Source organism: Candidatus Binatia bacterium (assembly GCA_036504975.1).
In the GTDB taxonomy this organism is placed as follows: domain Bacteria; phylum Desulfobacterota; class Binatia; order UBA9968; family UBA9968; genus JAJPJQ01.
Genome location: DASXUF010000146.1, coordinates 1 through 54513, shown reverse-complemented (window position 1 = coordinate 54513; position 54513 = coordinate 1). Strand labels below are relative to the sequence as shown.

The window sequence follows — 54513 nt, the reverse complement described above, 5'->3', positions numbered from 1 at the left end:
TTAGGCCGGACCCAGAGAGGAGACGCTTATGTCATTTGCACGAATCCGCCACGTTGCAATTTACACCGAGAATTACGACAAGACCGCCGATTTTTATAAAACCATCTTCGGCATGAAGCAGATCACGACGGGGATGACCGACGAAAAGGGAAATTATAATCCCAGCCGGGGGCATATCAGCGACGGCGTCATCGGCCTCGCCCTGTTGCAGCGCCACGCGGGCATCCGCTCCGGCCTCGACCATTACGGCTTCGAAGTTCAGTCGAGCGAAACCGTGTTGGAAAGGCTGCGAAAAAAATATCCCGAGCTGAGAGTCGCGACCAGCCTGGAGCACGTGCCCTTCTCCGTTCTCAGGATTCAGGACCCGGCCGGCACGCACATCGATGTCTCCCAGCAAGGCGTCGCTAAGGTGAGGGAAGGCTATCTGGAACAAGGCTGGGAGCAGCCGCGCCGCTTGCATCACGTGGCGATCCGCGCGGGCAGGCCGCCGCTGTTGGCGGACTTCTATCAGGATGTCTTCGAGCTGCGGCCGGTGGAGAGCGGCTCCGAGAAGGGTTCAACCCTGAGGCTCACCTCGAAGGGCCAGCTCTGCCTGAGCGACGGCAAGGTGTCGATCGTCATCATCCCGACCGAGAATAACTCCTACCGCTCGATGACCGAAGGCCTGGACCACATCGGCTTCAAGGTGGAGGGCTTAAAACAAGCCGAAGAAGATCTGGAAGAGTTGAGTCGATCCCATCCCGAGTCTCGGCCGAAGAAAATCGATCTGGGAAGGTTCGGTCCCGTCACCCAGCGCGAGATCGATAGCTGCATGATCGGCGCGCGCTCCCTTGCGGACCCCGACGGCGTTCTCATGGATCTTGTCGAGCGATGAAGGCGGCCCGTATTCTTCTCAACCACTTTTCGCTGGCGCTCGCGCTCGCCGCGGCGTTTCCAGTCGTCCTTCCGGCACAAGAGCGCAGGATAACCGTCGGGCTGACCACGCGCACCGGCAGCAACTCCCTTCCGTTTGTCATTGCCGAGGAAAAAGGCTTTTTCAAAGGCGAGGGGCTGAACGCCCTCGTCGTCATCATGCAGAACCAGGTCGTGGTCAACGGCGTGCTCAGCAAAAACGTCGATTACGGCGGGACCTTTTCCAATTTCGTGGGCGCCGCGCTCGCGGGCCTGCCGGTCCGCATCGTCATGTCGGTCATGGACGGCTCGGATCACGTCCTGGTCACGAGTCCAAGCATCAAAAGAATCGAGGACCTCAAGGGCAAGATCGTCGGGATCAGCAGCTTCGGCGGCACGCCCCACAGCGAGGTGGTGACGATCCTGAGAAAGTACGGCATGAATCCGGAAAAAGATGTGACCTATATGCAGATAGGCGGCAGCTCGAGCCGCTACCAGGCACTGGAGAGCGGCTCGATACATGCCGCGATGTTGACACCGCCGTTCAACAAGATCGGGCTGAAGAGGGGCTTCCATGAGCTCGTGACCTTCAACGACGTGATGCAGATTCCTCTCGGCGGGCTGGCGGCGCATACGGACCAGATGAAAGAGAGAGGCCCGGAGATCGTCAGGATGATAAAGGCAATGAGCAAGAGCATCGATTACATTCGCACTCGTAAAAGCGACGTCCTATCACTGATGGAAAAAAGCTGGGGCATCAAAGACGCGGAGGTTCGAGACGGCATTTATCGCGACTTGGCCGGATTATACAGCCGGACGGGGATTGCGCCGGATGAAACGATGAAGAACGTGATCCGGCTGGTCCAGGAGACCCGCAAGAGCGCGGCGCCGGTCGCCGTCTCCGACGTGGCCGACTGGAGCTTCGCGAAAAAGGCCGGCGAAGAATTAAAAAAGTAACCTCACGATCCCAGCGCCTTGAAGAACCCTTCCTTCTCGAGCTCGTCGAGAATCGAGTGATCGACGAACTCCTCCGGCTTGCGGCCTCGCATCTCGGGACTGGTCGCGGCGTAAAAATCCAACGTGTCTTTGATTCCCTGCAGGTCCACGCGCGGCGGGAAAGAAAAACGCGGACCGAAATAGCTGTAGGTGTCGTTGAGAATGTCCTGATCCTCGACCCGCATCCTGCGGGCGAAGATCTTGAGAATCCGCTCGCGATCCGTCTTGATGACTCGAACCGCCTCGGAATAGGCCTTGACGAAGCGCTTCACGATGTCGCGGTTGTCGCGCAGATAGCCGCGCCGGACGTAAAGCGTAGACTGAGAAAAATTGGCCCTCATCTCCCCCATATCGGCGAGGACCCGATAGCCCGACTTTACGGCCATCGTAAGATGCGGCGGCGAGAGAATCGTTGCATCGAGCGATCCTACCGTCAGTGACAGAAGCCGCGTCGGCGCGTCTCCACCTATCATCACGTTCACCTCCTGCTGCTTGAGCCCCCACTCCTTGAGTGCGAGCTGCAGGGCGATGTCGTTGGAGCCGCCGAAGTTGAGAATACCGATTTTTTTCCCGCGCAAATCTTTCGGCGAACGGATGTCCGGCTTCACCACGAACGAGTAAGGAAACTTGTTGTAGGAAGCGGCGAGGATGACCACGTCGGAGCCGCGCGCGTAAGCCTGGAGCGGCGCCGTGCCCGAGCCGGTGGCGAACTGTGTGCTGCCGCCGAGGAGCGCCGCCACCGAGCGCGCGCCGCCCGTGATCATCACCAGATCCACGTTGAGGCCGTATTTTTCGAACAGCTTGAGATCCTTGGCGACCCACGAGGCGCTCTGGAATCCCGACACCCCGCCGAAATCGGCGACGATCTTGTCCGCAGCATCGGCGGTGGAATAAAGATTCAGAAATAGAGAAAGGAGCGTTACGAACACCGCCCTTCGACAAGGCTCAGGGCGAACGGAGCAATTATTCACAGCTCTTTCCCTCTTCCGTTCATGCTGACCTTGTCGAAGCATGAAACTTTCGCCACAGGTTGGTTCATGTTTTCCAGCCCTTCACCGAGATATCGATTCCGTTTCCCTCGGGGTCATGTAATCGGTACTCCGCGAACGGGATCCGGTCCGGTCGCTTGGCGCCGCGCCGGACTCCGGCCCGCTCCGCCCGGTCGCGCATCTCCTCGAGGTCCTGGACGTGAAAGCCGAAATGGTTGAGGCCGTTTTTTTCCTCGCCCGCGCGCTGATACAGCAAAGCGACGTTGAAATATCCGTCTGAGACGAAGATCGAGGAGCGGTCGGAGTAGGCGACCTCCTTCATCTGAAAAATACCGCCATAAAAATCGGACAGCTTCTTCGGATCGGCGGTGTAGAGCGCGAGATGGCGGATCGGAAACGGCGTTCTCTCCTGCGATGCGCCGAAGCTCCGTCGCGAGAGATCGACGAGGTTGCCGTCGGGGTCCGCCACCTGCCCTTCGCTGTACGGGCCGGAGCCCTTGCCGCTTTTTTGCGCCTTCTCCGCTATGCCGTCGAGGTCCTGCACCTCGAAGCCGCTCGCATGCAACCCCCGCGCGCTCTCATCTTGCTCCTTCACCAGGGCCAGCGTCATGACGCCGTCCGACAGGCGAACCAATGCTTCGCTCTCCGCGACCGTTTTCAGCTCGAAGACCTCGCGGTAAAAATCGGCCAGTCGAATCGGCTCTTTCGCCGTGATCGTCAGACAACGCAATTGAGACATAATTCCTCCTTCGGAGAATGTTGAATTTTTAATTTTGAGTTTTGAATTAAAAGGGATTTCTTCTTCAATTCAAAATTCATCATTCAAAAATCAAAATTATCGTCATCTTGGCGCCACCAGAATCTCGTCTCTCGGAAATCGGTCCATGATCTCGGCGCCGTCCTTGGTAACGACCAGCATGTTTTCCAGTCTGACCCCGCCGACGCGCGTCTCGCCTTCGCGCGACTCCACCGCGATCGTCATTCCCTCTTCGAAAACCTGCGGATGGTTGAACGACCACAGCCGGTTGATGATCGGCATATCGTAACCCGTGCTGGTGCCGAGGCCGATGCCGTGGCCGATCTCGCTCGCCAGGACTTCGACTTCTTCTTTATATCCCCAGGACGTGGCCGGCGGGAAGTGCTTCGCGGCATCGGCCGTCGTCTTGCCGGGTTTGATCTCGCCGATGATCGCGTCGATCCGGTCGCGCAGCCGCTTGTACCAGTCCTTTTCTATATCGTTCGGCTCTCGGCCGACGATGAATGTTCGATAGGTGCAGCTCCCGTAGCCCATGTAGGTCGCGCCGCAGTATGAGCCGTACACCAGATCGCCGACTTGGATCACGCGGCTCGACTGATGGAATCCCCGGTCGAACGTCGTCGGCCCGGTGCGCCAGCCGCCGGGGACCGCGCTCTCCATGCCGAACTCGTAGCCCGCCGCGGAACCGATCGTGGCGAGGTCCGAATCTTTCATCCCGGGCTTCAAGTTTTCCCAGACGCGGAACCACACGCCGTCCACCATCGCGGCGATCATTTTGAGGCAACTGATCTCGTCTTCGTTTTTGATCGCTCGTGCTTCGAGCATCGTCGGGCGGGTATCGACGATGTTTTTGATCCCTGCGCTCATCAAAGCTTCCCGCGCGGTGCCGTCGAAGCCACCCAGGCCGAGCTTCTCCCCGAGCAAGCCGCGCTTCTCCAGCTCGCCCTTGATGTCGGCGGCGAACTGCTTCGCTTCGTCCTGGCTGGCTTCCACGCCGGGCGCGCCGGTCAGCCACGAGCGCGCCGGCCGCCACTCTTTGATCCACGGCGCCTGGTCCGGCATCTGATGGTAGTAGCCGTTGTGCTCGTACATCACCGGATCGTGCTCGGCGAAAAAAAGCACGTAGCGCACCATCGGGTAGGCGAAGCCGCGCAGCGCGGTGAGATAGCGGACGTTCTGCGTGTTGGCTTCGAGCAGCGCGGCGAGACCGTTCTTGCGCATGATCTTGCGCGCGCGCTCCATGCGCCTGAGGCGCATGCGCTCCATGTTGATCCGTTCCTGCCAATCCGCGCTCTCGGGGCCGAACATCAGCTTCGAAGCAAATTTAACCATGGCGCATAGCCTCCCGAATCTCTGCCGCGAATCTAACTTGAATGGACGTGCGCCTGCAATAGTCCCGCGATAACTACCTTGACAGCAAGAACACCTTCTCGTATGTCTCCACAAGAGCTTCTCTCTGCGCGCGAAGGAGGGCTTCTATGAGCGAACAGGGAAAAATCGTCACCGGCCTGGGCAAAGCCGAATTGCACCGGATTCTCGTGCGCGGCTACGACCTGACCGAAGATCTCGTCGGGAAAATTACCTTCAGCCAAATGACCTTCTTGATGCTCGCGGGCCGCATGCCGACGGCCGGACAAACCCGGATGATCGACGCGTTGCTCACGATTCTCGTCGAGCACGGAATGGTTTCGAGCATCGTCGCGGCGCGGCTCACCTATCACACGGCGCCGGAGGCGATTCAGGCGGCCGTGGCCACCGCCATTCTCGGGGCGGGCAGCGTCCATCTCGGCTCGTCCGAGTGGTGCGCGCGCATGCTCCAGGAAGCGCTGCCGCGGAAAATCGATGCCGGCGCCGATCTCGACGCGATTGCCGCCGCCGTCGCGAAGCGCCACGAAGAAAGAAAGCAGCGCATTCCCGGCATCGGCCACCGCACGCACGCGGAAGGCGATCCGCGCGCCGAGCGGCTGTTTCAGATCGCGCGGGAGACGGAAGTTTACGGCCGCTACTGCGAGTTGCTGCAGCGCATCGCGCGCGCCGCGGAGGCGCTGCGCGGGCGGCGCCTCCCGGTCAACGTCACCGGCGCGATCGCCGCCGTCGCTTCGGACCTGGGACTGCCGTGGGCCATGTCCAAAGCATTCGCGATCATCGGCCGCACGCTCGGCGCCATGGCGCACATCGGCGAAGAGATGCGCAATCCGATGGCGGGAAACATCACCGCCGCGATCCAGTCGGCGCTCGCGTACGAGTTGGAGGGGAAGGAGAGCGCATGAAAATAAAGCGCGCGCTCGGCTTTACGGTTTCTCTATTATTTTTTCTGTTGCCGGTTCCGCCGGCCAACGCGCAGACGAAGAAACTCAATCTCTCCTACACCGCCACCAGTCCTTATCAAGCCGTCGTCATCATCGCCCAGCAAGCGGGACTCTTCCGCAAGAACGGCCTCGAGGTATCGCTTATCTTCGTGGCCGGCGGCTCGCTCGGAATTCAAGCCATGGTCGGAGGGGACGTGCCGATGACCCAGGCGGACGGCTCGGCTTCCGTCGCCGCCAGCCTCGCTGGAGTGGACGTGGTGATGATTGCGAGTTTTCTCAATACCTTTCCCTACAGCCTCGTGTCCCTCCCGGAAATAAAAACCGTCGAGCAGCTCAAGGGAGGAAAAATCGCCATCAGCCGCTTCGGCAGCGCCACCGACCTCAGCGTGCGTATGGCGTTGGCCAGAGTCGGCCTGAATCCCGAAAAGGACGCCACGCTGCTGCAAATCGGCGCTCAGACCGCGCGCGTGGCGGGGTTGCAATCAAAAGCCGTGCAGGCAACGATCATCACGCCGCCCTTCACGTTGACCGCGCGCAAACAAGGCTACAATGTGCTGATCGACATGGCCCAGCTCAACATCCCCTATCAGCTTACGGCGCTGGTGACTTCAAGAGCCTATGTCAAATCGCAACCGGACGTCGTCATGGCGGTGATGAAATCCGCGGTCGAGGGGATTCATTTCTACAAGACGCAAAAAGAGCCGAGCATCAAGATTTTGAGCAAATATCTTCAGACCACGGACCGAGAGGCGCTGGAGGAGACCTATCGCGAAGTCAGTCTGAAGGTTGTGCCGGAAAAACCTTATCCGACGCTACCCGGCATTCAGACGATTCTGGACGAGCTTGGAACGAAAAATTCCAAGGTAAAAAACGCGCGGCCTGAAGATTTCGTCGATATGAGCTTCGTTAAAAAATTGGACGATGAAAAATTTTTCGACCGGCTGTATAAACGCTAAAAAGCGGACGCTCGCCGCAACGTTAGCAGCCCTCTTGTCGACCGGCATTTTTGCCCTTTCGAGCAGCGCGGCCGAGCCGCCGCAGTTGCGGCAGGACGTCGCGCAGATGGTGCTCATCATGGACGGGCCAAGGGATAGGACCTGCGCGCAACGGAAGATCGTGAAGACGGAAGTTGTTGAATCGACGCCGGCCGTCGAGCGTTGGACCCTGGATCGCTGCGGCAAGCTCGTCAACTATCGCGTCCGATTTAGTCCAAACTCCAAGGGCGGCACCGACCTCGACGTGCAGCTGGAAAAGTAAAGCGGCGTGGCCCAACGAACGATTCTGCTCGTCTTCTGCTGCGTGATCTTCCTCGTCAGTATTCCGCTGGCGTTGAGGCTCGTCCCGCCGAACCGAATCTACGGCTTCCGCACCCGCAAGACGCTGTCCCGCCCCGACATCTGGTATCGCGCCAACGTATTTTCGGCATATTCCCTTATGCTTTCTACGGCCGTGAAGGCGCTGATCATTTCCTGCGCACCTCAGTTTTCGGATGTCACCTGTGCGTTCATTCTGGCCGCTCTTATCCTCTGCGCAACGGCGGCGTCGTTCGTTTATCTCAGGCGCATCGCCTGATCGGCCTTATCGCATCGGCAACCGGATTACCTTTGCATAGCGGCTATAAATCTAAACGTGACGGTTAGGCATCGATGAAAACGGCTTTGCCTTTTTCCAGCCTATCGAGAGCGGCGAGAATCTTCGGCGCCAGAGGGATCAAATCCTGCAAACGGTTTGTGTGGACGCGCAGAACCAGAACGGCAATGTCGAACTGAGGAAGATTTTGCTGAAGGTCAGATTGCGGTCAACGGTAATGAAAATATCGAAATCTTTTTTCGCCTTGGCGAGTAATTCACCGTTATCGAAACCGGCCCAACCCATTTCCGGTGTCGTTTTGACCTGATGGCCGGGAATTTGTTTTGACAGGCGCCGATCGATGCATTCATCCAGGAGGATTCTGAAGGTCGGCAAGCAGTTTCTCCTTTGCTTCTTCTAACAAAGCCAGGACCTGCTTCTTGGTGACGGTGGGGAATCCCTCAAGGAAATCGGAGATCGACTCGCCGGCCTCCAGGTAATCGATAAGCGTCTGAACGGGCACGCGCGTCCCCTGGAAAACAGGAGTTCCCCCCATGATCTTTGGATCTGAGCTGATGACGGTAACCTTCATTTAAACGTCTTTTAATCCAAAACCATCGGAAGTTCAATGTTGCGTGTAATCCCGACTGAAGTTCACATCTTCGCCTTGACATCCAATCTCCCCTGAAGAAGTCCGGTAAAAACCCAGGGCCGCGCGCTTACTTCCTCTTGTACAGCCCGTCGATGAAACCGCTCTTGTCCAGCTCTTGAATGAATGTCAGATCGACGAAGTCCTCGGGCTTCGCCGGTTTTCCTTTTGCTTCGGTCGCCAAGATAGTCTTTATGCCTTCGATGGAAGGATACTGCTTCCTGGGCAACACCGGCTCGCTGAGGAGATTCTCCCACGTCTTCTCCAGGATGTCCTGCTCCACGTTGCCGCCGAAATACTTCGCCAGGACCTTTAACGAAGTCGCTTTGTCGGTATAGATTCGGTGCACGGCCTCGACCTGAGACCTCACGTAGCGCCGGACGACGTCGGGATTCTCACGGATATATTTTCTCGTGGAGACCGCCCCGGTGTGCTGGTAGACCAGACCGAGCTTCGGGAGATCCGCCAAGGTGTTCATCCCGCGCTTGGCCGCGATGAAGCTGGCGGGAGGATTGACAACCGTGGCCTGAACCCGGCCCGTCATCGTCGCGTCCACTCGCTGGGTCGTGCTGCCGACCTGGACGAGGTTGACGTCCTTGCCGGGAGTCAGACCGATCTTCTGCAACGCGTAGCGCGCGATGAAGTCCGATGAAGAGCCGAAGCGGCTGATCGCCACGGTGCCGCCCTTCAACTGCTCGGCGGTCTTAATCTCGGGCTTCGACATCAAATAGTAATTCAGGGACGTGACCCCTCCCCCTATAATGACAGCGTCGGAGCCGGCGAGAACGCTATTGACGACACCCGACCCTGCGGCCTGGCTGAACGGCGTGTCCGCGGAGACGAGCGCCATCACCGCGGTCGTGCCGCCGGTAAAGAAAACCAACTGCACGTCCAGGCCGTTCTTCTGAAAAATTCCCGTTTCTTTGGCGACCCAGGCCGGCAAGTGATCGCCGCTGAGGGCGCTGTATCCGACGCTCAGCCTTTGCGTCCAGCCGGGGCTGTGCCAAAAAGCCGATAGCGCCAGAGAAAGAACGATCGCAGTGCAAATTTTCACAGTTGTCATTCACGCTCTCCTTCAAAAAATTTTCACGCGGGCCGTAAGATTAGGGCTCCCGGTACATATAATGATTTCGACGCGGAGTCCAGACGCCGAGGCGCTACTTTTCTGTGCCCGGCGGCAAAGGCAATAGAAACCTGTGTCAGAACGGCGATAAAAAAATGGCGTGGCGCTCGGAAGGAAGTATAGCCGGCCAGGGACGCGAGCGGCTGCTCAAAAGGCTATTCTATCTTTTCCGTCTCCGCCTGCTGGCGGAATTTTTCCAAGTCCTTGATCGCGTCGAGGACCTTCGGAATGTCCCCCTCGTTGATAAACTGCATGAGATAGCGGGAGTAGATTCCGACCTTCTTGAAGAAATCTTCTTCCGTCATGCCGCCAACGATAACGAGTTTTGCCTGCGAGCGCAAGAAATCGCCGGCGCCCAACCTGAGATCTGAGATGTGCCCTTCGAGTTCCCTCAGGGTGGTGAGCTTTGTCCTTCGACCTGCTCAGGACCCTGAGTTTGATCGAAGGGTCGAACCAAGATTTGAGACCTGTCGTGAGCTGAGTCGAACGATTCCTCGCGAAGCGAAAAACTAGCCCATCGTCGCGACTTTTTCCGGCCGGATCTTGTAGATCACCCGGACCTCGCCCGGCTGGCGAAAGGGATATTTGTCCTTGCCGAGATATTTTTTCGCCAGCGAGTCGATGTGCGCGTCGGCGCCCTGCTCGGTTATTTCTTCCACTTCGCCGCGCACCGCGAGATGCCGATAGGGATTCTCGGGGTCGGTGATGGAGAGCGCTACTTTTTTATTGCGGCGCATATTTTTGTCCTTCACGCGCCCCTTGGCGGTGTTCACGCGGATGTGCTTGCCGTCATAGTCGACCCAGACGGGCGTGACCTGCGGGCTGCCGTCCGGCATCAGGGTTCCGAGATGCGCGAACGTTTGCTTGTTCAAGAGATCGCGATATTTTTCCGGAATCGTCGCCATACATCCTCCTTGGGCAAGAGCCGCCCTTGCCGCGTCAAGAAATATGATCCGTCAATTCGCGCAAATCATCGATCAGAAAATCCGGCTGCGCCGCAATCAGCTCCTCTTTGCCGCACAATCCATAGGTAACGCCGCAGGTATGAATGCCGGCGGCTTTGCCGGCCTCGATGTCGGTGCGGCCGTCGCCGACGATCACCGCCTTCTCGGGCGCGACTTTGAACTCGCCCAGGATATGGTTCAGGCAGCTCGGATCGGGCTTCTTGTTCCACCCGCTGTCGCCGCCGATGACGGCGTCGAAATGCGCGTCGATCTTCAGGCCCCTTAAGATCGCGACCGAAAGGTAGTGGAGCTTGTTCGTGACCACGACCTTTTTCTTCCCGGCGAACTCGTCGAGGATTTCATTCACGTGCGGATAAAGCACGGTCGTGTCGAGCAGGTGTTCCTCGTAATGTTTCAAAAATCGATTAAGAATTTCCGCGAACCGATCCGCATATTCACCCGGCAGCGAGCGGCGCAGCAAATGTTCGGCCCCGTGCCCGACACGACCGTAAACGACCGCTTCGTCGAGCGGCTCCAGGCCGAGCGTGGACCGGACGTGGTTTACCGAATTCGCCAGATCCCGTCCGGTATCGGCCAGCGTCCCGTCCAGGTCGAACATGAGCAGCTGCACTTCTCTTTTCATAACGGCGGCGTCGGAAAAATCAAGATAGACGCGCGGCCGCCGGCTGTCAAATCGCGAAGTTTTTGTTTTCTCCGGCCGGTCGAAGTGCTAACATCTCCGCCCGGCAAGGAGGATCTATGCGCAAAAACAAATCCGTCGGGATCGCGCCGCGTCCAGTTTTCGGCTGGGCGCTCGGCTTCGGACTTGTCTTGCTTCTTGTGCCGTGCTTGGCCGCCGCCGCGGAAAAAATCAACAGCTCTTACATCTCCGTCTCGCCCGGCTCTTCGTCGATCATCTGGGTCGCCAAAGACGCGCGCCTGTTCGAGAAGCACGGCCTCGACGCGACCGTGATTTTCATTTCCGGCAGCGTGCGCGGCATCCAGGCGATTCTCGCCGGCGAGATTCCGATCGGCGAGGGCGGAGGGCCCGGCTTGACCAGCGCGCGGCTCGCGGGAGGCGACGTGGTCGCGATCGCGGGCAACGTCAACGTCTTGCCGTATTATCTCGTCGCCCAGCCGAGCATCAAAAAGCCCGAGGAATTGAAAGGCAAGATCGGCGGCAACCACATCGCCGGCACGACCGCCGAGTTCGCGCTCCGCGTCGGATTGAAAAGATTGGGCCTGGACCCGCAGAAGGACGTGACGATGCGCGTGATCGGCGGCTCGCTCGATCGCATGATCGCGCTGCAAAAAGGAATCGTCAATTTCACCGTCGTGACCGAGCCGGGCAAAGCGATGGCGGAGAAGCTGGGATTTCCCACCGTGGTCGATATGGCCGCGCTGCAGATCCCGTTTCCGCAAAACGGCGTCTACACTTCGACGCGGCTCATCCGCGAGCGTCCCGACACCGTGCGCCGGTACATGCGGGCGTACGTGGAAGCGATTCATTTTTACAAAACGCGCAAAGAAGAAGCGATCAAGATCTCGCAGAAATATTCGCGCCTGGAGGACCGCAAGGCGCAGGAAGAAACCTGGCAGTGGCACACGCGCTATATTCCCGACGCGCCCTATCCACCGGTCGAGGGCTATCAGTTGATCTTGCAGGACCTGGCCGCGACCAATCCCAAGGCCTCCCAGGCGAACGTGAAGGATTACATCGACACGCGGTTCATCAAAGAACTGGAAGACTCGGGATTCATCAAGAGCTTGTCCGGGAAGTAAAAACTGAGCCGGGATGCAAAGAGTCGATAAAGTCAGCCGGCTGATCGGGAAACTTTCTACGGGAGATTCTCCAGGTCGTCGAGGTCTTTGTGCCTCCCAGCGGCCTTTTTATTGATTTTAAGGTGCGGCAGGTCGATGATATGGACCTCGATCCCGTCCAGCACGTCAACCACGCGCGACCCATAGCATTCGCCGAACTCGACCCCGGATATGCCGGTTGCAATTTCAATACGCACGGGCGGCACTCCCATACGAATGATCTTATCTTTCTGCTGAAAAATTTCAGTCGTGAGGTCGGCCTGGCCGAAGCCGAACTCCTTCAACACCGCGACGATTCTATTCGTGTTTTCTAAGTGAGTGGCGATCCAAATGTCCATGTCGCCCGTGGCGCGCGGGTATCCGTGATAAGAGACCGCGTATCCGCCGATGAGCAGGTACTCAACCTGCCTCGCGTTGAGTAATTTCAAGAACTCTTTGAAGTCGGGCGGTAGATTGACGTTCGCCATAATTGAGCCGGCGCAGCATTTCGACAGCCAGCAAGCGTTCATACGGCGACATGGATAACCAGTGTATCCTGTCGTCTGAGGGCGCGGAAAGGGGCGTTACCGAGTATGCCTCTTTATTAAGCTTAAAAGCATCTGAAGACTCCATGGAATCATAGTATCATAGAGAATGGGTCTAAACCATCATCTTCTTCTTCTCTAAGACGTAAAGACCTGGCTCGATAAAAATATTTCTGCGTCGCCACGGCTGAAAAAAACCAACCGCACTTCCCGAAGCGAAGAATAATTTTTGAGAGACTCTTCTATCGTTCGGGAGGAAACCTGGGCGGCTTCCTGAAACGGATAGCCATAAATTCCCGTGGAGATTGCGGGAAAGGCGATCGTGCCTATCCCCTCTTTCGCGGCCAGGGCGAGAGAGTTGCGATAGCAGGCCGCGAGCAGCGCCGCCTTCTCCTTTCCGCCGCCGCCATAAACCGGACCGACCGTGTGAATCACGTGCCGCGCCGTCATTTTCCCCGCGGTCGTCAGAACCGCCTGTCCCGTGGGCAAGCCATCGGGAAACCGTGTTCGGCGGATCTCTCCGCATTGTTCTTTAATGGCCAGGCCGCCGGCGCGGTGAATCGCTCCATCGACTCCACCGCCGCCCATGAGCGAGCCGTTCGCCGCGTTGACGATCGCATCCACGTCCTCTTTCGTTATGTCGCCGACCTTCACCACCACCCGCCCGTTCAGGAATCTCTTCAGCTCTTTCTGACCTGTTTCAGCTTTCATTTTTCAGCTTTCATCCTTTTCCCATACCAGGCTGTGCTTTTTCCTGTTGTTGCATTCCTTGCAGACCGCCACGACGTTGCCCTTGCTGCTCTTGCCGCCGCGGATGATCGGCACGATGTGGTCCATCGTCAGCGCGCGCGGCGGAAATTTGTTGCCGCAGTAATGGCAACCGCCGGCCGCGCACCGCCGCTTCCACCATTGGCTGGAGCGCAGCTCGCGCGCCTTGCGCCGCTCGCGCCGGATCTCCTCGTCGCTGACGGCGACGTAAAAAGGCGGCCCTACGGTCATCTTACTTTAATTTTGCTCATCCTTCGACTAGCTCAGGATGAACGGTTCACGAATTTACGTGAACTTTCGTTCGTGCTGAGCTTGTCGAAGCGCGACTCATTCGTTTCACAGGCCGGATTACTTTATCCATTTCTTCAACGTCGCAAGGTAAATCAAGAAGCCGACGGAGACGAGAAGGTAAAGAGCGCCGCGGAACGCCGCCCAGGAGTCGGCCGCGTCGAGATAATTTCGCATCTCCCATAGCCCGAAGCCGAAAAAGAAGACCACGGCCGTCGAGATCAGAATCTTGTGCGCGGTCAGCAGCGTCATGGACACCCAAAGACTAGCATAGCAGGATAAGGAAATGGAGCGTTGGAGCGATGGAGTATTGGAGTGTTGATCGAAAGCCAGGACTCCATGACTCCAGTACTCCAATACTCCAGTTCGTCGTCCTCATTTGCCACATGACGCACTCTAAGGTACGTTCTGGGCGTAAAAGTTGCTCAGGAGGAAGAGATGCAGCGACAACCGATCAAGACCGATGCGGCGCCGAAGGCGATCGGCCCTTACGAGCAGGCGATAAAGATCGACGGCCTTGTCTTCACCGCCGGCCAGATCCCGATCGATCCGCAAACCGGCAACTTCGTCGAAGGCGGGATCGCCGAGCAGACGCGCCAGGTGCTGGAAAATCTCAAAGCGGTTCTCGAAGCGGCGGGCTCGTCGATGGACCGCGTCGTCAAAGCGACCGTGTTTTTAAAAAATATGGCGGATTTTCCGGCGATGAACGAAGTTTACGCGAAATATTTCGCCGCCTCCAAGCCCGCCCGCTCGACGGTCGCCGTCGCCGAGCTTCCGCGAGGAGCGCTGATCGAGATCGATCTGGTCGCGCTTACTTGATCACTTTATCCGCCCGCTCGAGCACGCGGCCTGGAATTGTCAGACCGATTTGTTTGGCCGCCTTGAGGTTAATGACGAATTCAAATTTCGTTGCCTGCTGCACCGGTAAATCAGCGGGTTTGGCACCTTTCAGGATTTTGTCCACGTAAACAGCCGCGCGCCGAAAGAGGTCAGTGTTGTCCACCCCGTAGGACATGAGACCGCCCTCATCGACAAACGGCTTCTGGAAGTAAATAGCAGGCAACCGGTATTTTGTGGCAAGCTCGACGATCCGCCTTCTTTCGGCGAAAAATCGGGGACCGGCGGTCGTCATAATCGCGCCAACCTGTTTCTGCTTTGCGGTTTGAAAAGCGCTCTCAAGACCTTTGGCGTCGGGTTCAGTCTTTATCACCTCCAATTTTAGCTTCAGTGCCAGAGCCGCAGCCTCAACCTCTTTTACTTGGAGGTTTCCTGCTATGCTTCCTAACGGCGTCCGCAGAAGCCCAACTCGGGCAATCTTGGGGACTGCGTCCTTGAGTATCTCCAGCCTTTTCGTATTCAGCTCGACTGCTAAACCCGACATCCCTGTGACATTGCCGCCCGGCTGCGCCAGACTGGCAACCAGCCCTTCACCCACAGGATCGGCGGAGCTCGCCATCACGATGGGGATGGTAGTGGTGGCGCTCTTGGCCACTAACGCCGGCGGTCCTGCCGTGGCCACGATTAGATCAACCTTAAGACGAACCAGCTCCGCCGCAAGCTCAGGCGCGCGCTCAGGCTTTCCCTCGGCAAACCGGTACTCGATAGTAAAATTCTTTCCCTCAATCCAGCCAAGCTTGTTCAGTTCCTGTCGGAACGCGTCCAAGAGAACCGCCATACCGGAAGCAGTGCTATTATCCAGGAGACCAATGCGGACGATTTTTCCCGTCTGCTGCGCGTCAGCCCTCGCCCCGCACAACGTGAGCGCGACGACGATTGCCAAAAGCCCCGGCCATTTTCGATTTTGGATCCTTCGGCGTGGCTCAGGACAGGTTTTCGATTTTAGATTGGGGCCAGACAGAGGACCGGTCCAAATTGTTCTCTCCATTCTTCTTCTCCTCAATCCAAAATCGGCAATCTAAAATCGAAAATTATTTAATGACCTTGTCCGCCCGCGCCAGCACGTTGGGCGGTATCGTAAGCCCGATCTGCTTCGCCGCTTTCAGATTGATGATCAGCTCAAACTTCGTCGGCTGCTCGACTGGAAGGTCCGCAGGCTTGGTACCTTTGAGAATCTTGTCGACGTAAGTGGCGGCGCGCCGCGCTAAATCGTTAGTGCTCGGCGCATAGACCATGAGGCCGCCAGCAAGTACGTACTCTTCCTCGTTATACATTGCCGGGAGGCGGCTCTTGACTGCGAGCTCCAAAATCCGCGTCCGATGCGCATTGAACATGCCGTCACCTAGTACGATAAGGGCATTAGCGCGTCCTTCGATCATAGCTGAGAATGCGGGCTGCAAATCGCCGGCTGCTCTCGCCTCGACGGATTGAAGCTGGACGCCTAAGCTGTGCGCCGCGACCTCTGTCTCTTTGACCTCGATGGATCTCTGCGGAACCACCGGGTTCCAGAGGACGGCCATGCGAGAGGTCGTGGGAACGGCTTCCTTGAGAAGCTCCAGCCGTTTTCCACTTAGGTCAGGGGCAAGGGTGGACAAGCCGGTAATGTTCCCGCCAGGGCGCGCAAGGCTGGCGACGAACCCATTGCCAACGGGATCGGCGGCATTCACCATAACGATGGGTATCGTTCTGGTCGCCCGCCTGGCGGCACTGACCGGTCCCGTGCCTGGGGCGACAATTACATCAACCTTGAGCCGGAGCAGATCGACTGCGAGAGCCGGGAGTCTATCGGACTTTCCCTCCGCGTATCGATATTCGACGACGAAATTTTGTCCCTCAATATAGCCGAGATCGCGCAACCCCTGGCGGAATGCCGCGATGCGAGGTAAATTGCCGGATTCAGAACTGCGTGACAAATAACCAATCCGTGCAACCTTCTTCGCCTGCTGCGCCCCGGAATCAGCAGGCAGAAGGACAGCGGGCAGCAGGCAAACAAAAACAAAGATTCTTCTGCTCATGCGTTTTGCTCCCGTGCTTTTACTGCTAACTGCCAGCTGCTTACTGCTCGCTGTCATTTGATCACCTTGTCAGCCCGATACAGAACCGACTGCGGAATCGTGAGGCCGATCTGCTTCGCCGCTTTGAGATTGATCACCAGCTCGAACTTGGTCGGCTGCTCTATTGGCAGCTCTCCCGGCTTGGCGCCTTTCAGTATTTTGTCCACAAAGTACGCAGCCCGCCGATCCAGATCAGCCTGATTCGCTCCATAGCTCATGAGGCCGCCGGCCTCCACGGTTGATCTATCATCGTACATCGCCGGCAGACGGTTCTTGGCGGCAAGGTCCAAAATCCGTTTTGATTGATTAACGATGAGGGGGGCCCGTAGCGTGATGAGAGCCCCAGCACGTTCTTTCTTCATGGCTAAGAACGCGGGCTCTAAATCGTTTGGACTTCGGACTCCCGCAGAGTGAAGCTGCAGACGTAGCGACCGGGCTGCAACCTCCGCCTCTTTCATCCTCAAGTCGGCGGCTGGGCTGTCTGGATTCCAAACGACGGCTACCTGTGAGAGTCGAGGAACTGCCTCCTTCAGCAGCTCAAGTCGTTTTCCCGCCAGTTCCGGAGTAAGGTTGGTGAGCCCGGTGATGTTCCCTCCGGGCCGAGCCAGACTAGCGACATGACCCGATCCAACAGGATCGCCGCTCGATAGAATGATCGGGATCGTCTGCGTCGCGTCCTTAGCAGCCTCGACCGATGGCGTACCGATCGCAACGATAACGTCAACCTTGAGGCGGACGAGGTCGCGCGCCATCGTTGATAGTCGCTCCACCCTTCCCTCCGCGTAACGACGCTCAATCACAATGTCTTTGCCTTCAAAGTAGCCGAGGTCGCGTAATCCTAGTCGGAGCGCCGCAATGCGTCCGTCGGTGGAAGGATTGGATCCTGGATTCAGAAAACCTATCACTGGGATCTTCTTCGGCTGCTGCGCGTCGGCAGGTAAGCTAAGAGCCAAGAGCAAAGCCGCTGAGGCAAGACCAAAAGCTTTCTTGTTCTTAGATCTTCCAATCGAAAATCCAAAATCTAAAACCGGTCCTGAGCAAAGTCGAAGGATCCAAAATTTTTTCACTTGATCACCTTGTCCGCTCTCGCCAGCACATTAGGCGGAATGGTGAGACCGATCTGCTTGGCGGTCTTGAGATTGATCACCAGCTCGAACTCCGTCGGCTGCTCGACGGGCAGATCCGCCGGCTTGGCGCCTTTCAGGATCTTATCTACGAAAACTGCCGCGCGGCGCCAGTGGTGTAGCAGATCCGGTCCGTAGGCGATCAGACAACCGTCTTGGGCAAAATCCTGTCCCTCGCACATCGACGGCAATCGACTCTTGATTGAAAGCTGTGCGAGCTGTTTTCGATTGATAATTGTAAGGGTGTTTCGAAGAATCATGACCGCGTTCGCTTTGTGATTAGTGATGGTGGCATAGGCGCCCAGTAACTCGTTAGGCTCACTTACTCCTACCGGTAGCACTGTCACGCTGAACTGACGTGCCGCGGACTCCATCTGTCTCAATTCTTCCTCGTCGCTGCTTAAGCCCGCTGGAGAATACCAAACAACAGCCACCCTTGTTGCCTTAGGAACAACTTCCTTGAGCAACTCCAGCCGTTTCCCGCCTAAGTCCGGAGAAATCTCGGTAGAACCAGTGATATTTCCACCGGGCTTAGCAAGGCTGGTCTGCTGGGCGTCGGCGACAGAGAAAAGCGCGAAGAGGAAAGCGCAAAGAGCAAAGTGAATGAATTTCTTATTCATGAATCCCTCAATCCAATGCGAATTAGTTTTCTGCTTTCTTCCTCATCTCTAGTGCTTGCGCTCCATGCTCCTTGCTCTTTGCTCCTTGCCATTATTTTACTTAATCACTTTATCCGCTCTCGCTAGCACGTTCGGCGGTATCGTGAGACCGATCTGCTTCGCCGTCTTGAGATTGACAGTGATTTGGCTATGGAATATTCTTATTACAGACAGACCATAACGAACAGGGGAAACCGACATGCCGAGCAGTCGAGGACAGTACCAAGTCGTGAGCGTTTCACTTCCCCGAGATCTGGTGAAGCGGGCCGATGCCCTCATTCCGAAAAAGCGGCGCAGCCGTGTCATTACCAACATGCTCACATCCTTCCTCGACTCCATTTCACGGAAACAATTGGAGCGCGACTACGCGACCTACTATGCCCAGCGCTCGAATCGCGAGGCAAAAGAGGAACGCGACCTGCTGAGCGAGTGGCAATTGAGCGACGAAGAGGCCTGGGAGATCTTGGAGATGGAGGAAGCCGGTGGTCAACGTAAAGCGGGGTGATGTCGTCGTTGCTAATCTCGACCCAACCATCGGCGTCGAGATCAAGAAGACCCGGCCGGTAATCGTTCTCTCTAATGATAGTATCAACCATTTCAGCCAACTCGTGGTCGTCGTCCCACTGACCAAGAACACGGCCCACCTCTCGCCCAGTCACACGGTTATCCCCAAGGGCGTTGCGCGTCTCACGTTCGCGTCCAAGGCCGTGACCGAACAGGTCAAAGCTCTCGACAAGCGCCGCCTCGTCAGGCGGCTCGGAAGTGTCTGTCACCAGCGCTCCTCACTAACGTCGAACGCGCGCTCAAGAATACTCTTGCGTTTCCCTGACCCCGCTTCCGGTCCTTCTTTTCTCACTTGATCACCTTATCGGCTCTCGCGAGCACGTTCGGCGGAATCGTGATTCCGATCTGCTTCGCGGTCTTAAGATTGACCACCAGCTCGAACTTCGTCGGCTGCTCGACGGGAAGGTCGGCAGGCTTCGCGCCCTTGAGGATTTTGTCGACGTAAGTGGCGGCGCGCCGGTAACTCTCGGCATCGTCGGCCGAATACGACATGAGGCCGCCAGCCTCCACCTCTTCACTTGCCTCGCACATTGAAGGCAGCCGGTTCTTTATGGCAAGGTCCGCAATCTGCTTTCGGTAAACTAGCAGCACGCCAGTCCTCACCGTAACGAGCCCGCTCACGCGGCCCTTGGTCGCAGCTCCGAACGCGCCCTCGAAATCAGGGTTGGGGCCCCGTACTTCCAGGGACTGAAGCTCTATCTTTAAAGCACGCGCCGCCGCCTCATAGTCTTTAGGACTTGCACGCCCGGTCGGATCCCAAAGGACTCCGACGCGTGACACTCTCGGAACCACGTCCTTAAGCAACTCCAACCGCTTGCCGCTTAAGTCTACGGTGAGTCTACTAAGCCCCGTGACATTTCCGCCCGGCCGCGCCAAGCTATCGATTAGCCCCGTCGCGACTGGATCTCCGGTAATCATCATGACAATGGGAATCGTCTTGGTCGCTTCCTTGGCCGCGCGGATCGCCGCTCCAACTGGTGAGACAATGACATCGACCCTGAGTTGCACGAGTTCGGCCACAAGGCTTGACCATCGGTCCTGCATTCCCGCAGCGTAGCGATACTCAATCAGGATGTTTTTCCCCTCGAGATAACCGAGATCTCGCAACCCTTGCCGCAATATATCAGCGGTCGGGTCGGGGGCGGTGGAGGTAGGCTGACTCCTTCCCGACAAAAATCCGATCCGCGGAATCTTACCCGGCTGCTGCGCTTCGGCGAGATGGACAAGGGCCAGAATTATCGCTCCCACCGCCAACGCAACGGTTCTGCTGCTCATCGCCTTCTTCTCTGCTGCAAAAAACAAAAAAGCCCGGCCGGGAGCGAGCCGGTCGGGCCAAGGAATTACAACTCACAGATGCTGCCGAACCACGATCGGCCGGCCAATGTCAACATTAAAATTTCCCTCTTATTTCACGGTCCCTAATGCCCTGTCAATCAATTTCTACAATCGAATCCGCAAGCGCCGTGCCAATCCTCCGATGGCGGCCGAGACAGTGTAGGATACTTAAAACACGACAGAATCTTTGCAGCGTGGTTTGACCGGTACGCGTTTATAAGGCGAAGAGTCGCGTTTCTGCTACTTCCGCGTAGCAAAAATGCTCTACTGATTTACAAGTTAGATGAGGACGAACTAAAGCCCGGCGGGCGCTTCCGAGAGGAGCGCTGATCGAGATCGATCTGGTGGCGACGGTTTGAAGCTACTTACTTTTTGCGCCGGGTTTTACCGCCTTCCCCTGCGCCGCCACGGCGATTTCCGAAGCGCCGGCCTTCTTGATGACCGACATCACCCACATCGCCTCGCCCAGGAGAACGTTTCGGTCTCCCCTCAGAATAACGACTCGATCGGGGCTGCCGCTCAATATGGCTATGAGGGCGGGCTCTAGCTCATCCGCCGTCACTTTTTTCTGGTTGAGGTAGATCTCCCGCTCCGGCGTCAGCGTCACTATAATGCCGCGCGGCGCGGTTTCGGTTTTTGCCACCTCGGGAAGATTCACCTTGCCGCCGGACTCGATGATCGCGGAGCTCGTGATCATGAAGATGATCAGCAGGACGAGGAAGATATCCGTCAGCGGCGTGATGTTGATCTCGGCGACGATGTGGTCGGGGCCTTGATCTTGATCCAGTTGACCGAACGCCATGTCAGGACACCACGCTTTGCAGAAGCTTCATCGCCTGGATGCGCACGAGGCCGCTGATGTTGCCGATGCGCACCTGGAAATAGTTGTAGAAGATCAGGGCGATGATGGCGATGCCGAGACCCAGCGCCGTCGCCACGAGCGCTTCCGAGATTCCCGCCGCGACCACGGTGAAACCGCCGGTGCCGACGATGGCCATGTTTTCGAACGACTTGATGATGCCGATGACCGTGCCCAAGAGACCGATGAAAGGCGCGCTGCTCGCGACCGTCCCCAGAACCCACAGGTTCTTTTTCATCTTCTGCGTCTCTTCGAACATCGCCTCGTTCATGAAAGCGGCCGACTTCTCCAGGCTCTCGCCGCCGGAGAGCGCGAGGATCGCGAGAAATACGCGGGACGCCGCCGATTGATTATTTTGCCTGCACAGCGCCATCGCCAGATCTTTCCGCCCATGCTTGACCGAATCCAGGATGGAGTTTGCAAGCGTCTGGGTCGCGGCGCCGGCGTTGCGCAGCGTCCAGAGCCGTTCGAGGATAACGGCCACGCTGACGATGGATAAAATAATCAGCGGGTAAGTGGTGAGCGCTCCGCGCTGGATGATCTCGAGGAAGTTAAGTTCCTGTTGCATGCCGGCTCTCTTTGATAGAGTACCCAAGAGTAACGAGCGAGGAGAAAATGGTCAATAGCCGCGCGTTACAAAGATGAAAACGGAAACGATGAAAGCTGAAACATGTGGAAGCGTACCCTTCTCAATAGGTTGACGCGACGCGCACCGAGCACAACCATCATAACCGCCCGCCCGGGGGTTTCTCGAAGGGCCGATGCGTAGGACGAGGTGCAACAAGCGTACTTGAGAATTTTTCTTAGCACTCTCGTGCCGCGTTACTCGGACGTATCGCATCGGCCCGGAGAGAGACCCCCGGGCGGGCTGACGGTCGTGGGCGCTTTCACGCCCGGTCAAAAACCGAGCGCTAGGCGTAGGAGCGTTTGCAAAATCAGCCAGAAAACTCCGCGGCGCATATTGGAACCCAAGTCGTCGGTCTCCGGAAGCGGCTGCGAGTAGGCGAAAATGCCTTGCGTGCCCGTCGCGACCCAGGCGCGCGGATCCTGGGCGCGGCTCGTCAGTTGCCGGAGGCGCTCTTCGTCCGGCATCTTCTCAAGCCGTGTTTTCCGCTGAAAATCTTTATAGCGGCTGAACTGCCCGCGGTTGAGCCAGATCCCCTCGCACCTCCGGCAGCGCTGGAGTTGGATTTCCCGCGGCAGCAGCGGATCGTGAAAAAACTGTAGACGCTCCGTGCAGCGCGGACAGTAGGGAGGCTCGGCCGCGAGCGCGACCGGACTTTTGAGCAGGGCGTCATCGAGTAGCTCGACGCGCGGCGCTTCTTCGGGAGCGATCGGGAACAGCTCCCACTTGTCGCACCAGATGCCCCCGCACTGCCCGCACTGGTCCAACAGGATCAGCGTTCCCGGATTGGCCCGCGCCGAGACCTGTTTCATCTCGGTCTTACACGCGGGACAACGAATCATACTCATCGCTTCAATATTTTACCCTTCGACCCTCACCTTAATCCTCTCCCTTCCAGGGAGAGGAAAGTGCTCTTTCAGCTCTCATCCTTCACCCTCGCCCTTTTAGGGAGAGGGAAGGGTGAGGGTTCTGCGCACCCGCCATCGCATTCAGCAGCATGATCCGCCGGTTGATCGGGGGATGCGTGCTGAGGAGATCGGCGAACCTTCCCTCGCGCTCGTTCACGCTCCGCTTGAGCGGGCTGACAAAGAATAAATGCGCCGTGCCGCGGCTCGCGCGGCTGAACGGCAGCGCGGCGTCGCGGATCTTCTCCAGCGCCCGCGCTAGTCCGCGCGGGTTGCGCGTGCACTCGGCCGCGCCGGCGTCGGCCAGATACTCCCTCTGGCGCGACACCGCCATCGCGAGCAGCCGCGACATCAGCGGCGACAAAACGATCAAGAGCAGCGCTGGTATCGCCAGCAGCGCGCTCCCGCTGGCGAGACGATTGCGCGTCCGCGAGCTATAAAAAGTCCTCTGCGCCCAATCGGAAAGCAGCACGATGCCGCCCAAGAGAACGCTCACCAGCACCATGAGCAGCGTGTCGCGATTGCGGATGTGCGCCAGCTCGTGCGCGATCACGCCTTGAGTTTCCTCGCGGTCGAGGATCGCGAGCAGGCCGGTCGTGACGCAGATCGAGGCGTGAAGCTCGTCCCTGCCGGTGGCGAAAGCATTCGGCGCGGGATCGAAGATCACATGGATTTTCGGCATGGGAGATCCCGACGCGAGCGCCATCTCCGTCACGATGTTCCGTAGCTCGCGATGCTCGGGCAATTGCAGATCCAGGCCCTCCGCACCAAGCGAGCGCAGAATCAGCTCGCCGCCGTGATAATAAGACATGAGCGAGATGCCCGTGGCGAGTACCAGAGCCGCGACCGTGGCGACGGGCAGCACAAGACCGCCCGGTGTGACGACGTCGAGATAGAGCCGATCGACCGAGAATCCGATGAAAAGAAAAAAGAGAAAGAAGACGACGACGATGAAGATACTGGTCCGGCGGTTATGGGCCTGGCGCTCGAAAAAATCTTCCGAGAACGCCATTGGCTAGCGGGTCGCTGAAAAAGTCTTCCTCATGCTTCGACGAGGCTCAGCATGAACGGATCTTCTCGTAGCATTTCAATATTGATCCGTTCGCCCTGACCCCTCGACAGGCTCGGGACTAAAGGCTGTCGAGGGGGCCAGCCCTGAGGCCCCTCGAAGGGTCGAAGGGTGAACGGAGGCTGTTTCAAAAACATACTATGCCGGCAGCGACAGATCCACGCGCGGCGTGGCCTTCTCGCCTTCCGGCACGGCGAAAAATTCGCCCGGCTTGAAGTTGAAGAAGGCCGCCACCAGGCTCGCCGGGAAAACCTCCTGCTTCATATTGAAGCGCATCACGAGGTCGTTGTAATACTGGCGCGCGAAGGCGATCTGGTTTTCCGTCGTGGTCAGCTCTTCCTGCAACTTGAGCACGTTGTCGTTGGCCTTCAAGTCCGGATAGTTCTCCATCAGGGCGAAGATTTTTCCCAGCGATTGCGTGAGCGCGTTCTCCGCCGCGGCGCTCTCCTTGACGCCGGTCGATCCCACCGCCTTGCTTCTCGCCTCCATCACCTTCTCCAGCGTCTGCTGCTCGTATTTCATGTAGCCCTTCACCGACTCGACGAGGTTGGGAATCAGATCGTGCCGGCGCTTGAGCTGCACGTCGATCTGCTTCCACGCGTTCTGAATGCGGTGGCGTAGACCGACGAGAAAATTATACGTCCAGATGACCCAGAAGACGGCGAGGATGAGAATTCCCAGGACGACCCACTCCATAGCTGCTCCCTTCTTAGGACAGGATTCCCCCGGCGGCTTGCTCATGGATTAGAATGCTCTGGCTCACGTCGCGGATCGAGGGCGTGCCGGTCATGATGAGGACGCGGCGGATTTCTTCCGAAAGCACGTCGATCACGCGCTCGACGCCTTCGGCGCCCGCCGCGCCGACGCCCCAACCGATCGGCCGGCCGATGAGGACCGCCTTGGCCCCGAGCGCAATTGCTTTCACGACGTCGCCGCCGCTGCGAATTCCGCTGTCGAGCAGGACGGCGACTTCTTTTCCCACGGCGTCGAGCACTTCAGGCAGCACCTCGATCGCGGCGCGATTGAAATCGAGAATCCGGCCGCCGTGATTCGATACGATCAGCGCGTCCGCTCCCGCGTTCACGGCGGCGCGCGCGTCGCCTGCCCCCATGATGCCTTTGATCACGACGGGGAGAGAGACGTTTTTCTTGAGCCACTCGATGTCCGTGGTTGAAGCGCTCTGCCCGCGTCGCGGCTTGCCGTCCTTCGTCGAGAGCGGAACCCGGTCGCCGAGCTTGACGGGCTGAACCACGTCCATGGTGATGCCGACCGCCGCGAAGCCGAGATCTTCCGCTTGTTTGGCTTGATCCAGAACGGCTTCCCTGCCCCGGCTCAAATAGCCCATGAAAACGAGCGGCGCCGAAGTAAATTGCGACCAATCGCGCACGGTGGGTTTGGCCGCGTGGCTGACGAACATCATGACGCCGCTATGGCCCGCGGCCTCGGCCACCTGGCGCTCGGCGTCGTCGCTGATGAGGCTGAAGCTTCCGACCGGCGCAATCGCCGCCGGAATCGGCAGCTTGCGGCCAAAAAGATCGATGGCAGTGTCGGGGTTGGTGATGTCGTGGAAAATTTTCTGGCGGAAGAGAAAACGGCCGAGCGCTTTCTGGTTTCTCCTGAGCGTCGCTCCGCTTTCGGCGGCGCCGATGAAATGATTCCAGGCTTCGGCGGGCATTCGCGTTCGCGCGAGCGCGCGGATCTCGCGGAGACCCATCTCCTTGAGCTGTTTTTCCGGCGGCGCCATCAATTGGGCGAGGCGATCTCCCACCAGTTGCGGTCGGGATCGGAGAGGAGAAAAGCCGCGCGCGCGTCGTCGCGCGTTACGTCGCCGAGCTTGGTGACGCCGATATCTTTGCCGGACGCGGCGAACGCGCGGTGCGCTTCATCGACGGCGTCTTTGGACTCCAGAGTGATAGTGAAGCGGAAATTTGGCGAAAAGGTTTTCCAGTCCTGGCGCATGGCGCAGACGACGTACGGCTTGGTCTTGGGATGCTTCACGTAAACCACGTTGGGGGTGGCCTGATGAACTTCCAACCCCAGCGCTTTATCGTAAAACTCCCAGGATCTTTTCATGTCGCCTGTGGCGAGAGTTCCGTGCGTAAATCCCTGCGGCACATATCCCCTTCCCGGAAAGCGCTCCTGCGGCATCGGCTGGTCCCAGTGCGGCGCGCGCACGCCGCCGACTCTCGTCTTCCACGCTTCGTTGCGCAGCGCCTCGGCGTAGCATTCGATCTCCCAGCCGTTCGTGCCGGGCTCGAGAAAATAGAGCGAGTAAGAGCCGTGATTGTACGTCGGCTTCCCGATCTGATCGATCTTGTATTTGTCTTTGTTCGCCGTGAGATACTCGTACGCCGCGTCCACCTCCTCTGTCGTGTTGACGCGCACGCCCCAATGATTGTGCATCTGCTTCGCCGGCGCATCCGGCGCTTCGTGGACCGTCAGCAGCCACGCCGTGTTGGGGTGCTTTAGCGTCACCTGGCCCGGCCGCTCGCTCAGTCTTTCGAACGCGAGCAAATCGGTCAGCACCGGCACGCTGTCTTTCAGATTCCGACACTCCATGTGCGTCTGGGTCAACCCGATCGATCGCAGCATCGCTCTCTCCTTCCGTCCGGCTTCAGCTAATCGAAATTTACTGCGAGAGAGTCGGAGTGTCAAACCGAGAACGGCGTAAAAGTTCAGTCGGGATGCGGAATTAGCTTGCGTCCCGCTGGGCTTTGAGTGCCGGCACGATGGCAAATTTCGCTCCGCAGACCGGACAGATGGTCGTGTCGCACAAATATAAAACGTCGGCATGTGGATCCGGCGTTAGCTCCTCCAACAGCTGCGGACAACAACAGCAGATCCATAGTCGGGAACTGCCAAAGGCGATATGCAGGCTTTTTATTCCAATCGTTCAATGTGCGAGATCCGGCTGACTGCCACGGCCCCTTCCAACTTCATTTGCGCCAGTTTCGAATCGGAAGGGCGGATCGCAGTAAACGACATGTTCGCGATCTGCGAAGCTTCCCAAAGGCCGCGAACGTGATCGATTGGATATTTACCCGAGAAGGCGACTTTTAGTTGTCCCTCATCTAACCTAAATGCTTGCGGCAACGGAACCGCAAACTTCGCTATATCGAGCCATCCTTTGATAAGGAAGTAGTCGTGTAGTCTATCCTTGACTACCTGCTCTAAGTTCATGGTCCCGGATATATCCTCGTGTTTGATCGATACGGCAAACACTTCGTTCATCGCGTCTGCGAACATAGCGGCGTTGACGGGCCAGGTGTCGCCTACCCCCTTTTTTTCGCGCGTTCCAAATATATCGTCGTCGCTGTATTCGCCGGCATAAAACGATATCGACATGCGGAGCGCCTTTGCGGTCCTCGCATCGACCGGCGCGTCTTTTATCTTATACACGGTCTGTTTTCCTTCCCGCGCGGCCATGACGACGAGTCCGGGAGTGATCAGTGACTCGATTCGACCGCCGGTCGTCATGACGCATTTCTCGATCACGATGGCGCTCTTTCTCAATTTTCCACGTTCGCTAGTTTCAAGGACGATGACGGACGAGACGAGCTCGAGTGTAAACTCTTCTTTTTTGTCTTTTACCGGTGAGCCGTCGGAGAATAGGGTGCTCTTTTCTGCGTAGCTGACCGTCGTCGATAATTTGTACTTCTCGCCTGTCTTGGCTTGGCCCGACAACCGGATCTCGTACTCCTGCGCTACCGCTATCGAAGAGAACACCCATAGACATGCCGATACCGTAATTACGAATGTAGCGACGCGACTCATGGCCGTTACCTCTCGGCGTAAAGTTAAGCGTGAGGTCGATTACTTGCCAGCTTTTCTCTTGGAAAATTCGTCCTTATCGTAATACCGGCGCTCGTACGGATCATAAAATCTGCCGTCCGGCGCTTCTAACAAGGCCTTGCCCGGAAGGAACATTCCCTTGAGCGTAGCTTTTAATTCCACCACCCATTTCGACGCCGGGATCGCGCGGAGATTTTTTTCCAACTCTTCCAGATCTTTTTCCGTCGTCTTCACTAGCTCGTTAGCGAGACCATACATGCCCAGCACCTCCCGCACCGGCTCGGCCGTTTTAGGCGACATTGCCGCGAGCGAGGATTCTATGTTGGCGACCATTTCCTTCCGAATCGCCATACTGCTGATGAGACTGAGAGCGTATCGGGCCTCGCTGCTTGCGAGCTTTAGTTTGAGATACGAGTCGTCGATCTTTTTCTGGATCTCCTCATTCGCCGCCGCCAATTGATCCCTCTTGAGCGTTAGGCCGTCGATCTCTGTCTTCAGATTTTTGCGCTCCGTATCGAAATAGCCGCTGGCGAACGCCGAAAGAAACCCGACCAATGCGATGACGATCGGCACAAGGCTTCCGATATATCCCGCGCGTTTCCACCAGGGATAGGATACCTGCGCAATCTCCACGCGCAGTTTTTCACATTCCAGGCGGCGCTTTTCGAGGTCGAGTCTTTCCGACTCGGTCATTTGACTATTCGCTACAGTCTCGTTTGACATTTGGAGGCCTCCAAGTACCGCCTCAATTCGATCGTTGAGGCGGAGCTCGTGTCGATTACGCGGTCACTTCCGTCTGAAACAGCGTCTGGCCGGCGGCGCCGATGAAGTCCAGCCTAGCTTTGCCGGCGGCGGAATCGACGCGCCACAAGCCGAAGTTGTAGCCGTCGCCGTAATGAAAGGTCCCGGCCTTTTCGTAGCGCGCACGGGCGTCGGGATTCTTTTTATAATGAGTGAACGATGCGATCGGCCCGGCCATGAACTCGCGCAGTCCGGTTTTGGCGTTGCTCCAGTCTCGCGCCAGATGGTAGGCGCCGGTGAGAAAAATAACGCCGCCGATTTTTTCGCTGCGAATAAATCGCGCGATCTCGTCGCGTTCAGTTTTGTAAGACCCCCAGCTATCCGCGCCCCCGCCCTGAAACGGCACCGATGTAACGACGAACTTGAACGGCGCCTTCGAAGATTTGAGATTCTCCTTGAACCAGTTTTTCTGCGCTGCGCCGAGCATGGTCTTCTCAGGGCCCTCGGGCATCTTTTGCCGGCTGCGAAACCGCCGCGTATCGAGAATAAAGAAATCGACTCCCGCCCACGCGAACTGCCGGTACAGTGCGTTAGCGTCCACCGCTTTGCACGGCCAGTATTCTTTGTAAACTTGCAAGGCTTTTCCCATATTCGGGTTCAGGCTATTGGCGTTGTTTTCCGTCTCGTGATCGTCCCAAATGGCATACGTCGCGTATCGGGACAAGAAATTCTGTAAATGCCGGTCCTTCCGGTTCGCGGCGTGTTTGATCCGATAATAAGCAACCGAGGGAATAAAACTCTTTTTCGGATGGTCGGCATAGATGAGGTCGCCCAGGAGCAAGAGGAAGTCCGGCTGCTTGCTGTCGATGACGTCGAACAGCTTGAACGGTTGATAGCTGTCTTCCATGTCGGCGCTGAAGGCGAAGGTAAAAGGCGCGGCGCTGCTCGGCGCGGTCTTGAAGCGGCAAGGCTCGGACAGAGGTTTGCCCGAAGCTGCATCCATAATATGGTAACTCCACCTCTTGCCCGGTGCCAGATGAGTCAGGGGTATTGTCGCGCAGTAATCGGTGTCACTGGTCAAATCCGCAACGGGTCCGGCGGTAAGCTGCGATGCACCCTCTTCTCCGAAATCCACCCGTATGCGGGCGCCGCCGTCGCCGCGCGCCCAAATCAGCACGGAATCCTGGGTTGCGTCGAACGCCGCAGGGCTGAAAGCAAGAGAAGCCGCCGCCGCGTCTGCTCGGTGCGTGTGCGCCAGCGCCAGGGACGCGGCGCCCGCGAGTTTTAGAAATTGCCGCCGAGTAACCGCGCGTCTCATGCCGTCTCCGTCTTTTCTGAACTTGGGCAGGATCGGAACTTCACGACGTGTAACGATTTTTGCGCGTCAGCGCTTTGATCAGCCCTGTTGTTTGATGATTCGCTGGTACTCATCGTGAGGACCGATCCAAACCCAGATGAAATCCGCTCCGTCCTCCACTGCTAGCGCACGGTGATGAGGCCCAGCCCTCGCGGACCAAAGCTTGCCAACCTTTTTAAAATGCAGCGATGGGTGTCTAGGATTTTCTTTGAGGAGGCTGAAGTTTCGTCTGGCCACTCTCTGGACTGCTTCTGGAAGACGCGCATAGGAAGCCCAAAATCGGGCTGTTGTGCGATGCTTCACAGGTCCTTGAGAGTTCCCTTTGCTTTCGCTTCGAGCGCTTCACGCACGAGGAAATCAAGCTTCCCAGCTTCAGAGTCAGCTTCGATCTCCTTGTCCCACCTCTCCCAGTCCTTCTCTGATAGCCACCTGACAAGTTCGGTAAACTCCTCCTGGGGAAGTCGCTCGATTTCGCTCTTCAGTTCGTCTACCTTTGCCATGGTTTTCCTCCCGAAATTACTTCGTCAGAAGCTTATTATGCCAGCCTTATGCTTTAAGCGCCAGTCTGCACACGATCTGACAAAGCATATGAAGTTTTTCACCAGCCTGCGCTAAATCATAACCGTGCCGCAGTTCACGTTGACCGCCTGGCCGGTGATGTAACCTGCGGCGTCGCTGGCGAGAAAGAGAACCGCGCCGACTAAATCTTCGGGCTCCATGGCGTGGCCGAGAGGGTTCCGCGTGAGGCGCTCTTGCAACTCCGCCGAGCTACGGTGGCCGCGCGGCAACGCGGTGTCGATGATGTTGGGGCAGATGGCGTTGGCCGTGATGCCGTCCGGGCTGACTTCTCTCGCGAGAGCTTTGATGAAACCTATGATCCCGGCTTTGGACGCGGCGTAGTGCGCGCCGTTTACCGCGCCGGTGTGGGCGATGCCGGACGCAATGCTAATGATCCGGCCGTTTTTTCGCGCGCGCATCGAAGGAAGAAAAGCGCGGGAGCAAAGGAAATTACCGCCGAGATTGACATCGAGCGTCCGGTCCCAATCCGCCTCCGTCATCTCGGCGACTTTCGCCTGGGGAAAGATGCCGGCGTCGTTGATGAGTATGTCCACATGATCGAAGCGCTTGAGCGCCTGCTCGGCGAGGTTCTTGACGGAATCCTCATTGGAGACATCCGTTTCGACGGAGAGAGCTTCGACGCCCAGCGCCTGTGCTTCTGCCGCGGCACTCTCCGCCTTCCCGCCCTGAAGATCCGCAACGACGACATTCGCCCCCTCGCGCGCCAGTCCCAACGCGATGGCGCGCCCGATCCCCTGCGCCCCGCCCGTCACGACGGCAACCCTATCTTTGAGTCTCATGTTCTTCGCTCAAAGTCCCAATCGACGCATGCCGGCTGGGGGTGTCTCGAAGGGCCTATGCGTTGGACGAGGAGATTCAAGCGTATCATCCGTCGAGCGTAACACCGCCCGTATCGCATAGGCCCGGAGAGACGTTCCCAGCCCGTACGCGCCCTCACGGCATCACCAGCCCGCCGTTGACGTGCAGCGTCTGTCCCGTCATCCAGGCGCTCTCGGCGCCGCAAAGAAAATAAAACGCCTCGGCCAGATCGTCCGGCCGGCCCATGCGCCGGCGCGGGATTTCCGCTTCTCTTTGTTTTCTGATCTCCGGCGTCCAGTTCACCATCACGCGCGGCGTGTCCGTCGGGCCGGGGGCGACGACGTTGACGCGGACTTCGTACGGCGCCAGCTCCAGCGCCAACGATTTGCTGAAGCCGATGACGCCGGCCTTCGCCGCGGAATACGGCGTGCGCAGCGCCGAGCCGGTGACGCCGTAGTTCGACGCCGTATTGACGATCCGTCCCTTTTTCTGCCGCATCATGATCGGCGCGACCTCGCGGCAAAAGAGAAACGTCCCCTTGAGGTTGATGTCGAGAACCTCTTTCCACTCCGCCCAGCTGAGCTCTTCGATGGGTTTGCGGTGGATGCTGCCGCCGGCGATGTTGGCGAGAATATCGACGCGTCCGTGGCGTGAGAGCACTGCGGCGACGACATTTTTGACTTCGGCGGCCCACCTCACATCGACGCGGAACGCTTCGGCCTTTCCCCCCTGGGAAACAATCGCGGCGCTCGCCTCCTCCGCCGCTTTACCGTCCCAATCGGCGATCGCAACGGCGATGCCGTGGGAAGCCAGCTTCAGCGAAACCGCGCGGCCGATACCGTTGGCGCCGCCGGTGATGAGCGCTACCTCGGCCATGCCGGCTCACTCGCCGTAGATTTGTCGAATCTCGTTTTTATAAAGCTCTGCCACGGCCGCGCGATCGATCTTGCTCTTCTGAAACGCGGTCACGCTTCGCACCCGCTCGGGGAAGTTGTTTTGCAACAGCACAATCTTTCGTATCTGCTCGTATTCTTCGAGGCGCTGGTTGATACGCTCGACCCGTGCCCAGACTATTTCGCGCAACCGTTCCGGACCCGAATCTTTTTCGAGCTCCGCCGCGATCCGGTCGGCCTCCGGCACGATCAGCGCCGCGATAAAGGGACGACGGTCGCCGACCAGAACCGCCTGGCGGATCAGCGGATCGCTCTCCAGCAGCAGCTCGATGTAAGCGGGATAAATGTTCGAGCCCTCGGCGCAGTAAAAAACGTCCTTCTTCCTCCCGACGATGCGCAGAGAGCCGTCCGGCTCGATTGCGCCCAGGTCTCCGGAATGAAACCAGCCGTCGGGATCGAGCGTCTCCCGCGTCACCTCCGGGTTCTGAAAGTAGCCCGGCGTCACCGTCGGGCCGCGCACGAGGATCTCGCCGTCGGCGGCGATGCGAATTTCGATATTGGCGAATGGCTTGCCCAGATTCCCCGGCCGGTTCTCCCCGATCCCGCAGAGCGTCACGCCGCCGCACTCGGTCGATCCGTAGGTGCCCAGCAAAGGAATTCCCATCAACTCGAAGAAGCGCATGATTCTCGGCGGCATGGCGGCGCCGCCGTAAGTGACGTACTTGATCCTGCCGCCCAGAGAACGCTTGACCGAATCTCGAAGCCGACCCTTCAGTTCGTTCACACGCTCGCGTTCCGCGGGCGTAGGAGATCCGTAGCCCGCGGCGCGCTGATCCAACCTCTCCAACTCTTCCCAATGCCGCCCGTTATCGCCCTCCGCGAGAATCGCCGCCAGTATTTTCTCCAACACTCTCGGCACCAGCGTCATCGAGGTCGGAGCGAGCGCCTGGATGCTTTTAAGATCGACGTCGAGCTCGGTCGTCTGCATCAGCGCCGTCGTCCGTCCCGTCGCCGCGCTCTTGTGAAAGCCGTACCGGCCCAAAAGATGATTCATGCTTAGGACGAGGGCCGCCAGCTCGTCCGGTTTGCTGAGCGCGATCTCGCCCCCCGAGGCGATGTTGGAGAGGATGTTCCGCTGCGTCTTCATGACGCCTTTCGGCTCGCCGGTCGAGCCCGACGTGTACATGATCGTCGCCAGATCGTCCTCATGAACCGATTCGAGAATCCGGTGAAGAGTCCTCGTGGGCGCGGGTCTTCCCAGAGCCCGTAGCTCTTCGAAAGTGAGCGTATCGGGGAGATTCGCCGCGGTCCGCTCCAAGACGACGATATGGGCGAGCGCGGGAAGCTGGGCTTTCAAGTTCAACAGCCTGCCGACGCCGGTTTCATCTTGGACAAAAGCCGCCCGCGCCCCGGAATGGGCCAGGAGCTTGAGAATCATCGACTGGGAAAGCCGGGGAGAAATAACGACGTTCGGCAAGCCCGCGGCGAGAGTCGCCATATCGGCGCACAGCCATTCCACGCTGTTTTCCCCGATGATCGCCACTCTTTCTCCGGCGCCGAGGCCGAGAGCATTCAGCCCGAGAACGGTTTCCTCGACCTTGGCGCCGAAATCTTTCCAGGAAACTTCTTCGAAGCGCCCGCCGTGCTGGAGATTGATAAAGGCTTGCTCTCCGAGTTGTGCGGCGCGCTGGAAAAAGAGCGCCGCGAGATGGCGCGGTTTTGTCGTCGGCAACTCTGCGCTTGCTTTCATCATTCCGCCGGAGCAAAGAGAGGCGGATCGTACTTCGAGCGCCCGGGCTTCTCGACCCGCTTGAGCCCGCGGATCTCCTCCCGATGCGCATAAGCGTACAGCACCGCCTCCGCAACGTCGTTCATATGGCCCGCGAGATACTTGCGCGCCGGCACCGCCAGGCGCAGCAGCTCGATCCCGCGCTCGATCTGATTCTTCGTGAGCGGCGGGCCCTTGGTGGCGCGCACGCCGGATACGGCGTAAACAAAAGCGGCCAACGCTTCGGCCGGATGGCGCTCCGGCGGCAAGGCCGGAAGAAAACGCTTGGCATCGATGAACACGCCGTGACCGGCCGCCGGCCGGAGGACCGGAACTTTGCCGGCTAACTTGCGCCAGAGACGATCGACCTGCTCCACCCGGCTTTGCGCGTAGGTCGCCGAGGAAAAAATTTCTTCAAGCGACAAGGCAAGGCCGGCAAGCGCTCCGGCGGGAGGCTGTCCGCCGTCGAGAAGTTGCTGAAACGAAGCCTTCTGATAGCTCTTTTCGTCGCGCGTCGCGATGAAGCCGCCGAGTGGAACAAGGAAGTCCTTGAGCGCGCTCATCGTCAAGCCGTCGGCGAGGGAGCAGGTCTCGCCGACGATTTCCCGGATCGAGCGCTGTTGCCAGCCCGGCTCCCGCTGCTGGATGAAGTAGCTGTTCTCCAGAATCCTGCACGCGTCGAGAAAGACCGGGATCTGCCGCGCTTGCGCGAAGGCGCGCACCTCCCGCAGGTTCGTGAGCGAGACGGGATGTCCGCCGCACGAGTTGACCGCGAGCTCGACGTAGATGCAGGAGACCTTCTCCGGTCCATGCTCCTCTACCACGCTCTCGAGCTTCAGGAGGTCCAGATCGGCCTTGAAAGGATCGTCGGAGGTAAGATCGTAGGCCTTATCCGAGATGACGTCGATCACCTTGGCCCGGTTCGATTCGATGTGATAGCGCGTGGAAGGAAAGAGCATGTTCCCCGGCACGACGGTTCCTTCCCTCACGTTGAGCTTCGCCCAGATGCGCTCGGCCGCGCGGCCCTGCATGCACGGAAGGACAAACGGAAAACCGAAAATCTCCCGGAAGCGCCGCGCCGCGGTCGTTTCCGATCCGGCCTCCGGACTCCCGCCGCCGATCAGCGTCGCGACTTGCGCGGTGCTGGGCGCGCTCACCGCGCTGTCGGTCTGCAAATCCACATACACCAGCTCTTGAGGAACCAGTTCGGTATTGTAGCAGGCCTCGGCCAGCGCCGCTTCTCTTTCCTTCCGGGTCGTCGCCCTCAAATTCCGCGCGACGGCGATGTCGTACGGAACCGAGAAGCCGATGTCCTGAACGTCTTTCATGCCGTTTGTCTTGTGGTCGCTGAATCGTCTGAAAATTTGCCGTCCCTCGTACGGGATCGGCGCGACCGCTAACCGCCGTCGGATCGGCCGATCTGCGGCGATGATTTTTTTGCCATTGGACCGGCGAGAAGAGCCTCGGCCTTTTTTACCATCTCGCGCTCGGTGGGATAATAAATGAGTTCGAGCGCTTTGGCCATGGGGAACCAACAGGCCTCCTCGACCTCTTGATCGTGCCGAGACACGTCCCCTTTGAGCCAACGGATCAGATAAAAATAGACGCGCTTGAAAATCCTGACCGTTTCTCCCTCTTTGGTCTTGTTCGTGTACCAATAGGTGATATCGCCCAGCTTTGCAACAATTTGTCCTTCCAAGCCCGTCTCTTCGCGGACCTCCCGGAGCGCCGTTTCCTGAAGCCCCTCGCCCTCTTCCACCTGACCCTTGGGCAAGCTCCACCGGCCCCTCACGCGGATCAGGGCCACTTCGATCGTTCCCTTGTGTTTTCGGTAAATAACGCCGCCGGATGAAATCTCTCTCACCGTGCGCATACGCAGCCGGTTTTAAGGTTGGAAAAGTTCTTCCTCTAACCAACGGAGATAACTTTCGCTGCCGGCAAGAATCGGCAGCGCGATGATCTCCGGCACCGAGTAGCTATGGAGCTCAAGGATTTTTTCTTTGAGCCGCTCGAAGAGGTCGCGCCGGGTCTTGACGATGAGAAGCTCTTCCTCGCTGGATTCGATCTTGCCTTGCCAGCGGTAGATCGACTGGACGGGCTTCACGCGGTTCACGCACGCGGCAAGCCGGCCCTCGACCAACGCGCGGGCGAGACGATCGCCTTCGTCGGCCGACCCTGCGGTTACGAATACGACGACGAACTCGCTCATAATCGGGATCTTACAACCCGGCTTCAGGACCAGTCAATGGCGTCGCCGGGAATTTAAAGTATTTTCGATGTGGCGCAAAAACCGCCCTCACTCGTCACGGGCCAGAACGTCGAGGAGATCTTTGATGGTCTGCGTCTTTTGCCGGTTGCTACTGCGTAAAACCTTGAGGAGTTTTTTAACCCAAACCTCGTCGCCGGCTTTTGCCTTATCCGGCGCGCCGGCGCCGCCGTAACGCGCCGGCCGCTCCGCCACCGACCCCACGCCGCCTTTACCCTGTACGGCCCCCAGCAACAGCCAATCCACGCTCTTCCCGGTAAGCTTGGCGATGCGCAAAAGAATTCGCGCCGTAGGAACGTGGCCGCTCAGACATTTCGAGATCGTCCCCTGCGGAATCTTGGCTTTGTAGGCGAATTGGGTGGGGCTCATGCCCATCGCCCGGATGGTCTCGGCAAGTCGAAGAGAGAACTGCTTGTTCATTCGTTAGCGAATATAACGTTGACAAGTCATTCAAATTGGAATATTCAGACTAAAAGTTTAAATTTGAGGCAATTTTGTTGCCCATGCTAGCAATGCAGTGGGTCAAAATCAAGATCCGCATGCTCGAACGCGGCATCTACAGCCAGAAAGCCCTGGCGGAAAAGCTGGGCGTCAATCCCTCCACCGTCACCCGCCTCCTCAAAGGCCAACGAAAATCGCGCCGGCTGCAGCAGCAAATCGCCGAGATTCTCGGCATGCCGGTCAACGCGGACGACAGAGACAGAAAGTAGCCAAGCTGGCCCACGATTTTGCTCCAGCAACCGACCTGACTTGTCCAAGGCATGATCTTATTGAAAGCCTGCTGTATGTGTGTTTTACTGAGGAAAATTTTCGGGCGCCATTCATGCAAAAAATCGATTTCGCCAAGGGGAACGGGCTTGTGCCCGTCATCGTCCAGGACTACCGCAGCCGCGAAGTTCTGATGATGGCTTATATGAACCAAGACGCCTGGAGCAAAACGCGAAAAACCGGCAAGGCCCACTACTACAGCCGCTCCCGGCGCGGACTCTGGTTAAAAGGAGAAGAGTCGGGACACTATCAGGAGGTCAAAGACATTTTGATCGATTGCGACAACGACACGCTTCTGCTCAGGGTCAAACAGCGCGGCGGCGGCGCCTGCCATCTCGGCTATCGGAGCTGCTTCTTCCGAAAAAAGGCGGCAAGAAACTGGAAAGTTGCGGCGATAAGAATTTTCAATCCGGACCAGGTCTATAAGAGCAAAAAGGCGTAACGACGTGAAGGAAGCCACCACCAAAGAATTAAAGCTCGGCCTCCCCAAGGGAAGCTTGGAGTCGATGACCATCGAGCTTTTCAAAAAGTCGGGTTGGAAGATCTCGACTGCGAGCCGGAGTTATTTCCCGTCGGTGGACGACAAGACGCTGCGCTGCAGCCTGGTGCGGCCCCAGGAGATGTCGCGCTACGTCGAGACCGGAACGTTGGACGCGGGCATCACGGGCAAAGACTGGACGATGGAGAACAACTCCGACGTCGAGATCATCGCCGAGATGGTTTATTCGAAGACGAGCTTCAAGCCTACGCACTGGGTTCTCGCGGTGCCGCAGGACTCGCCGATAAAAACCGCCCAGGACCTGAAAGGCAAGAGGATCGCAACCGAAATGGTGAACTTCACCCGTCGTTATTTCGCCGAGAAAAGAATCCCGGTGGAAGTGGAGTTTTCCTGGGGAGTGACCGAGGCCAAGGCCGCCGAGGGGCTGGTGGACGCGATCGTCGAAGTGACCGAGACCGGAACCACGATCCGGGCCCACGGTCTGAGAATCATCGATGAGCTGTTGCAATCGAACCCGCAGTTCATCGCCAACAAAAACGCGCTGAAGGACCCGTGGAAAAAAGAGAAGATCGAGCAGATCCGCCTGTTGCTTCAGGGCGCCCTGGCGGCGGAAAATAAAGTCGGCATCAAAATGAACGTCGCCGAGGCCGACCTCGACAAGGTCGTCAAGCTCATCCCCAGCATCACCGCGCCGACGGTGTCGCCGCTCTACGCGACCGCGGCGCTGCGCGGCGTGAAGTGGTTTTCCATCGAGAGCGTCATCGCCGAAGACGTCGTCCGCGACCTCATTCCCATGCTGATCCAGAATGGCGCCGTGGGAATCATCGAGTATCCGCTGAACAAAGTGATTTAAGCGGTTCGGTTTCGGCTCACGCCGAGTGCTGGCCGTCGAAGGTCGAACCACGGTTGGACGATTCCCGCTCGCGAAAGAAGTCCCGGGCGATCTCGGGGAAAAGCGCGTAGGAGATCACGTCCTCTTCGTTTTTGGCCAGGCCGCCGATCTCCTGGCGCGCCTGATCCAAACCAGGCTTCAGGAGATCGGCGGGCCGGCAGGTGATCGGTTCTTTTTTTCCTAACACCTTTTTCTTGATCTCATCGCTGATCGGCCCCGGCGGCCGGCCGTAAAGACCCGTGACGTAGTTCTTCGTCTCCGTGGCCACGACCGAGTATCTCTTTCCGGTCACCACGTTAAGAGCGGCTTGCGAACCGCAGATCTGGCTCGCCGGCGTCACCAGCGGCGGATAACCCAGATCCTTTCTCACCTCCGGCATTTCCTGCAGCACGGCCTCGAGCTTGTCTTCGGCGTTTTGCTGGCGCAGTTGCGCGACCAGATTGGACAGCATCCCGCCGGGAATCTGGGAAAACAGAATATCCGTCCTGATCTGGTTGTTGACGGGACTTTCGAATTCAGCGTACTTGGGACGGACGCCGTAGAAATATTCCGCGATCTCGCCCAAGAGCTTGAGATCCAGACCCGTGGTGTAAGGCGTCCCCTCCAATGCGGCGACGATCGATTCCGTAGCGGGCTGCGAAGTTCCCTGCGAAAGAGGCGAGAGCGCGGTATCGAGAATATCGACGCCGGCCTCCACGGCCATGATGTAGCTCATCGGCGCCAATCCGCTGGTACAGTGAGAGTGAAGGTGGAGCGGCAGCGAGAAGCGCGCCTTGATTCCCTTCACCAGGTCGTAGGCGACGTGCGGGGGGAGCAGCCCGCCCATGTCTTTGAGACAGAGGATCTGCACTCCCATGTCGGCCAGTTCTTCCGCCACGCGGAGAAAATAGTCTACCGAGTGGACCGGGCTGCTCGTGTAGCAGATAGCCCCCTCGACCAATTTCCCCGTCTTGAGCGCCGCCGCGATCGAGGCTTTCATGTTGCGCGCGTCGTTCATGGCGTCGAAGATCCGGAACACATCGATGCCTGCGGCCGCGGCGAGCTCGACGAATTTCTCGACGACGTCGTCCGGATACTGGCGATACCCGACCAGGTTCTGCCCGCGGAGCAGCATCTGAAATCGGGTGCGGGGCATGGCCCGGCGCAACCGATGCAAGCGCTCCCATGGACATTCCCTTAAATAACGCAAGGAGGCGTCGAACGTCGCGCCGCCCCAAACCTCCAAAGACCAGAACCCCGCTCGATCGAGCTTCGGCGCGATGGGCAGCATATCCTCCGTGCGCATGCGCGTCGCCAGCAACGACTGGTGCGCGTCGCGCAGAATGGTCTCTGTCAGCTCGATCTTCTTCGCCATACTATCCTTCGTAAATCTCTTTTTGCTTTTCCTCCAGGCGCGCTTTTTCTTCGGGATCGACGACGTAGACTCCGTTGACCGTTTTGATCTTTTCCGGGTCGTAGAAATACTGGGAGACTTCCAGGCCTTCGTCGAATTCGTACATCTTGATCGCGTCCCACGGGCAGATCTTTTTGTCGAGCCGGTCCTCCGACTCCGTGCCGATCAACTGAAGCTGGAATTTTTTCGGCAGCTTGTCGGCGTCGATCGGCTTTTTCGCGCTGTCGTAAAACCGCCCGGCGTACTCGAAGTAGATTTCTCCGGTCTCTTTGTGCTGGTGGATTTTGGTAAGGTCGTCGCTGTAGCACATCTGGCAGCCGATGCATTTGTCGTTGTCCACCCACACGCGGTAGGGCTTGAGGCCGCCTTGCGGCAGCTCTTCGTAGAGCAGATTAATACAGTTATCGACCGGACAATGCACCTCGCACAGCGGCGAGCCTGCGCAGCTCGAACAATTCTCGTCCATGACGGCGAGGAGCGCCGTGCCTTTACGCTTCTTTGCTGTCGGCTCCGCCATGGAGTATTCTCCTTGTCAGTTGATATCGCGAGTTTAGATAGATCAGTCCCGCGCCCACCAACAACACCCAATAATAGCGCACGAGCTTGACCTGTCCCCATTCCAGCCAGTAGACGAAATTGGGCGCGCGTGAGAGAAGGCTTTTCAAAGTCCTCTCGGCGCCGGCGTAGTCGCGCGCCTCCCGCTGAGCCTGCGACAACCCGTAAAGCGCGCCCTCGTCGTTGGGATTGGACCTGAGCGCCTGCTCGAAGTCCGCCCGCGCTTCACGCCACTTTTTTTCCTCGGCGTGGATCCAACCGAGATTGCTCCAGGCCTCGCCGTATTCCGGCCTGAGCGCGAGCGCCCGGTTGAAACTCGCCGCGGCTTTCTCCGGATCGCCCTTCTTTTTCCAGGCGACGCCGAGGTTGTTGTGCGCCTCCGGCCAATCCGGCTTCAGCTCCGCGACCCGGGAATAATCGGCGATGGCCGCCGGATAATCCCGCTTCATTTCCAGCGCGATCCAGCCGCGGAGCGTTCTCGCTTCGACGTGATCTGGATCGAGACTCAAGGCTTTTCCGATATCGATCTCCGCCCGGCGCACGTCGCGCGACCGCAAAGAAGCGATCGCGAGAAAAAGGTAAACGTCCGGCTCCTTCGGATATCGCCCAGAAAGCTCCGTCAGGACGGCCCGCGCCTCTTGGCTCTTCCCTTCCGATAAATATTTCCTTCCCAATTCCCACTGCGGCTCGCGCTCGAAGGGACTTCCGACGCCATGGGCGTTGGACACACCCAGCCACAGGATCCCCAGGAGAGTCGCCGCCCGGAAACCCCGCATCCTACTTCCACATCTCTTCCGGGATTTCGTCCTTTCTTCCTTCTTCGATGAGCTTATCGTTGCGAAACGCTTGCCTCATGCCGACCCAGGTGAAGAAGAGGACCAGAAGAAGCATCCCGACGATGGGAATGTTGTCGGGCTTGGTGACGATCTCCAAAAAATTCTGCCATCCGCTCGGCTCTTGCATCTTATCGAACCGCCTTTGAATTGGTAAATATTAGAAAATACCTCCCAAGTCAATCAACGTCTTTGTGCCGCAGAGATTCTTGACTGAATGTCGTGTCTTGGTGGGGAGCTGTTTAGATTGACTTAAAACGGGTTAATCGGATAATTTCCCCCAGGCGTGAGCTGGGGCACCTAAAGATGTTTACCCAAAAGAAAGCTATTCCGCCTTACAGGAAGTAGAGGGATACCATCCAAGTTGAGAAGCCCGTAGTATGTAGTATATGGGCGGAGTGGACAAGATCGAGCCGTGAATAGCTATCCCGTCATCGACATTGATGCTCATGTCTGGGAGCCCAAGGACCTTCCCCTGGAGCCGGCTTTCGATCAGTACAGACAAAAGTTGATAGAATTTGAGGACGGAAAAAAGCGTTGGGTCTTTGACGGCCAAACTTGGCCCAAAGAAGGTTATGCCTGCACTTTCCCCGGCCTTAAACCTAAATACAGGTGCGCAGGCGAGGCGGACCCGTTTAATGTGGAGGCTCGTCTTGCTGATATGGACCAGGAAGGGATCGATGTCGCGCTGCTCTTTCCCACTGGGTCACTCTCACGCGCCCGCCATGCCTTTCCGGCGCTTGGTATGTCCCTGGCGCGTTCGTATAACAATTGGCTGGCTAAATTCTGTTCCCGGGCTCCAGAAAGGCTTCTAGGCGCCGGGCTGATCCCTCTCACGGACATCCAAGGATCAGAGGACGAGCTCAGGCGCTGTATAAACGACTTCGGAATGCGTGCGATCTGTGTCCCAACCAATATCTACGGCAAGCACTTGGGGGATATATCGTTCCATCCTTTTTATGCCGAGGCCGAGCGGCTGGGCGTCCCGATCATGGTTCACTCCAATGTGGGCGGGTACATCGCCGCTGCCGGGAGCGAGCGTTTTGACAACTTCTTTTTTACCCACCTAGTCTCTTTTCCCTTTGAGGAGATGATCAGCATCGCCGCGGTGATCGGCTACGGCATTGTGGAGCGTTTTCCTAAACTCAACTTTGTCTTTCTCGAGGCCGGCGTCGGCTGGTTCCCCTATTGGCTTGAGCGGATGGATGAGCACTACGAGAAGCTTCCCAACCATGTGCCTGGAATCAAGAAGAAACCTTCAGAGTATCTTTCCAATTGTTTTATCTCCTGCGGTAACCCAGATGAGAAAACGTTGCCCCTGGTTATCGAAGACATCGGTGCAGACCACATTGTGTACGCGTCGGACTACCCTCACTGGTCTTCGGTAGGCCCTGGCACGGTCAATACGATAAAGAATAGTCGGGCCCTTTCCGAAGAGGCCAAACAAAAGATTCTCTCGGATAATGCGCGAAAGCTCCTTCGGTTGGAATAAGATTAAGCTCCGGGAGCTTGACAATCTCGGCTTCGCATTGATATCAAGATAAACGTCATAAGCTAAGAGTTAGGAGCTTCGCTTCACCTTTGTTATGGCTTGTCGTTGACGTGGGGCCTCATACTGGGACGAATTAATAACGGTTCAAAGTTATTTCTTACAGGGACGGAAGGAGGCATCGATATGGCTAAAGCAAAGAAAATCCCGGGGGGTATAACGGCGGAGGACTTCATCCGGATAAGAGATTGTCTGCGCGAGATTTTAAAAGAAGCAGGCGCAAAGCAGGCCAATCTACGTCTCAACGAATCAGCCGAAGAAGGCCCCCATCCTTTTTTTGTCGGCTGGGTCGGAGATAAGGACGTGGAAAAGAAAATACGTGATAGGAACGATCCAGATCCAGGCTTGTACCGCTTTGGAGACGACAACTATGCCACGGTATACAAAGACACGATTTCGGATCGTCGATGGGCCATCCAGAATCGAGATTGGTGCCGCAACCTGGCTGAAAAAAGTATGACTGCAAAGGGAATAGCCCCTAAGAGCGGAGTGATGTATCAAAAGTTTATTGGAATTTTGGTGAAAAACGGAAGCAAGCGCCGTTGCGTTGGCACATTGGCGCTAGGATTTGCTAGCAGGCCTAGCGGGCGAACTCATTCCAAGGTGGAAAAGATAATGAAGTCCTGGGCACGGGATCCGCGATTGAAGTTGGTTCAATTCCTTAGAGATAATTTTGAGCTTGGAGGGCCGATTTCTTCGCGATGAGGCCGCGCGTGAAGCGCCCGAGAACCGATAGAAAGGGGACTACTTTAACGGGCCCGAGTAGAAAGGAGGAGTTGCTCCATAGGACCCGGGAACTCTCAGCCCTGCTGACCATTGCAGAGACCGCGACCCAATCTCTCGATACCGAACAAATCTTGCGTGAAACCCTGCACAAATCACTGGAGATCCTTGGCTTTCATGCGGGCTATATACGCAGCTTAGACCCTGAGGCAAGAAATCTGGTTGTCCGTGTGGCCCGAGGTCTCTCCTCGCCCGAATTTTTGACCAATATTGCTCCTATGGACAGTCCTCGCCGGACCGTAGGAAAAATCGTCTTTGAAACTCGCGAGCCTTATGTGTCTCTGGATATTCGAAAAGATCCAATCTTCAAGAGACGGGCCATGGAACAAGAAGGAATCATTTCATTAGCCACCGTTCCCATATTGTCGAAGAGGCGCGTCCTGGGAACAATGGCCGTAGGGAGCCGTAAGTACCACAAATTTTCTCAAGGAGAAATTAACCTCCTCAAGGCCTTCGGCTCCCAACTCGGCGCGGCGCTGGAGAACGCCCAGCTCTATGAAGAGCTCCACACCGGCAAGGCCTACATCGAAAATCTCGTGGAGAACGCGGGCGACGCGATTATCTCGACGGATATGGAAGATCGCATCCTAACCTGGAACCGCGGCGCGGAGGTGATATTCGGTTACAGCAAAGAGGAGGCGGTCGGGCAAAGCCTGGGGATACTCCTTCCGCCGAACCGCGCCAAGGAATCGGAGGAGCTGAGGCACAAGGTCCGGCACGACGGTGTTATCCGCAACCTGGAGGTCCGCAGGCAAAGGAAAGACGGGGCTGTGATCGACGTGGCCCTGGCGGTATCGCCCATCAGCGACAAACAGGGCGATATAAGCGGTTTCCTCCATCTCGCCAAGGACATCACCGAGAAAAAGCGCTACGAAAAGAGGCTGAGGGATCTCGACAAGATGAAGTCGGACTTTGTCTCCAATGTCTCTCACGAGCTGCGCACGCCGCTTACCGCCATCAAGGGCTCCGCGGACAACATGCTGGACGGCATCACCGGCCCGTTGAACGAAAAACAGATCCGTTATCTCACGCGCATGAAATCGAACGCCGACCGGCTCACTCGGCTGATCAACAACATCCTGGATCTCTCACGGATCGAGGCGGGGAAAATCGATCTTAAGCCGGCCCTTCTTTCTCTGGTAAGCCTGGCCCAAGAGGTTACGGAAAGCATCCGGCCGGTGGCATCGGAGAAGCTGATCAGCCTCGAGGTCGTCTCTCCCGACGCCGGCGCGAGCGCCTGGGCCGACCGAGACAAGGTCGTGCAGGTGCTGACAAACCTGGTCGGGAATGCCGTCAAGTTCACCCCGCCGCACGGGCAGATCCGTGTGTCGATCCAGAAAAACGGCGCCGGTTGGACCGAGATATCCGTTGCAGACACGGGACCCGGTATCCCTCAGGAAGAGGCGGAAAAAATCTTCGACAAGTTCTATCAGGTTGCTCAGGCCGGAAAGCACAAATCCGGCGGCACCGGGCTTGGGCTGGCGATTTCCAAAGTACTGGTCGACATGCACGGGGGCAAAATCTGGGTGAGCAGCGAACCGGGCAGAGGAAGCATCTTTTCCTTTACGCTGCCCGAAGAGCAGCCGCTGAAACCGGAAGCGCCGGCCGACTGAGGAGACAACTTATGGGACTCAAGGTTCTCGTCGTCGATGATGAAGAAGACATCGTTGAGGTGATTCAGGATCGTCTTGAGGCTTATGGATTCACGGTGATCACCGCCGGGACCGGCGTGGAGGCGCTGAGCAGGCTGTCCACGGAAAAGTTCGATGGGGTCTTCCTCGACGTCAAGATGCCGGAGATGGGCGGGATCGAAACCCTGGAACACATCCGCGAGCGGGACAGAATGATCCCCGTCATCATCATCACCTCCTCCTCCACCCGAGAGGCGGCGATCGAAGCGATTGCCAAAGGCGCCAACGAATACGTTCTCAAGCCCTTCGAATGGGAAGAGCTGAAGGCAAAGATCGAGAAGGTCTACAACATCACGCTCTAGGTTATGCCCATGAAATCCTTTGAAGAAACCATCCTGGTCGTAGACGACGATCCCGATGTCCGGGAGGTCTTGAAGGACCGCCTGGAATCGCTGGATTACCGTGTCCTCACGGCTTCCGGCGGCAAAGACGGCCTCGACCTACTGGAGAAGCAGAGCCCGCAGATCGCGCTTTTGGACATCGAGATGCCCGACATGAGCGGGCTCGAAGTGCTGAAGGAGATTCGCGCGCGCGCGATGGACGTGACCGTGGTGATGATCACCGCCTACGGCACGATCGAGCGCGCGGTCCAGGCGATGAAGGAAGGGGCGTATGATTTCATCCCCAAGCCTTTCGATCCGGAACATATCGCGCTCATCGTGCAGAAGGCATTGGAGCGCGAAAGGCTCCGGCGGGAAGTAGAAATCCTCTCGGACGAGGTGGGCGAGCGCTATCGGCTGGTTGTGGGCAAGAGCGCCAAGATGAATAAGGCCGTAGAGACGGCCAAGAAAGCCGCGGCCAGCAAGACCACCATTTTGCTTTTAGGCGAAAGCGGCACCGGCAAAGAGATATTCGCCCGCGCCATCCATAACTGGGGCGACGAGAAAGCCAAACCTTTTGTGGCGATCAACTGCGTCGGACTCTCCAAGGAGCTTCTGGAGAGCGAGCTGTTCGGCCACGAAAAGGGCGCGTTCACCGGCGCTCACGAGCTCAAGAAGGGCAAGATGGAGCTGGCGCACGGCGGCACGATCTTTCTCGACGAGATCGGGGACATCTCCCCGGAGCTGCAAACGAAATTCTTAAGGTTCCTTCAGGAGCGGGAGTTCGAACGCGTCGGCGGGACCAAGCCCATCCACGTGGACGTAAGAATCGTCGCCGCCACGAACCGCGATCTCGACGCGGCAGTCAAAGACGGCCGCTTCCGCGGGGATCTCTACTACCGCCTGAACGTCATTCCCATCGTGCTTCCGCCTTTGAGAGACCGGAAAGAGGATATCCCCGAACTGACCAATTTTTTCATGCAGCGCTTCGCCGCGGAAACCAAGAAGGGCTTTACCGAGATCACGAAAGAAGCCCGGGACAGGCTCATCGCCTACGATTGGCCCGGCAACGTGCGTGAGCTGGCCAACGTGATCGAGCGCGCCGTCGTCCTGGGTCAGGGACCGAGAATCACTCCCCAAGACCTGCCTCCGAGGATCGTCGCGGCCGACTCGCGTCCCCGCTCCGGCAGCTTGTCGTATCGCGACGACGTGACCGCCTATAGGCGGGAGATCATCCTGAGGGCCCTTTTGCAGACCCGAGGCAACCGCACCGCCGCCGCCAAAGCCTTGGGCCTGGAAAAAAACTACCTCTCCAGGCTCATCAAGGCGCTTCAAATCCGACTTTGATTTTTTCCACTCGCGCTATCTAAAAAGACATCAATTCAGCTTTCTCGCCCGCCTCGTCACGTTCCATCGTCCCAGCTTTTTCTTGAAAAATTAGCGGCTTACTTCGCGCGCCCCTCGATGGCATATCCCTTGCTTTATTGCCTTCGACAGAGATTACGACGCGGAGGAAAAAAAGAATGATAGCTGGACAGATTTTAGTTGCGTTGAAGAGGCGAGACCGGATGCAGGAGATCCTACCGATCATCCAGAAGATCGCTAAGCCGGACATGAAGGTGACCTTCCTCGTTCCCTACCCCGTCGATCCGTGGGCCTGGTTACGCGACCATTGGATCGTGACCGAGTCGCCGCGAAAGGCCGTGTCGGAGGGAAAAAGAGTCCTCGCTCGATACTCGTGGGATAAGCAGAAGCGGTTGGCCGAGCGGAGAATTTCCGTGGCTCGGGAAGCTCTCGGCAAAATGGGGGTCGAGGTGGGCTTGGTGCTCAAGGGATGTTTTAGCCAGACCCTTCGGGAGTACGTTCTGAGCGAGAACTTTCAGTTCGTTTTGATGACGGCCGTCACCGGCCAGACCATGCTCGGATTGATGCACCTCACGACGATATTGCTCAGAAGGATCAAGCGGCCGAATTTACCCTCCTTCCTGCTCTACCGCAGCGCGGCGCTCACCGAGGAGGATCGGTTCGCCGCTTTATCGATGCGAGCGCAAAAACCGCTGAGCTGGCTTGAAGAAAACGACTCCGGTCGCCCCGGTGAAGCATGAACACCCAGGATATGACCGCTGAAGCTCTCGTCATGAAGCCCTATTCGTCGATCGAAGAGCTGACCCGGACCTTGGGACAAAAGATGAAGCGCCAACTGGAGGAGATCGGGCGTATCAGCCGTCTGAAGCGCTACCTGTCGCCGCAGATAGCCGAGTCGATCCTGAAACGAGACGACGGCGACCTTTTCGTAAGTCATCGGCGCGAGGTCACGGTCGTCTTTCTGGACTTGCGCGGTTTCACGGAGTTCTCGGATAGCGCCGAGCCCGAGGAGGTTCTCCAACTCCTCCGCAACTACCACGCCGAGATGGGCCGGCTGATATTCAAATACGACGGCACCCTGGAGCGTTTTGCCGGCGACGGCATCATGGCCTTCTTTAACGCCCCGGTGCCTTACGAAGATCATACGCGCCGAGCCGTGTGCATGGCGCTCGAGATGCGCGAGAGAATGAAAGTGATTCGAGTCGCATGGTGGTTGAAAAAAGGCTGGGATCTGGATCTCGGCATCGGGTTGGCCACCGGCTATGCGGCTGTAGGAGACATCGGTTTCGAAGGGCGGCTGGACTATGGAGCGGTCGGCAACGTGACGAATCTCGCCTCGCGCCTCTGCGAGGAGGCCGGCGGCGGACAGATTCTCACCAACCGGAGGACGCTGAGCGAAGTCGAGAACTGGGTCGAGGCCGAGAGCATCGGCGAACTCAAGCTCCGGGGATTCATCCGGCCCGTGAGCGTGTTCAACATCACAAAACTCAACCGTGAAAAAGCGGACCAATAACATGCGCCGGTGGAAACTCGCCGGCGCGAGCCGGTTGGTAAAGGACCTAACGGGAGGAATTATGAAAAACGGCAAGGAAATCTGCTTTCTCGTTTTCGTATGGATCGCTTGTTTCCTCATCTACCCGAATCCTGAGCGCGTCGGCGGCGGAACGACCGCCCCTTCGACGTGCGGCAGTTATAATATTCTAGACGCCAAAGCCAGAGCGGCGCTTGCCACCGGTTACCTGGAGGGAGTGCAGGCGGCCGTGGACAAAGAGGCGCGCGACATGCTGGTTCCGCCGGAAGATCAAGATCACCCGATCTGGTGGGTTCTGCCCGCGGGAGAAATTACCGCGGATCATCTAGGGACCCGGCTGACGGCAGTTTGTCGATCCAAAGCCAATGAAAACAAAAAATTATTGGACGCTTTTCTCGGTCTCGCCGCCAGGAAAGACGGATTTCCTCGCATCGGGCTGCCGCTCAACGACGGCCCTACGGAGACGTGGAGAACTTTTCTCAGCAAGTGCCGGCTCCGCTGCTCGAACTACCTTGCGACGGACGATGCCGAACGCGCCCATCTGATCTACGGCTACTATCTCGGCACGAGCGCGTTGACATCCATTCTCAAAACCTCACCCGAGCTGTCGCTGACGGTCTGGCCCGACGCCGACTATCGCGATGTCAATATGAGAATCAACGCCGCGTGCAGAGAAGAAAGATACGCCAATTCCACGATCCGCGACGTGCTTTGGCTGACGACGGCGGAAATGGGTGTGGAAAAAAGACTCGCCGGCGGGAAGTAGTGCCAAGCCGTCTCCTTGCCATCCTATTTCTTGCCTTTTGAGGAAAAACTCGATAGGAATTTCCTCGATTCGATCGCACCCGCGCGACCCCACATGGATTTGACCGGCAAAACCGCCCTGGTTACGGGCGGCGGAACCGGCATCGGTAAGGCCATCAGCGAAGCGATGGCTAAAAACGGTGCCCGCGTCGCCGTCGCTTCGCGAAATCCGGCGCATCTAAATAACTTCGCGAGCGGTGCGTTCCTGCCGATCGAGATGGACATCAGAAAAAAAGATCAGGTGCAACGAGGCGTCGCGAAAATCGTCGAGACCTGGGGTCCTATCGACATCCTGGTCAACAATGCCGGCGTCTCGGGACTCACCCGCATCGACGACGCCGACGACGGCCGCTGGCGCGATATCGTAGAGACCAACCTCACCGGAACCTATCTCGTGACCAAAGAAGTCCTGCGGTCGATGAGAAAAAACGCCAACGGCCGGATCATCAACATCTCCTCGGTGTTGGGCAAGTTCGGAGTTCCCGGTTACTCTGCCTACTGCGCGACCAAGCACGGCATGATCGGCTTCACCCGCGCGCTGGCGCTGGAAGTCGTCGACCGCGGCATCACCGTGAACGCGATCTGCCCGGGGTGGGTGGAGACCGAGATGGCGCGTTTCGGCATCGAAGAGAGCGCGGCCAATCAGGGGATCACGCCGGAGGAATTCAAAAAACAGGCGGTCGCGGCGGTGCCGATCGGAAGATTTCTCGACGCGGATGAGGTGGCGGAACTCGTGCTCTATCTGGCGTCGGACAAGGCAGGCGGAATCACCGGGCAGGCGATCAACATCTGCGGCGGCCAGACCATGGTTTAGCCCGGATTGTTCTCACGATCAGCCCTCAAGCGCGAACCACTCCGGGCGAGGGCAATAGTTTCTGTGGCTCGAGGGCCGCCCTCGCCAGCCACCCCAAAGTTGCTAACTCCATCGGCTGGGGCCTGCCGTGTCGCTCCACGTCCCTGTGCCCTTCGCCCTTCGGGCTCGCGCTCTCGGGCTTCCCTTCCGGGCACGGTTCCGCAGGGGGCGAGGATGAAAGCCGCAGGCACAGGGACGCGGAGGTTCGAGGTTCAATGACTTGTGCGGTGCTTGGCATCCCGGAGTATGGTATTTCGATTGTTCGCTGCAGTGCAAGTGTCTCGACGGAGTCAACGAGGCACAGACCTATTGCCTGCGGCTGGAAGGCTCGCCCTCGAGGAACCGAGGGAAATGACACTCTGTCGATAGGATTAACGGTGATATGAATTATCCGGGCTAGTGCCCGCGGCTTGGCGGTAAATTCCATCCCCGCTGGCCTCGACTCTGTCTCCTGAAAATTTTATAGAACGCTCCATGAACAGCGATACCGTCGAAGTCCACAGTCCCGCGACCGGCGATAAGATCGGGGCGCTCGCGGTGGCGTCCGCCGCGGAGGTCGCGCGAGCGGTCGCCAAGGCGCGCGCGGCGCAGGCTCTGTGGGCGGAGAAAAATTTCCGCGAACGTGCGCGGGTTCTTTACCGTTATCGCGATCTCTTGATCGATCATCAGGAAAAGATGGCCGACGTCGTGACGGCGGAGACCGGCAAACCCCGGGCCGAGGTTTACGGCAACGAGCTTTTTTATCTCTACGACGCCATCGGCTTCTGGGCTGGTAACGCCGCCAAATATCTTGCGCCCGAGAAGATCCGGCCGCATCTGTTGAAAACGAAGAAGGTGGCATCGATCTACGGTCCGATCGGCGTCGTCGGCATCATCAGCCCGTGGAACTTTCCCCTGGTGCTCTCCATCGGCGACGCGATTCCCGCGCTCATGGCCGGCAACGCGGTCGTCATCAAGCCCTCGGAGCTGACGCCGATGACGGCGCTTTACGGCGCCGAGCTGGCGCAACCAGCCGGCTTTCCGGAAAACCTGCTCCATGTCGTCGTCGGCTACGGCGCGACCGCCGAGTTTCTGATCGATCATGCCGATATGATCTGCTTTACCGGCAGCGTGGCGACGGGGAAGAAGGTGGCGCGCCGCGCCGCTGAGAGATTGATTCCTGTATCGCTGGAGCTTGGCGGCAAAGATCCGCTGATCGTGCTCAAAGACGCCGACCTCGAGCGCGCGGCGAACGCCTGCGTCTGGGGCGCGCTGATGAACTCGGGACAGGTCTGCACCTCGATCGAGCGCGTCTACGTGGAAGAGCCCGTCTATCCGGACTTCGTCGACCGGGTCGTCCAACGGGTCCGGTCGCTGCGCCAGGGCGCGAGCGCGGACGAAGTCGAGCTGGGAAGCATGACTTCGGCGGCGCAGATCGAGAAAGTCGCCGCCCAGGTCGAAGACGCCGTCCGCAAAGGCGCGAAGATTCTATGCGGCGGGCGGAAAAATCCCAACTTCAAAGGGCTCTACTACGAGCCCACGGTGTTGGTGGACGTTGATCACGGAATGGACATCATGACGGAGGAAACTTTCGGCCCGGTCATTCCGCTCATGCGCGTCAAAGACGCGGATGAAGCCGTGCGGCTGGCCAACGACTCCCGCTACGGTCTCGACGGCGGGATTTTTACCAGGGACAAGGAGCGCGGCAGGCTCATTGCGGAACGAATTCACGTGGGATCCATGTGCATCAACGACTGCCTCGTGAACTACGCCATTCCCGACGCGCCGATGGGAGGAATCAAAGAGAGCGGCATCGGGAGAAGGCACGGCGCCGAAGGAATCCGCAAATTCTGCCGGCAAAAGACGATCGTCGCGGATCGATTAGGTTTAAAAAGTGAGCTCATCTGGTTCCCGCTGACGCGACGAAAGACGGAGCTGTTCCACCGGGGCTTCCGGCTCCTCTACCGATCGGGCTGGAAAAACAAATTCTCGGCCATGAGAAAAAACCGGCGGGACCGAAAGCCCACAAAATGCTTATGACAACGCGAGACTATTGACTTGCGTTGGATTTGAGGCAATATCACAAGGCCGGCCCGCAAAAATCCCGCCGCGCGGGAGTCCGGCCGCCGAAAAAATTTCTCCGGCAGCGTATAAGGAGAAGGGGTATGAGCAAGGATTTACCGACATTCATCGCCCAGGAAGAACGGGAGAGGCCGGGCTCGGTCATTCGCGTCAAAGACAGAATCGATCCCAATCGCCACGAGACGATCGCCTACTTGAAGCACCTCGATAATCGCGGCGAACGGAAGATGGTGCTGTTCGAAAATATCGTCAACCTGAACGGCGAGCCTTCGCCGTTCTCTCTCTTCTACAATCCCTTCGTCACGCGCCAGTTCTGCGCCGACGCGCTGGACATGGGCGAGCTGAAATCGAACATGGACTTGAGCCTCGAAGTCGCCCGGCGCGAGCTCAAAAAAGGCGAACTGGAAACCATCTCGCCCACAAAGGCGCTGTGCAAGGAAGTCGTGCGCAAAGGCGCCGACGCCGATCTGAGAACGCTGCCGATTCCGATGCACCAGAAAGACGACGTCGGCGCTTATCTCACCATGGTCTGCATCATGAAAAGCATCGACCGGGGTTTTTACGACATCACGTTCACCAAGAACATGTACTACGCGCCGCGGCGCATGAGTTTTTCCGCTCACGCCCACCACCACCTGGAAGCGATGACCACCGAATACGAGAAGCAGAATCGCCGCGCGCCGGTGATCGTCGTTCTGGGCCACCATCCGGCCTTTTTTCTCTCCAGTTGTGCCATGACTCCTTTCGGCAACAACGACTACATGACTGCAAGCGGCTTCCTCGGCGAGCCGCTCCGGCTGACGCCTTCGGAAACCTGGGGGGAGGATTTTCTCGTCCCCGCCGACGCCGAAGTCGTTATCGAAGGCGAAGTCCCGCCCAACGTGCGCGAGTCGCAAAACCCGTTCGGCGAAATCCTCGGCTACTATCAGGGCGAGATGAAAGTGCCGGTCATCGAAGTCACCGCGATCACGCATCGGAAAAAAGGCATCGTCGAGGACTTCTGGCCCGGACACATGGATCACTGGAACCTCGGCGGCATCCCCAAAGAAGGAAGCGTTTACAACGTGATCAAGAAGAACGTGCCGGGGATCAAGGCGATCCACCTGCCCGCGTCCGGCTGCAGCCGGCTCATCTGCTACATCTCGATCAAGAAGGAATTCATCAACGATCCGAACAAGGCCGCGATGCAGGCTTTCGTCGAGATGCCCAATCTCAAGCTCTGCGTCGTCGTGGACGACGACATCGACGTCTTCAACGAGAGAGACGTGATGTGGGCGGTCAGCACCCGCACGCACTGGGACAAGGACATCGAGATCGTCCGGAAGGTTCAGAGCTTTCGCGGCTGGCTCGGCGACGCCGTGGCGATGATCGACGCGACGAAACCCCTCAAAGGAGAGTTCCCCAAGCGCAATGAAATCCCCGAAGAGGCGATGGAGCGGGTCAGCCGGTTTTTCAAATAGGGAGGGGCGATGGAAAAGGTGGTGCCGATTCTAACGATGGAAAAGTGGATGCCGGTTTTCTGGATCTTAGGGATCGCCATCGGGTTTCTCGCGGTGCTCATGATACTCGACTACGTCAAAACCAAAACAAGAAGAGGGCCGGATAAGAAAGGTTAAAATGAATCGAGGGCCGATTGCCGGATTGAAACTTTTCAAAAGCGGCAAGGTCAGGGAGATGTACGATCTCGGCGACCGGCTTTTGATGGTCGCGTCGGATCGGATCTCCTGCTTCGACGTGGTGCTTCCGACCGAGATTCCCGATAAAGGAAAAATTCTAACCGCCCTGTCGGAATACTGGTTCAAGGCGATGGAGGATATCGTTCCCCACCATCTGATCACCACGGACGTCTCCAAGTTTCCCGCCGCTTGTCAACCGCATAAGAAGTTTTTGGCAGGCCGGAGCATGCTGGTGAAGAAGTCGAACCCAGCGCCGGTGGAATGCATCGTGCGCGGTTATCTCGCCGGCTCCGGCTGGAAAGAGTACCAAAAGACCGGCAAAGTTTGCGGCATCGCGCTGCCCCAGGGATTGGTCGAGGCTTCCCGCCTCGACGAGCCGATCTTCACGCCGTCGACCAAGGCGCCCGTGGGCGAACATGACGTGAATATCGATTTTTCAAAGACCGTCGATATGGTCGGCAAGCAGAACGCCGAAAATTTGCGCGAGGCGAGCCTCGCCATCTACAAGCGGGCTCGCGAGATGGGCGAGAAAAAAGGCATTATCATTGCCGACACGAAATTCGAGTTCGGCGTGCTGGACGGCAAGCTTATCGTCATCGACGAGATGCTCACGCCGGACTCCTCCCGCTTCTGGCCCAAGGAAGGCTACCTTCCGGGAACCTCGCCCGAGAGCTTCGACAAGCAATACGTCCGCGACTATCTCATCGAGAGCCACTGGGACCCGCACAACCCGCCACAACTGCCGCTGGAGGTTATCCGCAAGACGCAAGAGAAGTACGCCGAGGCTTTGCGGCGGCTGACTACGGCCGCGTAGCACGCGCAGTCGCTGATACTCAGAAGTCCACCATTTAACGGCGCCTTCTAGAGCTGCCGCGAGAGCCCTTAGTCGTCTTTTTCGCCCGCCGCAGTGCGCGAACGTCGGCACGGTCCTGCAGTCTTCCTGACACTTCCTTGGCGTGGATCAAATCGTCGAGGCCGAGGTAATCAGCCTTAACGGACCCGAAGCGGGCTTCGATGCGACGCTCCC

General features: G+C 58.0%; 66 protein-coding genes. 26 read left to right on the top strand and 40 right to left on the bottom strand.

The window, feature by feature from the left end; translation table 11 throughout:
- Positions 1–28: 28 nt before the first annotated feature.
- Together VGL70_18820 and VGL70_18815 are read left to right on the top strand one after the other, a co-directional pair.
- On the top strand, positions 29–874 hold the full coding sequence (locus VGL70_18820; GenBank protein ID HEY3305582.1) for a VOC family protein: 846 nt from the start codon (positions 29–31) through the stop codon (positions 872–874).
- Positions 871–1848 (top strand): ABC transporter substrate-binding protein, encoded by a 978-nt coding sequence (locus VGL70_18815; GenBank protein HEY3305581.1) that lies wholly within the window; start codon positions 871–873, stop codon positions 1846–1848. Before VGL70_18820 ends, VGL70_18815 begins: the two co-directional genes overlap by 4 nt.
- 2 nt (positions 1849–1850) lie before the next feature.
- Here the strand turns inward: VGL70_18815 and VGL70_18810 are convergent, their stop codons facing one another.
- From VGL70_18810 to VGL70_18800, 3 genes are all read right to left on the bottom strand, one after another.
- On the bottom strand, positions 1851–2816 hold the full coding sequence (locus tag VGL70_18810) for an ABC transporter substrate-binding protein (GenBank protein HEY3305580.1): 966 nt from the start codon (positions 2814–2816) through the stop codon (positions 1851–1853).
- A 106-nt stretch (positions 2817–2922) separates the two neighbouring features.
- Positions 2923–3615 carry a VOC family protein gene (locus VGL70_18805; protein ID HEY3305579.1) on the bottom strand — a complete coding sequence of 231 codons (693 nt, stop codon included), beginning with the start codon at positions 3613–3615 and terminating at the stop codon, positions 2923–2925.
- A gap of 102 nt (positions 3616–3717) precedes the next feature.
- The gene (locus VGL70_18800) at positions 3718–4965 is read right to left on the bottom strand and encodes a M24 family metallopeptidase (GenBank protein ID HEY3305578.1); all 1248 of its coding nucleotides are present in this window, start codon (positions 4963–4965) and stop codon (positions 3718–3720) included.
- 146 nt (positions 4966–5111) lie between these two features.
- Between VGL70_18800 and VGL70_18795 the strand changes: the two genes are divergently transcribed.
- Genes VGL70_18795 through VGL70_18780 form a run of 4 tightly spaced genes read left to right on the top strand, consistent with a single transcriptional unit; the run spans position 5112 to position 7514 of the window.
- Complete coding sequence (locus tag VGL70_18795) at positions 5112–5903, top strand: citryl-CoA lyase (GenBank protein HEY3305577.1); 792 nt, start codon at positions 5112–5114, stop codon at positions 5901–5903.
- Positions 5900–6898: an ABC transporter substrate-binding protein gene (locus VGL70_18790; GenBank protein HEY3305576.1), complete on the top strand. Its 999-nt coding sequence runs from the start codon at positions 5900–5902 to the stop codon at positions 6896–6898. The genes VGL70_18795 and VGL70_18790 overlap by 4 nt, the downstream gene beginning before the upstream one ends.
- A gap of 34 nt (positions 6899–6932) precedes the next feature.
- Positions 6933–7199, top strand: coding sequence for a hypothetical protein (locus tag VGL70_18785; GenBank protein HEY3305575.1), 267 nt, complete (start codon positions 6933–6935; stop codon positions 7197–7199).
- Positions 7200–7205: 6 nt separating this feature from the next.
- The gene (locus VGL70_18780) at positions 7206–7514 is read left to right on the top strand and encodes an SdpI family protein (GenBank protein ID HEY3305574.1); all 309 of its coding nucleotides are present in this window, start codon (positions 7206–7208) and stop codon (positions 7512–7514) included.
- Between the two features lie 138 nt (positions 7515–7652).
- Here the strand turns inward: VGL70_18780 and VGL70_18775 are convergent, their stop codons facing one another.
- The 6 genes from VGL70_18775 to VGL70_18750 all read right to left on the bottom strand — a co-directional run bounded on the left by VGL70_18775 (position 7653) and on the right by VGL70_18750 (position 10870).
- Positions 7653–7907 (bottom strand): DUF5615 family PIN-like protein, encoded by a 255-nt coding sequence (locus VGL70_18775; GenBank protein ID HEY3305573.1) that lies wholly within the window; start codon positions 7905–7907, stop codon positions 7653–7655.
- On the bottom strand, positions 7879–8103 hold the full coding sequence (locus tag VGL70_18770) for a DUF433 domain-containing protein (protein ID HEY3305572.1): 225 nt from the start codon (positions 8101–8103) through the stop codon (positions 7879–7881). The genes VGL70_18775 and VGL70_18770 overlap by 29 nt, the downstream gene beginning before the upstream one ends.
- A gap of 127 nt (positions 8104–8230) precedes the next feature.
- Positions 8231–9223, bottom strand: a complete 993-nt coding sequence (locus tag VGL70_18765) for an ABC transporter substrate-binding protein (GenBank protein HEY3305571.1) — start codon at positions 9221–9223, stop codon at positions 8231–8233.
- A gap of 215 nt (positions 9224–9438) precedes the next feature.
- A complete protein-coding gene (locus tag VGL70_18760; protein ID HEY3305570.1) occupies positions 9439–9588 on the bottom strand; it encodes a hypothetical protein in 150 nt (49 codons plus the stop codon).
- A gap of 204 nt (positions 9589–9792) precedes the next feature.
- The gene (locus VGL70_18755; protein ID HEY3305569.1) at positions 9793–10188 is read right to left on the bottom strand and encodes a PPOX class F420-dependent oxidoreductase; all 396 of its coding nucleotides are present in this window, start codon (positions 10186–10188) and stop codon (positions 9793–9795) included.
- Between the two features lie 34 nt (positions 10189–10222).
- Entirely contained in the window at positions 10223–10870 is a 648-nt protein-coding gene (locus VGL70_18750; GenBank protein ID HEY3305568.1) for an HAD-IA family hydrolase, read from the bottom strand.
- A gap of 116 nt (positions 10871–10986) precedes the next feature.
- On the opposite strand from VGL70_18750, the gene VGL70_18745 reads away from it, so the two are divergent.
- A complete protein-coding gene (locus tag VGL70_18745; protein ID HEY3305567.1) occupies positions 10987–12009 on the top strand; it encodes an ABC transporter substrate-binding protein in 1023 nt (340 codons plus the stop codon).
- Positions 12010–12065: 56 nt separating this feature from the next.
- Here the strand turns inward: VGL70_18745 and VGL70_18740 are convergent, their stop codons facing one another.
- From VGL70_18740 to VGL70_18725, 4 genes are all read right to left on the bottom strand, one after another.
- Positions 12066–12515: a hypothetical protein gene (locus VGL70_18740; protein HEY3305566.1), complete on the bottom strand. Its 450-nt coding sequence runs from the start codon at positions 12513–12515 to the stop codon at positions 12066–12068.
- Positions 12516–12710: 195 nt separating this feature from the next.
- Entirely contained in the window at positions 12711–13283 is a 573-nt protein-coding gene (locus VGL70_18735; GenBank protein HEY3305565.1) for an O-acetyl-ADP-ribose deacetylase, read from the bottom strand.
- Between the two features lie 3 nt (positions 13284–13286).
- Positions 13287–13571: an HNH endonuclease gene (locus VGL70_18730; GenBank protein HEY3305564.1), complete on the bottom strand. Its 285-nt coding sequence runs from the start codon at positions 13569–13571 to the stop codon at positions 13287–13289.
- Positions 13572–13688: 117 nt separating this feature from the next.
- Positions 13689–13880, bottom strand: coding sequence for a hypothetical protein (locus VGL70_18725; GenBank protein ID HEY3305563.1), 192 nt, complete (start codon positions 13878–13880; stop codon positions 13689–13691).
- Between the two features lie 186 nt (positions 13881–14066).
- Between VGL70_18725 and VGL70_18720 the strand changes: the two genes are divergently transcribed.
- Positions 14067–14447 (top strand): RidA family protein, encoded by a 381-nt coding sequence (locus VGL70_18720; protein ID HEY3305562.1) that lies wholly within the window; start codon positions 14067–14069, stop codon positions 14445–14447.
- Here the strand turns inward: VGL70_18720 and VGL70_18715 are convergent.
- The 4 genes from VGL70_18715 to VGL70_18700 are packed head-to-tail and all read right to left on the bottom strand — an operon-like array spanning position 14440 to position 18323.
- On the bottom strand, positions 14440–15513 hold the full coding sequence (locus tag VGL70_18715) for an ABC transporter substrate-binding protein (GenBank protein ID HEY3305561.1): 1074 nt from the start codon (positions 15511–15513) through the stop codon (positions 14440–14442). The genes VGL70_18720 and VGL70_18715 overlap by 8 nt on opposite strands.
- 43 nt (positions 15514–15556) lie before the next feature.
- Complete coding sequence (locus tag VGL70_18710) at positions 15557–16540, bottom strand: ABC transporter substrate-binding protein (protein HEY3305560.1); 984 nt, start codon at positions 16538–16540, stop codon at positions 15557–15559.
- A gap of 53 nt (positions 16541–16593) precedes the next feature.
- Positions 16594–17646, bottom strand: coding sequence for an ABC transporter substrate-binding protein (locus VGL70_18705; protein ID HEY3305559.1), 1053 nt, complete (start codon positions 17644–17646; stop codon positions 16594–16596).
- Complete coding sequence (locus tag VGL70_18700) at positions 17643–18323, bottom strand: ABC transporter substrate-binding protein (protein HEY3305558.1); 681 nt, start codon at positions 18321–18323, stop codon at positions 17643–17645. The genes VGL70_18705 and VGL70_18700 overlap by 4 nt, the downstream gene beginning before the upstream one ends.
- A gap of 295 nt (positions 18324–18618) precedes the next feature.
- Between VGL70_18700 and VGL70_18695 the strand changes: the two genes are divergently transcribed.
- Both VGL70_18695 and VGL70_18690 read left to right on the top strand, forming a co-directional pair.
- On the top strand, positions 18619–18867 hold the full coding sequence (locus VGL70_18695; protein HEY3305557.1) for a hypothetical protein: 249 nt from the start codon (positions 18619–18621) through the stop codon (positions 18865–18867).
- Complete coding sequence (locus tag VGL70_18690) at positions 18845–19222, top strand: type II toxin-antitoxin system PemK/MazF family toxin (GenBank protein ID HEY3305556.1); 378 nt, start codon at positions 18845–18847, stop codon at positions 19220–19222. The genes VGL70_18695 and VGL70_18690 overlap by 23 nt, the downstream gene beginning before the upstream one ends.
- Here VGL70_18690 and VGL70_18685 read toward each other — a convergent pair.
- The 19 genes from VGL70_18685 to VGL70_18595 all read right to left on the bottom strand — a co-directional run bounded on the left by VGL70_18685 (position 19215) and on the right by VGL70_18595 (position 36282).
- Positions 19215–20201, bottom strand: coding sequence for an ABC transporter substrate-binding protein (locus tag VGL70_18685; protein HEY3305555.1), 987 nt, complete (start codon positions 20199–20201; stop codon positions 19215–19217). The two genes, VGL70_18690 and VGL70_18685, sit on opposite strands and share 8 nt — an antisense overlap.
- Before the next feature lie 421 nt (positions 20202–20622).
- Positions 20623–21063: a biopolymer transporter ExbD gene (locus tag VGL70_18680; GenBank protein HEY3305554.1), complete on the bottom strand. Its 441-nt coding sequence runs from the start codon at positions 21061–21063 to the stop codon at positions 20623–20625.
- Position 21064: 1 nt separating this feature from the next.
- Entirely contained in the window at positions 21065–21688 is a 624-nt protein-coding gene (locus VGL70_18675; protein HEY3305553.1) for a MotA/TolQ/ExbB proton channel family protein, read from the bottom strand.
- A 329-nt stretch (positions 21689–22017) separates the two neighbouring features.
- A complete protein-coding gene (locus tag VGL70_18670; GenBank protein ID HEY3305552.1) occupies positions 22018–22587 on the bottom strand; it encodes a zf-TFIIB domain-containing protein in 570 nt (189 codons plus the stop codon).
- Positions 22588–22675: 88 nt separating this feature from the next.
- On the bottom strand, positions 22676–23662 hold the full coding sequence (locus tag VGL70_18665) for a M48 family metallopeptidase (protein ID HEY3305551.1): 987 nt from the start codon (positions 23660–23662) through the stop codon (positions 22676–22678).
- A gap of 195 nt (positions 23663–23857) precedes the next feature.
- Entirely contained in the window at positions 23858–24415 is a 558-nt protein-coding gene (locus tag VGL70_18660) for a LemA family protein (protein ID HEY3305550.1), read from the bottom strand.
- Positions 24416–24428: 13 nt separating this feature from the next.
- On the bottom strand, positions 24429–25463 hold the full coding sequence (locus tag VGL70_18655) for an alpha-hydroxy acid oxidase (protein ID HEY3305549.1): 1035 nt from the start codon (positions 25461–25463) through the stop codon (positions 24429–24431).
- Positions 25463–26311, bottom strand: coding sequence for a VOC family protein (locus tag VGL70_18650; protein ID HEY3305548.1), 849 nt, complete (start codon positions 26309–26311; stop codon positions 25463–25465). The genes VGL70_18655 and VGL70_18650 overlap by 1 nt, the downstream gene beginning before the upstream one ends.
- 288 nt (positions 26312–26599) lie before the next feature.
- Positions 26600–27493 (bottom strand): hypothetical protein, encoded by an 894-nt coding sequence (locus VGL70_18645; protein ID HEY3305547.1) that lies wholly within the window; start codon positions 27491–27493, stop codon positions 26600–26602.
- 39 nt (positions 27494–27532) lie between these two features.
- Positions 27533–28234, bottom strand: a complete 702-nt coding sequence (locus VGL70_18640) for a hypothetical protein (GenBank protein ID HEY3305546.1) — start codon at positions 28232–28234, stop codon at positions 27533–27535.
- Between the two features lie 55 nt (positions 28235–28289).
- Complete coding sequence (locus VGL70_18635; GenBank protein ID HEY3305545.1) at positions 28290–29570, bottom strand: alkaline phosphatase D family protein; 1281 nt, start codon at positions 29568–29570, stop codon at positions 28290–28292.
- A gap of 338 nt (positions 29571–29908) precedes the next feature.
- Entirely contained in the window at positions 29909–30109 is a 201-nt protein-coding gene (locus VGL70_18630; GenBank protein ID HEY3305544.1) for a hypothetical protein, read from the bottom strand.
- 111 nt (positions 30110–30220) lie between these two features.
- Entirely contained in the window at positions 30221–30967 is a 747-nt protein-coding gene (locus VGL70_18625) for an SDR family NAD(P)-dependent oxidoreductase (GenBank protein ID HEY3305543.1), read from the bottom strand.
- A gap of 154 nt (positions 30968–31121) precedes the next feature.
- A complete protein-coding gene (locus tag VGL70_18620) occupies positions 31122–31862 on the bottom strand; it encodes an SDR family NAD(P)-dependent oxidoreductase (GenBank protein ID HEY3305542.1) in 741 nt (246 codons plus the stop codon).
- 6 nt (positions 31863–31868) lie between these two features.
- Positions 31869–33629, bottom strand: a complete 1761-nt coding sequence (locus VGL70_18615; protein ID HEY3305541.1) for an AMP-binding protein — start codon at positions 33627–33629, stop codon at positions 31869–31871.
- Positions 33629–34975: a tryptophanase gene (locus VGL70_18610; GenBank protein ID HEY3305540.1), complete on the bottom strand. Its 1347-nt coding sequence runs from the start codon at positions 34973–34975 to the stop codon at positions 33629–33631. Before VGL70_18610 ends, VGL70_18615 begins: the two co-directional genes overlap by 1 nt.
- A gap of 68 nt (positions 34976–35043) precedes the next feature.
- Entirely contained in the window at positions 35044–35520 is a 477-nt protein-coding gene (locus tag VGL70_18605; GenBank protein HEY3305539.1) for an NUDIX hydrolase, read from the bottom strand.
- A 12-nt stretch (positions 35521–35532) separates the two neighbouring features.
- Positions 35533–35856, bottom strand: a complete 324-nt coding sequence (cutA, locus tag VGL70_18600; protein HEY3305538.1) for a divalent-cation tolerance protein CutA — start codon at positions 35854–35856, stop codon at positions 35533–35535.
- Positions 35857–35943: 87 nt separating this feature from the next.
- Complete coding sequence (locus VGL70_18595) at positions 35944–36282, bottom strand: helix-turn-helix transcriptional regulator (GenBank protein ID HEY3305537.1); 339 nt, start codon at positions 36280–36282, stop codon at positions 35944–35946.
- Positions 36283–36425: 143 nt separating this feature from the next.
- On the opposite strand from VGL70_18595, the gene VGL70_18590 reads away from it, so the two are divergent.
- From VGL70_18590 to hisG, 3 genes are all read left to right on the top strand, one after another.
- Complete coding sequence (locus VGL70_18590; GenBank protein HEY3305536.1) at positions 36426–36623, top strand: helix-turn-helix transcriptional regulator; 198 nt, start codon at positions 36426–36428, stop codon at positions 36621–36623.
- 113 nt (positions 36624–36736) lie between these two features.
- Positions 36737–37123, top strand: coding sequence for a phosphoribosyl-AMP cyclohydrolase (gene hisI, locus VGL70_18585; GenBank protein HEY3305535.1), 387 nt, complete (start codon positions 36737–36739; stop codon positions 37121–37123).
- A gap of 4 nt (positions 37124–37127) precedes the next feature.
- Positions 37128–38033, top strand: a complete 906-nt coding sequence (gene hisG, locus VGL70_18580; protein HEY3305534.1) for an ATP phosphoribosyltransferase — start codon at positions 37128–37130, stop codon at positions 38031–38033.
- Positions 38034–38049: 16 nt separating this feature from the next.
- Here hisG and VGL70_18575 read toward each other — a convergent pair whose 3' ends face one another.
- The 4 genes from VGL70_18575 to VGL70_18560 are packed head-to-tail and all read right to left on the bottom strand — an operon-like array spanning position 38050 to position 40983.
- Positions 38050–39426, bottom strand: a complete 1377-nt coding sequence (locus VGL70_18575; GenBank protein ID HEY3305533.1) for a pyruvate carboxylase subunit B — start codon at positions 39424–39426, stop codon at positions 38050–38052.
- A 1-nt stretch (position 39427) separates the two neighbouring features.
- Positions 39428–39982 carry a hypothetical protein gene (locus VGL70_18570; protein ID HEY3305532.1) on the bottom strand — a complete coding sequence of 185 codons (555 nt, stop codon included), beginning with the start codon at positions 39980–39982 and terminating at the stop codon, positions 39428–39430.
- Positions 39954–40796: a tetratricopeptide repeat protein gene (locus VGL70_18565; GenBank protein ID HEY3305531.1), complete on the bottom strand. Its 843-nt coding sequence runs from the start codon at positions 40794–40796 to the stop codon at positions 39954–39956. Before VGL70_18565 ends, VGL70_18570 begins: the two co-directional genes overlap by 29 nt.
- A 1-nt stretch (position 40797) precedes the next feature.
- Positions 40798–40983, bottom strand: coding sequence for a hypothetical protein (locus VGL70_18560; protein ID HEY3305530.1), 186 nt, complete (start codon positions 40981–40983; stop codon positions 40798–40800).
- A gap of 285 nt (positions 40984–41268) precedes the next feature.
- Here VGL70_18560 and VGL70_18555 point away from each other — a divergent pair, with 285 nt between their 5' ends.
- From VGL70_18555 to VGL70_18495, 13 genes are all read left to right on the top strand, one after another.
- On the top strand, positions 41269–42345 hold the full coding sequence (locus VGL70_18555; GenBank protein HEY3305529.1) for an amidohydrolase family protein: 1077 nt from the start codon (positions 41269–41271) through the stop codon (positions 42343–42345).
- A 183-nt stretch (positions 42346–42528) separates the two neighbouring features.
- Positions 42529–43107 carry a hypothetical protein gene (locus tag VGL70_18550; protein HEY3305528.1) on the top strand — a complete coding sequence of 193 codons (579 nt, stop codon included), beginning with the start codon at positions 42529–42531 and terminating at the stop codon, positions 43105–43107.
- The gene (locus VGL70_18545) at positions 43104–44798 is read left to right on the top strand and encodes an ATP-binding protein (protein HEY3305527.1); all 1695 of its coding nucleotides are present in this window, start codon (positions 43104–43106) and stop codon (positions 44796–44798) included. Before VGL70_18550 ends, VGL70_18545 begins: the two co-directional genes overlap by 4 nt.
- 11 nt (positions 44799–44809) lie before the next feature.
- Positions 44810–45178, top strand: a complete 369-nt coding sequence (locus VGL70_18540; GenBank protein HEY3305526.1) for a response regulator — start codon at positions 44810–44812, stop codon at positions 45176–45178.
- Between the two features lie 9 nt (positions 45179–45187).
- Complete coding sequence (locus VGL70_18535) at positions 45188–46543, top strand: sigma-54 dependent transcriptional regulator (GenBank protein HEY3305525.1); 1356 nt, start codon at positions 45188–45190, stop codon at positions 46541–46543.
- Between the two features lie 221 nt (positions 46544–46764).
- Positions 46765–47301 (top strand): hypothetical protein, encoded by a 537-nt coding sequence (locus VGL70_18530; protein HEY3305524.1) that lies wholly within the window; start codon positions 46765–46767, stop codon positions 47299–47301.
- Positions 47298–48074, top strand: coding sequence for an adenylate/guanylate cyclase domain-containing protein (locus tag VGL70_18525; GenBank protein HEY3305523.1), 777 nt, complete (start codon positions 47298–47300; stop codon positions 48072–48074). Before VGL70_18530 ends, VGL70_18525 begins: the two co-directional genes overlap by 4 nt.
- Before the next feature lies 1 nt (position 48075).
- Positions 48076–48858, top strand: a complete 783-nt coding sequence (locus tag VGL70_18520; GenBank protein ID HEY3305522.1) for a hypothetical protein — start codon at positions 48076–48078, stop codon at positions 48856–48858.
- Between the two features lie 93 nt (positions 48859–48951).
- Entirely contained in the window at positions 48952–49710 is a 759-nt protein-coding gene (locus VGL70_18515; GenBank protein HEY3305521.1) for an SDR family NAD(P)-dependent oxidoreductase, read from the top strand.
- Positions 49711–50223: 513 nt separating this feature from the next.
- Positions 50224–51768, top strand: a complete 1545-nt coding sequence (locus VGL70_18510; protein HEY3305520.1) for a succinic semialdehyde dehydrogenase — start codon at positions 50224–50226, stop codon at positions 51766–51768.
- A gap of 125 nt (positions 51769–51893) precedes the next feature.
- Positions 51894–53270 carry a UbiD family decarboxylase gene (locus VGL70_18505; protein ID HEY3305519.1) on the top strand — a complete coding sequence of 459 codons (1377 nt, stop codon included), beginning with the start codon at positions 51894–51896 and terminating at the stop codon, positions 53268–53270.
- Positions 53271–53279: 9 nt separating this feature from the next.
- The gene (locus VGL70_18500; protein HEY3305518.1) at positions 53280–53426 is read left to right on the top strand and encodes a hypothetical protein; all 147 of its coding nucleotides are present in this window, start codon (positions 53280–53282) and stop codon (positions 53424–53426) included.
- Between the two features lies 1 nt (position 53427).
- The gene (locus VGL70_18495; protein ID HEY3305517.1) at positions 53428–54300 is read left to right on the top strand and encodes a phosphoribosylaminoimidazolesuccinocarboxamide synthase; all 873 of its coding nucleotides are present in this window, start codon (positions 53428–53430) and stop codon (positions 54298–54300) included.
- Positions 54301–54513: the final 213 nt, after the last annotated feature.

Bases quoted from the DNA above. Each gene is read 5' to 3' on its own strand.
- VGL70_18760 (HEY3305570.1), bottom strand. From the start codon at position 9,588: ATGACGGAAGAAGATTTCTTCAAGAAGGTCGGAATCTACTCCCGCTAT.
- VGL70_18800 (HEY3305578.1), bottom strand. From the start codon at position 4,965: ATGGTTAAATTTGCTTCGAAGCTGATGTTCGGCCCCGAGAGCGCGGAT.
- VGL70_18625 (HEY3305543.1), bottom strand. From the start codon at position 30,967: ATGAGACTCAAAGATAGGGTTGCCGTCGTGACGGGCGGGGCGCAGGGG.
- VGL70_18680 (HEY3305554.1), bottom strand. From the start codon at position 21,063: ATGGCGTTCGGTCAACTGGATCAAGATCAAGGCCCCGACCACATCGTC.
- VGL70_18720 (HEY3305562.1), top strand. From the start codon at position 14,067: ATGCAGCGACAACCGATCAAGACCGATGCGGCGCCGAAGGCGATCGGC.
- VGL70_18790 (HEY3305576.1), top strand. From the start codon at position 5,900: ATGAAAATAAAGCGCGCGCTCGGCTTTACGGTTTCTCTATTATTTTTT.
- VGL70_18500 (HEY3305518.1), top strand. From the start codon at position 53,280: ATGGAAAAGGTGGTGCCGATTCTAACGATGGAAAAGTGGATGCCGGTT.
- VGL70_18670 (HEY3305552.1), bottom strand. From the start codon at position 22,587: ATGATTCGTTGTCCCGCGTGTAAGACCGAGATGAAACAGGTCTCGGCG.
- VGL70_18725 (HEY3305563.1), bottom strand. From the start codon at position 13,880: ATGACGCTGCTGACCGCGCACAAGATTCTGATCTCGACGGCCGTGGTC.
- VGL70_18700 (HEY3305558.1), bottom strand. From the start codon at position 18,323: ATGAATAAGAAATTCATTCACTTTGCTCTTTGCGCTTTCCTCTTCGCG.
- VGL70_18615 (HEY3305541.1), bottom strand. From the start codon at position 33,629: ATGAAAGCAAGCGCAGAGTTGCCGACGACAAAACCGCGCCATCTCGCG.
- VGL70_18745 (HEY3305567.1), top strand. From the start codon at position 10,987: ATGCGCAAAAACAAATCCGTCGGGATCGCGCCGCGTCCAGTTTTCGGC.
- VGL70_18550 (HEY3305528.1), top strand. From the start codon at position 42,529: ATGGCTAAAGCAAAGAAAATCCCGGGGGGTATAACGGCGGAGGACTTC.
- VGL70_18710 (HEY3305560.1), bottom strand. From the start codon at position 16,540: ATGAGCAGAAGAATCTTTGTTTTTGTTTGCCTGCTGCCCGCTGTCCTT.
- VGL70_18735 (HEY3305565.1), bottom strand. From the start codon at position 13,283: ATGAAAGCTGAAACAGGTCAGAAAGAGCTGAAGAGATTCCTGAACGGG.
- VGL70_18530 (HEY3305524.1), top strand. From the start codon at position 46,765: ATGCAGGAGATCCTACCGATCATCCAGAAGATCGCTAAGCCGGACATG.
- cutA (HEY3305538.1), bottom strand. From the start codon at position 35,856: ATGAGCGAGTTCGTCGTCGTATTCGTAACCGCAGGGTCGGCCGACGAA.
- VGL70_18715 (HEY3305561.1), bottom strand. From the start codon at position 15,513: ATGGAGAGAACAATTTGGACCGGTCCTCTGTCTGGCCCCAATCTAAAA.
- VGL70_18495 (HEY3305517.1), top strand. From the start codon at position 53,428: ATGAATCGAGGGCCGATTGCCGGATTGAAACTTTTCAAAAGCGGCAAG.
- VGL70_18570 (HEY3305532.1), bottom strand. From the start codon at position 39,982: ATGGCGGAGCCGACAGCAAAGAAGCGTAAAGGCACGGCGCTCCTCGCC.
- hisI (HEY3305535.1), top strand. From the start codon at position 36,737: ATGCAAAAAATCGATTTCGCCAAGGGGAACGGGCTTGTGCCCGTCATC.
- VGL70_18655 (HEY3305549.1), bottom strand. From the start codon at position 25,463: ATGGCGCCGCCGGAAAAACAGCTCAAGGAGATGGGTCTCCGCGAGATC.
- VGL70_18765 (HEY3305571.1), bottom strand. From the start codon at position 9,223: ATGACAACTGTGAAAATTTGCACTGCGATCGTTCTTTCTCTGGCGCTA.
- VGL70_18510 (HEY3305520.1), top strand. From the start codon at position 50,224: ATGAACAGCGATACCGTCGAAGTCCACAGTCCCGCGACCGGCGATAAG.
- VGL70_18630 (HEY3305544.1), bottom strand. From the start codon at position 30,109: ATGGCAAAGGTAGACGAACTGAAGAGCGAAATCGAGCGACTTCCCCAG.
- VGL70_18605 (HEY3305539.1), bottom strand. From the start codon at position 35,520: ATGCGCACGGTGAGAGAGATTTCATCCGGCGGCGTTATTTACCGAAAA.
- VGL70_18645 (HEY3305547.1), bottom strand. From the start codon at position 27,493: ATGAGTCGCGTCGCTACATTCGTAATTACGGTATCGGCATGTCTATGG.
- VGL70_18505 (HEY3305519.1), top strand. From the start codon at position 51,894: ATGAGCAAGGATTTACCGACATTCATCGCCCAGGAAGAACGGGAGAGG.
- VGL70_18545 (HEY3305527.1), top strand. From the start codon at position 43,104: ATGAGGCCGCGCGTGAAGCGCCCGAGAACCGATAGAAAGGGGACTACT.
- VGL70_18620 (HEY3305542.1), bottom strand. From the start codon at position 31,862: ATGGCCGAGGTAGCGCTCATCACCGGCGGCGCCAACGGTATCGGCCGC.
- VGL70_18520 (HEY3305522.1), top strand. From the start codon at position 48,076: ATGCGCCGGTGGAAACTCGCCGGCGCGAGCCGGTTGGTAAAGGACCTA.
- VGL70_18640 (HEY3305546.1), bottom strand. From the start codon at position 28,234: ATGTCAAACGAGACTGTAGCGAATAGTCAAATGACCGAGTCGGAAAGA.
- VGL70_18525 (HEY3305523.1), top strand. From the start codon at position 47,298: ATGAACACCCAGGATATGACCGCTGAAGCTCTCGTCATGAAGCCCTAT.
- VGL70_18805 (HEY3305579.1), bottom strand. From the start codon at position 3,615: ATGTCTCAATTGCGTTGTCTGACGATCACGGCGAAAGAGCCGATTCGA.
- VGL70_18795 (HEY3305577.1), top strand. From the start codon at position 5,112: ATGAGCGAACAGGGAAAAATCGTCACCGGCCTGGGCAAAGCCGAATTG.
- VGL70_18770 (HEY3305572.1), bottom strand. From the start codon at position 8,103: ATGAAGGTTACCGTCATCAGCTCAGATCCAAAGATCATGGGGGGAACT.
- VGL70_18650 (HEY3305548.1), bottom strand. From the start codon at position 26,311: ATGCTGCGATCGATCGGGTTGACCCAGACGCACATGGAGTGTCGGAAT.
- VGL70_18740 (HEY3305566.1), bottom strand. From the start codon at position 12,515: ATGGCGAACGTCAATCTACCGCCCGACTTCAAAGAGTTCTTGAAATTA.
- VGL70_18540 (HEY3305526.1), top strand. From the start codon at position 44,810: ATGGGACTCAAGGTTCTCGTCGTCGATGATGAAGAAGACATCGTTGAG.
- VGL70_18515 (HEY3305521.1), top strand. From the start codon at position 48,952: ATGGATTTGACCGGCAAAACCGCCCTGGTTACGGGCGGCGGAACCGGC.
- VGL70_18590 (HEY3305536.1), top strand. From the start codon at position 36,426: ATGCAGTGGGTCAAAATCAAGATCCGCATGCTCGAACGCGGCATCTAC.
- VGL70_18560 (HEY3305530.1), bottom strand. From the start codon at position 40,983: ATGCAAGAGCCGAGCGGATGGCAGAATTTTTTGGAGATCGTCACCAAG.
- VGL70_18575 (HEY3305533.1), bottom strand. From the start codon at position 39,426: ATGGCGAAGAAGATCGAGCTGACAGAGACCATTCTGCGCGACGCGCAC.
- VGL70_18660 (HEY3305550.1), bottom strand. From the start codon at position 24,415: ATGGAGTGGGTCGTCCTGGGAATTCTCATCCTCGCCGTCTTCTGGGTC.
- VGL70_18635 (HEY3305545.1), bottom strand. From the start codon at position 29,570: ATGAGACGCGCGGTTACTCGGCGGCAATTTCTAAAACTCGCGGGCGCC.
- VGL70_18750 (HEY3305568.1), bottom strand. From the start codon at position 10,870: ATGAAAAGAGAAGTGCAGCTGCTCATGTTCGACCTGGACGGGACGCTG.
- VGL70_18595 (HEY3305537.1), bottom strand. From the start codon at position 36,282: ATGAGCCCCACCCAATTCGCCTACAAAGCCAAGATTCCGCAGGGGACG.
- VGL70_18675 (HEY3305553.1), bottom strand. From the start codon at position 21,688: ATGCAACAGGAACTTAACTTCCTCGAGATCATCCAGCGCGGAGCGCTC.
- VGL70_18730 (HEY3305564.1), bottom strand. From the start codon at position 13,571: ATGACCGTAGGGCCGCCTTTTTACGTCGCCGTCAGCGACGAGGAGATC.
- VGL70_18535 (HEY3305525.1), top strand. From the start codon at position 45,188: ATGAAATCCTTTGAAGAAACCATCCTGGTCGTAGACGACGATCCCGAT.
- VGL70_18815 (HEY3305581.1), top strand. From the start codon at position 871: ATGAAGGCGGCCCGTATTCTTCTCAACCACTTTTCGCTGGCGCTCGCG.
- VGL70_18665 (HEY3305551.1), bottom strand. From the start codon at position 23,662: ATGGCGTTCTCGGAAGATTTTTTCGAGCGCCAGGCCCATAACCGCCGG.
- VGL70_18610 (HEY3305540.1), bottom strand. From the start codon at position 34,975: ATGAAAGACGTTCAGGACATCGGCTTCTCGGTTCCGTACGACATCGCC.
- VGL70_18685 (HEY3305555.1), bottom strand. From the start codon at position 20,201: ATGAGCAGCAGAACCGTTGCGTTGGCGGTGGGAGCGATAATTCTGGCC.
- VGL70_18755 (HEY3305569.1), bottom strand. From the start codon at position 10,188: ATGGCGACGATTCCGGAAAAATATCGCGATCTCTTGAACAAGCAAACG.
- VGL70_18820 (HEY3305582.1), top strand. From the start codon at position 29: ATGTCATTTGCACGAATCCGCCACGTTGCAATTTACACCGAGAATTAC.
- VGL70_18565 (HEY3305531.1), bottom strand. From the start codon at position 40,796: ATGCGGGGTTTCCGGGCGGCGACTCTCCTGGGGATCCTGTGGCTGGGT.